51 protein-coding genes (1 of these 51 only partly in view) are annotated in these 57,671 nt (G+C 67.2%); 29 read left to right on the top strand and 22 right to left on the bottom strand.

The features are described 5' to 3' along the window. The 6 genes from treZ to AC5Y4F_RS24135 all read right to left on the bottom strand — a co-directional run. Positions 1 to 916, bottom strand: partial view of a malto-oligosyltrehalose trehalohydrolase gene (treZ, locus tag AC5Y4F_RS24110; RefSeq protein WP_067933247.1) — the 5' portion only. The gene continues 815 nt to the left of window position 1, outside the view; the window shows 916 of its 1,731 coding nt (coding positions 1-916); it begins with the start codon at positions 914 to 916; its stop codon lies beyond the left edge, outside the window. Further along, positions 909 to 3,209: a malto-oligosyltrehalose synthase gene (gene treY, locus AC5Y4F_RS24115; RefSeq protein WP_499999107.1), complete on the bottom strand. Its 2,301-nt coding sequence runs from the start codon at positions 3,207 to 3,209 to the stop codon at positions 909 to 911. Before treY ends, treZ begins: the two co-directional genes overlap by 8 nt. A gap of 3 nt (positions 3,210 to 3,212) precedes the next feature. Next, complete coding sequence (gene glgX / locus AC5Y4F_RS24120) at positions 3,213 to 5,414, bottom strand: glycogen debranching protein GlgX (RefSeq protein WP_067933242.1); 2,202 nt, start codon at positions 5,412 to 5,414, stop codon at positions 3,213 to 3,215. Positions 5,415 to 5,476: 62 nt separating this feature from the next. Beyond that, positions 5,477 to 7,648 (bottom strand): acetyltransferase SucT, encoded by a 2,172-nt coding sequence (gene sucT, locus AC5Y4F_RS24125; RefSeq protein WP_499999109.1) that lies wholly within the window; start codon positions 7,646 to 7,648, stop codon positions 5,477 to 5,479. 100 nt (positions 7,649 to 7,748) lie between these two features. Next, entirely contained in the window at positions 7,749 to 8,573 is an 825-nt protein-coding gene (gene ripD / locus AC5Y4F_RS24130) for an NlpC/P60 family peptidoglycan-binding protein RipD (protein WP_499999111.1), read from the bottom strand. 325 nt (positions 8,574 to 8,898) lie between these two features. Further along, positions 8,899 to 9,375: a hypothetical protein gene (locus AC5Y4F_RS24135; RefSeq protein WP_499999113.1), complete on the bottom strand. Its 477-nt coding sequence runs from the start codon at positions 9,373 to 9,375 to the stop codon at positions 8,899 to 8,901. Between the two features lie 62 nt (positions 9,376 to 9,437). Here AC5Y4F_RS24135 and AC5Y4F_RS24140 point away from each other — a divergent pair, with 62 nt between their 5' ends. The 4 genes from AC5Y4F_RS24140 to AC5Y4F_RS24155 all read left to right on the top strand — a co-directional run bounded on the left by AC5Y4F_RS24140 (position 9,438) and on the right by AC5Y4F_RS24155 (position 13,173). Next, positions 9,438 to 10,748, top strand: coding sequence for an adenosylmethionine--8-amino-7-oxononanoate transaminase (locus tag AC5Y4F_RS24140; protein ID WP_067933235.1), 1,311 nt, complete (start codon positions 9,438 to 9,440; stop codon positions 10,746 to 10,748). A gap of 77 nt (positions 10,749 to 10,825) precedes the next feature. Then, the gene (locus AC5Y4F_RS24145) at positions 10,826 to 11,971 is read left to right on the top strand and encodes an 8-amino-7-oxononanoate synthase (RefSeq protein WP_499999115.1); all 1,146 of its coding nucleotides are present in this window, start codon (positions 10,826 to 10,828) and stop codon (positions 11,969 to 11,971) included. A gap of 9 nt (positions 11,972 to 11,980) precedes the next feature. Further along, a complete protein-coding gene (bioD, locus tag AC5Y4F_RS24150; RefSeq protein WP_067933406.1) occupies positions 11,981 to 12,661 on the top strand; it encodes a dethiobiotin synthase in 681 nt (226 codons plus the stop codon). Then, on the top strand, positions 12,661 to 13,173 hold the full coding sequence (locus tag AC5Y4F_RS24155; RefSeq protein WP_067933230.1) for a 2'-5' RNA ligase family protein: 513 nt from the start codon (positions 12,661 to 12,663) through the stop codon (positions 13,171 to 13,173). Before bioD ends, AC5Y4F_RS24155 begins: the two co-directional genes overlap by 1 nt. Here the strand turns inward: AC5Y4F_RS24155 and AC5Y4F_RS24160 are convergent. The 4 genes from AC5Y4F_RS24160 to AC5Y4F_RS24175 form a co-directional block, all read right to left on the bottom strand. Further along, on the bottom strand, positions 13,170 to 14,534 hold the full coding sequence (locus AC5Y4F_RS24160; RefSeq protein ID WP_067933228.1) for a hypothetical protein: 1,365 nt from the start codon (positions 14,532 to 14,534) through the stop codon (positions 13,170 to 13,172). The genes AC5Y4F_RS24155 and AC5Y4F_RS24160 overlap by 4 nt on opposite strands. Further along, a complete protein-coding gene (locus tag AC5Y4F_RS24165) occupies positions 14,531 to 14,893 on the bottom strand; it encodes a hypothetical protein (RefSeq protein WP_067933225.1) in 363 nt (120 codons plus the stop codon). The genes AC5Y4F_RS24160 and AC5Y4F_RS24165 overlap by 4 nt, the downstream gene beginning before the upstream one ends. 4 nt (positions 14,894 to 14,897) lie before the next feature. Next, complete coding sequence (locus tag AC5Y4F_RS24170; RefSeq protein ID WP_499999119.1) at positions 14,898 to 16,730, bottom strand: hypothetical protein; 1,833 nt, start codon at positions 16,728 to 16,730, stop codon at positions 14,898 to 14,900. Positions 16,731 to 16,842: 112 nt separating this feature from the next. Further along, the gene (locus AC5Y4F_RS24175) at positions 16,843 to 17,031 is read right to left on the bottom strand and encodes a hypothetical protein (protein WP_067933224.1); all 189 of its coding nucleotides are present in this window, start codon (positions 17,029 to 17,031) and stop codon (positions 16,843 to 16,845) included. Between the two features lie 137 nt (positions 17,032 to 17,168). Between AC5Y4F_RS24175 and bioB the strand changes: the two genes are divergently transcribed. Genes bioB through AC5Y4F_RS24190 form a run of 3 tightly spaced genes read left to right on the top strand, consistent with a single transcriptional unit; the run spans position 17,169 to position 19,147 of the window. Next, a complete protein-coding gene (gene bioB, locus AC5Y4F_RS24180) occupies positions 17,169 to 18,206 on the top strand; it encodes a biotin synthase BioB (protein WP_067933222.1) in 1,038 nt (345 codons plus the stop codon). A gap of 30 nt (positions 18,207 to 18,236) precedes the next feature. Next, positions 18,237 to 18,464, top strand: coding sequence for a biotin synthase auxiliary protein BsaP (gene bsaP, locus AC5Y4F_RS24185; protein ID WP_067933219.1), 228 nt, complete (start codon positions 18,237 to 18,239; stop codon positions 18,462 to 18,464). Beyond that, entirely contained in the window at positions 18,461 to 19,147 is a 687-nt protein-coding gene (locus AC5Y4F_RS24190) for a DUF2567 domain-containing protein (RefSeq protein ID WP_499999122.1), read from the top strand. The genes bsaP and AC5Y4F_RS24190 overlap by 4 nt, the downstream gene beginning before the upstream one ends. Here the strand turns inward: AC5Y4F_RS24190 and AC5Y4F_RS24195 are convergent. Both AC5Y4F_RS24195 and AC5Y4F_RS24200 read right to left on the bottom strand, forming a co-directional pair. Beyond that, entirely contained in the window at positions 19,113 to 20,453 is a 1,341-nt protein-coding gene (locus AC5Y4F_RS24195) for a lipase family protein (RefSeq protein ID WP_067933403.1), read from the bottom strand. The two genes, AC5Y4F_RS24190 and AC5Y4F_RS24195, sit on opposite strands and share 35 nt — an antisense overlap. Positions 20,454 to 20,612: 159 nt before the next feature. Then, a complete protein-coding gene (locus tag AC5Y4F_RS24200; RefSeq protein ID WP_067933215.1) occupies positions 20,613 to 21,338 on the bottom strand; it encodes an NUDIX hydrolase in 726 nt (241 codons plus the stop codon). 46 nt (positions 21,339 to 21,384) lie between these two features. Between AC5Y4F_RS24200 and nadA the strand changes: the two genes are divergently transcribed. From nadA to nadC, 3 genes are read left to right on the top strand one after another with little or no spacing between them, the layout of a single operon-like run. Then, a complete protein-coding gene (gene nadA / locus AC5Y4F_RS24205) occupies positions 21,385 to 22,434 on the top strand; it encodes a quinolinate synthase NadA (RefSeq protein WP_067933213.1) in 1,050 nt (349 codons plus the stop codon). Then, positions 22,431 to 24,011: an L-aspartate oxidase gene (locus tag AC5Y4F_RS24210; protein ID WP_499999125.1), complete on the top strand. Its 1,581-nt coding sequence runs from the start codon at positions 22,431 to 22,433 to the stop codon at positions 24,009 to 24,011. Before nadA ends, AC5Y4F_RS24210 begins: the two co-directional genes overlap by 4 nt. After that, a complete protein-coding gene (gene nadC, locus AC5Y4F_RS24215) occupies positions 24,008 to 24,868 on the top strand; it encodes a carboxylating nicotinate-nucleotide diphosphorylase (RefSeq protein ID WP_067933209.1) in 861 nt (286 codons plus the stop codon). Before AC5Y4F_RS24210 ends, nadC begins: the two co-directional genes overlap by 4 nt. Positions 24,869 to 25,035: 167 nt before the next feature. Here the strand turns inward: nadC and AC5Y4F_RS24220 are convergent, their stop codons facing one another. Continuing rightward, positions 25,036 to 25,449 carry a nitroreductase family deazaflavin-dependent oxidoreductase gene (locus AC5Y4F_RS24220; RefSeq protein WP_067933207.1) on the bottom strand — a complete coding sequence of 138 codons (414 nt, stop codon included), beginning with the start codon at positions 25,447 to 25,449 and terminating at the stop codon, positions 25,036 to 25,038. Between the two features lie 95 nt (positions 25,450 to 25,544). Here AC5Y4F_RS24220 and hisD point away from each other — a divergent pair, with 95 nt between their 5' ends. The 9 genes from hisD (at position 25,545) to AC5Y4F_RS24265 (ending at position 33,302) form a co-directional block, all read left to right on the top strand. Beyond that, positions 25,545 to 26,891: a histidinol dehydrogenase gene (gene hisD / locus AC5Y4F_RS24225; protein WP_499999128.1), complete on the top strand. Its 1,347-nt coding sequence runs from the start codon at positions 25,545 to 25,547 to the stop codon at positions 26,889 to 26,891. After that, entirely contained in the window at positions 26,888 to 28,030 is a 1,143-nt protein-coding gene (locus tag AC5Y4F_RS24230) for a histidinol-phosphate transaminase (protein ID WP_499999129.1), read from the top strand. Before hisD ends, AC5Y4F_RS24230 begins: the two co-directional genes overlap by 4 nt. Further along, positions 28,027 to 28,647, top strand: coding sequence for an imidazoleglycerol-phosphate dehydratase HisB (gene hisB, locus AC5Y4F_RS24235; RefSeq protein WP_067933200.1), 621 nt, complete (start codon positions 28,027 to 28,029; stop codon positions 28,645 to 28,647). Before AC5Y4F_RS24230 ends, hisB begins: the two co-directional genes overlap by 4 nt. Beyond that, a complete protein-coding gene (gene hisH / locus AC5Y4F_RS24240) occupies positions 28,644 to 29,267 on the top strand; it encodes an imidazole glycerol phosphate synthase subunit HisH (protein WP_067933198.1) in 624 nt (207 codons plus the stop codon). The genes hisB and hisH overlap by 4 nt, the downstream gene beginning before the upstream one ends. 81 nt (positions 29,268 to 29,348) lie before the next feature. Continuing rightward, a complete protein-coding gene (gene priA / locus AC5Y4F_RS24245; protein WP_067933196.1) occupies positions 29,349 to 30,080 on the top strand; it encodes a bifunctional 1-(5-phosphoribosyl)-5-((5-phosphoribosylamino)methylideneamino)imidazole-4-carboxamide isomerase/phosphoribosylanthranilate isomerase PriA in 732 nt (243 codons plus the stop codon). 6 nt (positions 30,081 to 30,086) lie between these two features. After that, positions 30,087 to 30,887 (top strand): inositol monophosphatase family protein, encoded by an 801-nt coding sequence (locus tag AC5Y4F_RS24250; protein ID WP_067933193.1) that lies wholly within the window; start codon positions 30,087 to 30,089, stop codon positions 30,885 to 30,887. Between the two features lies 1 nt (position 30,888). After that, the gene (gene hisF, locus AC5Y4F_RS24255; protein ID WP_067933192.1) at positions 30,889 to 31,677 is read left to right on the top strand and encodes an imidazole glycerol phosphate synthase subunit HisF; all 789 of its coding nucleotides are present in this window, start codon (positions 30,889 to 30,891) and stop codon (positions 31,675 to 31,677) included. Further along, a complete protein-coding gene (gene hisI / locus AC5Y4F_RS24260) occupies positions 31,674 to 32,021 on the top strand; it encodes a phosphoribosyl-AMP cyclohydrolase (protein ID WP_067933190.1) in 348 nt (115 codons plus the stop codon). Before hisF ends, hisI begins: the two co-directional genes overlap by 4 nt. A 189-nt stretch (positions 32,022 to 32,210) precedes the next feature. After that, complete coding sequence (locus AC5Y4F_RS24265; protein ID WP_499999132.1) at positions 32,211 to 33,302, top strand: calcium:cation antiporter; 1,092 nt, start codon at positions 32,211 to 32,213, stop codon at positions 33,300 to 33,302. Between the two features lie 3 nt (positions 33,303 to 33,305). Here the strand turns inward: AC5Y4F_RS24265 and AC5Y4F_RS24270 are convergent, their stop codons facing one another. Then, on the bottom strand, positions 33,306 to 33,764 hold the full coding sequence (locus AC5Y4F_RS24270; protein ID WP_067933186.1) for a peroxiredoxin: 459 nt from the start codon (positions 33,762 to 33,764) through the stop codon (positions 33,306 to 33,308). A 128-nt stretch (positions 33,765 to 33,892) separates the two neighbouring features. On the opposite strand from AC5Y4F_RS24270, the gene AC5Y4F_RS24275 reads away from it, so the two are divergent. The 10 genes from AC5Y4F_RS24275 to AC5Y4F_RS24320 all read left to right on the top strand — a co-directional run bounded on the left by AC5Y4F_RS24275 (position 33,893) and on the right by AC5Y4F_RS24320 (position 45,368). After that, positions 33,893 to 35,425: an anthranilate synthase component I gene (locus tag AC5Y4F_RS24275; RefSeq protein WP_067933184.1), complete on the top strand. Its 1,533-nt coding sequence runs from the start codon at positions 33,893 to 33,895 to the stop codon at positions 35,423 to 35,425. After that, complete coding sequence (locus tag AC5Y4F_RS24280; protein WP_082947544.1) at positions 35,418 to 36,104, top strand: TIGR02234 family membrane protein; 687 nt, start codon at positions 35,418 to 35,420, stop codon at positions 36,102 to 36,104. Before AC5Y4F_RS24275 ends, AC5Y4F_RS24280 begins: the two co-directional genes overlap by 8 nt. Before the next feature lie 111 nt (positions 36,105 to 36,215). Then, positions 36,216 to 37,034 carry an indole-3-glycerol phosphate synthase TrpC gene (gene trpC, locus AC5Y4F_RS24285; protein WP_067933182.1) on the top strand — a complete coding sequence of 273 codons (819 nt, stop codon included), beginning with the start codon at positions 36,216 to 36,218 and terminating at the stop codon, positions 37,032 to 37,034. Positions 37,035 to 37,104: 70 nt separating this feature from the next. After that, positions 37,105 to 38,367 carry a tryptophan synthase subunit beta gene (trpB, locus tag AC5Y4F_RS24290; RefSeq protein WP_197520529.1) on the top strand — a complete coding sequence of 421 codons (1,263 nt, stop codon included), beginning with the start codon at positions 37,105 to 37,107 and terminating at the stop codon, positions 38,365 to 38,367. Beyond that, positions 38,364 to 39,179, top strand: coding sequence for a tryptophan synthase subunit alpha (gene trpA, locus AC5Y4F_RS24295; protein WP_499999137.1), 816 nt, complete (start codon positions 38,364 to 38,366; stop codon positions 39,177 to 39,179). Before trpB ends, trpA begins: the two co-directional genes overlap by 4 nt. Continuing rightward, positions 39,176 to 40,873, top strand: a complete 1,698-nt coding sequence (locus AC5Y4F_RS24300) for a prolipoprotein diacylglyceryl transferase (protein ID WP_499999139.1) — start codon at positions 39,176 to 39,178, stop codon at positions 40,871 to 40,873. The genes trpA and AC5Y4F_RS24300 overlap by 4 nt, the downstream gene beginning before the upstream one ends. A 178-nt stretch (positions 40,874 to 41,051) precedes the next feature. Next, positions 41,052 to 41,405, top strand: coding sequence for a DUF2752 domain-containing protein (locus tag AC5Y4F_RS24305; RefSeq protein WP_499999161.1), 354 nt, complete (start codon positions 41,052 to 41,054; stop codon positions 41,403 to 41,405). A 66-nt stretch (positions 41,406 to 41,471) separates the two neighbouring features. After that, positions 41,472 to 42,890 (top strand): pyruvate kinase, encoded by a 1,419-nt coding sequence (gene pyk / locus AC5Y4F_RS24310; RefSeq protein WP_067933173.1) that lies wholly within the window; start codon positions 41,472 to 41,474, stop codon positions 42,888 to 42,890. Between the two features lie 14 nt (positions 42,891 to 42,904). Then, positions 42,905 to 43,822: an acyl-CoA thioesterase II gene (locus AC5Y4F_RS24315; protein WP_067933170.1), complete on the top strand. Its 918-nt coding sequence runs from the start codon at positions 42,905 to 42,907 to the stop codon at positions 43,820 to 43,822. 145 nt (positions 43,823 to 43,967) lie between these two features. Continuing rightward, the gene (locus AC5Y4F_RS24320; protein ID WP_499999162.1) at positions 43,968 to 45,368 is read left to right on the top strand and encodes a bifunctional lysylphosphatidylglycerol flippase/synthetase MprF; all 1,401 of its coding nucleotides are present in this window, start codon (positions 43,968 to 43,970) and stop codon (positions 45,366 to 45,368) included. Here the strand turns inward: AC5Y4F_RS24320 and cydC are convergent. The 8 genes from cydC to AC5Y4F_RS24360 all read right to left on the bottom strand — a co-directional run bounded on the left by cydC (position 45,315) and on the right by AC5Y4F_RS24360 (position 57,535). After that, a complete protein-coding gene (cydC, locus tag AC5Y4F_RS24325) occupies positions 45,315 to 47,081 on the bottom strand; it encodes a thiol reductant ABC exporter subunit CydC (RefSeq protein ID WP_082947542.1) in 1,767 nt (588 codons plus the stop codon). The two genes, AC5Y4F_RS24320 and cydC, sit on opposite strands and share 54 nt — an antisense overlap. Next, positions 47,068 to 48,681: a thiol reductant ABC exporter subunit CydD gene (gene cydD, locus AC5Y4F_RS24330; RefSeq protein WP_067933168.1), complete on the bottom strand. Its 1,614-nt coding sequence runs from the start codon at positions 48,679 to 48,681 to the stop codon at positions 47,068 to 47,070. Before cydD ends, cydC begins: the two co-directional genes overlap by 14 nt. A gap of 62 nt (positions 48,682 to 48,743) precedes the next feature. Continuing rightward, positions 48,744 to 49,784 (bottom strand): cytochrome d ubiquinol oxidase subunit II, encoded by a 1,041-nt coding sequence (gene cydB / locus AC5Y4F_RS24335; protein ID WP_067933167.1) that lies wholly within the window; start codon positions 49,782 to 49,784, stop codon positions 48,744 to 48,746. A gap of 35 nt (positions 49,785 to 49,819) precedes the next feature. Further along, entirely contained in the window at positions 49,820 to 51,292 is a 1,473-nt protein-coding gene (locus AC5Y4F_RS24340) for a cytochrome ubiquinol oxidase subunit I (protein WP_499999142.1), read from the bottom strand. Positions 51,293 to 51,382: 90 nt separating this feature from the next. After that, complete coding sequence (locus AC5Y4F_RS24345; protein WP_499999147.1) at positions 51,383 to 51,988, bottom strand: HdeD family acid-resistance protein; 606 nt, start codon at positions 51,986 to 51,988, stop codon at positions 51,383 to 51,385. A gap of 27 nt (positions 51,989 to 52,015) precedes the next feature. Continuing rightward, entirely contained in the window at positions 52,016 to 53,347 is a 1,332-nt protein-coding gene (locus AC5Y4F_RS24350) for an adenylate/guanylate cyclase domain-containing protein (protein WP_499999149.1), read from the bottom strand. Positions 53,348 to 54,202: 855 nt separating this feature from the next. Next, positions 54,203 to 55,657, bottom strand: coding sequence for an alkaline phosphatase family protein (locus AC5Y4F_RS24355; RefSeq protein WP_499999151.1), 1,455 nt, complete (start codon positions 55,655 to 55,657; stop codon positions 54,203 to 54,205). 474 nt (positions 55,658 to 56,131) lie between these two features. Next, the gene (locus AC5Y4F_RS24360) at positions 56,132 to 57,535 is read right to left on the bottom strand and encodes a hypothetical protein (protein ID WP_067934163.1); all 1,404 of its coding nucleotides are present in this window, start codon (positions 57,533 to 57,535) and stop codon (positions 56,132 to 56,134) included. Positions 57,536 to 57,671: the final 136 nt, after the last annotated feature.

Here is a 57,671-nt window from a genome sequence, read left to right on the forward strand (position 1 = left end):
CGGCCCATTGGCCGGTCAGGCCGTAGCCGCCACGGTCGCGCGGGGTGATCAACCGCGGGTCGTTCAGGTCGCTCTCGGCGATCAATGACAGCGGACGCCTCAACTGCTTTGCCAGCCAGTCCGTTTCGGTAGCAAGCTCTTCGAGGATGTGGATCGCGGTGGTGTCCACCAAGGCGTGGACGGCGTCCAGCCGCAACCCGTCGGCGTGGAAGTCGCGCATCCAGCGCAGCGCGCACCCGATGATGTAGCGGCGCACCTCGTCGGAATCGGCGTCGGCGATGTTGATGCCCTCGCCCCACGGGTTGCTGGCCGACGACAGGTAGGGCCCGTAGCGCGGCAGGTAGTTGCCCGAGGGGCCGAGGTGATTGAAGACCGCGTCGATCAGCACTCCCAAACCCTTGGCGTGGCAGGCGTCGACGAAGCGCACCAGCCCGTCGGGGCCGCCGTAGGGCTCGTGCACGCTGTACCACAGCACACCGTCGTATCCCCAACCATGGGTGCCGGCGAAGGAGTTCACTGGCATCAGCTCAACGAAGTCGATGCCGAGATCGACCAGATAGTCCAGCTTCTCGATGGCGCCGTCGAAGGTTCCGGCCTCGGTGAACGTGCCCAGGTGCAGCTCGTAGATCACCGCGCCTTCGACCGAGCGGCCGGCCCACCCGCTGTCGGTCCACGCCGCGGCGACCGGATCCCACAATTGCGAGCGCGCGTGCACTCCCTCGGGCTGCCGCGGTGAGCGCGGGTCGGGCAGCACGGTGGGATCGTCGTCGAGCAGGTAGCCGTAGCGGGCATCCGCCGCGGTATCCACGGTCGTGTGCCACCAGCCGCCGGCCGAACGTTTCATGGCGTGCACCTGGCCCTCGACGTCGAGTTGAACCTGCGCGGGTTTGGGCGCCCAGACCCGGAATTCAGTCATGGTGGCGCTCCAGCAGAACAACGGGCAGGTCGGCGAACAATTGGCCGGTCGACGTCGGACCGTCGGCGATCACCCCGGTAAGGGCGTCCTTCCAGGTCCCATCCGGCAGCGGTAAAACCGTGTTCCCCCAGCCGGTTTCGGCCAGTCGGGCGGTCCAGCGGGTCACCGCCACCACGATGTCCTCGCCGCGGCGGAAGGCTAGGACGTGATCGCTGGCGTCGCCGTTGGCGAGTAGCGGGACGTAGTCGCCGTGCAGGAAGGTGTCCGGATGTTGACGGCGCACGCGTAGCGCGGTGGTGACGACCCGGATCTTCGGATGCTGCAGGTCTTGTAGGGCGGCGCGGCGGGCGGCATAGTCGACGGCGCGGCGGTTGTCCGGGTCGACCAGGCTGTCGTCCCACAGCTCGGTGCCCTGATACACGTCCGGAATCCCGGGCACGGTCAACGCCAGCAGCTTCTGGGCCAGCGCATCGCTGGCGGCGTGCGGATTGAGTTGGGCGACGAGCTCGGTCAGTTGGCCGGCCACCGGGCCGTCGAGCACGGTGTCCAGCCATTGATGCACCGCGCCCTCGAATTCGGCGTCCGGGTCATTCCACGAGGTATGCCAGGCCGCTTCCCGGATGGCCTTCTCGGTGTAGCCGTGCAGCCGTTCCCGCAGCGCGGCGGTGACCTCGCCGTTGACGGGCCATACGCCGAAGATGTTCTGCCACAGGAATTGTCCCGTCGCCGGATCGGGGGAGGGCGCGCCGATCTCCCAGCGGGCGAGGAATTCGGTCCACAGCGAGGGCACCTGTGACAGCACCGAAATGCGGGCCCGCACGTCCTCGCCGCGCTTGGTGTCATGGGTGGTCAGCGTCGTCATGGTCTGCGGCCACAGCCGGGCGCGGGTGGCGGCGCTGTGATGAAATTCGGCCGCACCGACACCGAAGCGCTGTGGTTCGCCGCCCACCTCGTTCAGCGAAACCAGCCGGGCGTCGCGGTAGAACAAGCAGTCCTCGACTGCCTTGGCGGTGACCGCGCCGCAGAGCTGCTGCAGTCGGGTGGCGGGTTCCCCGCCGCGGGCCAGCGCCGCGGCCAGCACCTGCAGCGCCGGGCCGAATTGTGGCGCGGCCGCCTCGGTTTCGGCCAGTGCGGTGGGCAACAGCGCGACCAGGCCGGGGTAGTCGCTGCGATAGACCTCGATGTGGCTGAGCAGCGCTGCCACCGCCTCGGGCAGCTGCGGGTGGTCGGCGCCTGCGGTCGCCACGATGCTGCGGCGCAGGCGGCGCAGCTCACTGGCCAGCGTGTCGGTGGCCGAATGGATTTTCAGTTTCGCCAGCATGTCCGGCATCGCGGAGTAGTCGACGCCGGCGGATTCCACCAGCGCGGTCAGCGCAGGCGCGCCGTTGGGATCGACCAGAACGCCGCCGATTTCACGCAGCACGTCATAGCCGGTGGTGCCGCCCACGGGCAGGGTGGGCTCCAGTGCCTCGTCGACGGCCAGGATCTTCTCGATCACGATCCAGGCTTTCGGGCCGGTCAGTTCGCGCAGCCACGCCAGATACCCGCACGGGTCGGACAGACCATCGGGGTGGTCGATGCGAATGCCGTCGACCAACCCCTCCGCGAACCACCGGCCGACCTCGGCGTGGGTGGCGTCGAAGACCGCGCGATCCTCCTGACGCAGCCCGGCCAGCGAGGTGATCGAGAAGAAGCGCCGGTAGCCGCACACGCCGTTGCGCCAGCCCACCAGCCGGTAGTGCTGGCGATCGTGCACCTCGGGCCCGCCGCCCACCGCGGTACCGGGCGCGATCGGAAACGCCAGGTCGCCCAGGCGCAACAGGTCCCCGTCGACCGTGAGGTCGGCCGTGTCGTCGTCGGAACCCAGCACCGGCAGCACGATGCGGCCGTCGTCATCGAGGTCCCAGTCGATATCGAAATACGTTGCGTAGGCCGAAGAACGCCCGTTCCGCAGGACATCCCACCACCACGGGTTCTGCTGCGGCTGATCGATGCCCACATGATTGGGCACGATGTCGACGATCAGCCCCATGCCGCGCGTCCTGGCCGCCGCCGACAACCGCGCCAGGCCGTCGGAGCCGCCGAGCTCGGGTGACACCGTCGTGGGGTCGGTGACGTCGTAGCCATGGCTGGACCCCGTGGTCGCGGTCATGATCGGAGACAGGTACAGGTGCGACACCCCGAGGTCGCTCAGGTAGTCGAGCAGGTTTTCCGCGTCTGCGAAGGTGAACGCGAAGCCACTCGATTCACCACGAAGTTGGAGCCGGTAGGTGGAGACGACGGGTAAAGCCATGCGTCACTGCGTCTTACGCAATACCAACAATGAGCGCGAGGGAAGCGACACCTTCTCCTCGGCGGTCACCGGCTGATCGGCCCCTTCTTTCCGGCCGGCGGGTTCGTTGGTGTCGAGTTCCACGGTCCACTCTTTCGCATAGTCGCTGTTCGGCATCACGAACTCCACCGGATCTTCACTCGCGTTGAAACACAACAGGAACGAGTCATCGACCACCCGTTCGCCGCGGGCGTCGGGGGCGGTGATGGCCTCGCCGTTGAGAAACACCGCCACGCACTTGTGGAAGCTCTCACCCCAATCCTCGTGCGTCATCTCCGCCCCGGCCGGCGTCATCCAGGCGATGTCGCGCACTTCGTCGCCGCTGCGGATCGGTTCGCCCTCAAAAAACCGCCGCCGGCGAAACACCGGATGGCGCTTGCGCAGCGTACTCACCTTGCGGGCGAATGCCAGCAGGTCGGCATTCTTGTCGACCAAAGACCAATCCATCCAGGACAATTCGGAGTCCTGGCAGTACACGTTGTTGTTGCCGTTTTGGGTGCGCCCGAACTCGTCGCCGTGGGCGATCATCGGTGTTCCCTGGCTGAGCATCAGGGTCGCCCAGAAGTTGCGCATCTGGCGGCAGCGTAACTCGGTGATGTCGGGATCGTCGGTGGGTCCTTCGACGCCACAGTTCCACGATCGGTTGTGGCTCTCTCCGTCCCGGTTGTCCTCCCCGTTGGCCATGTTGTGTTTCTCGTTGTAGGACACCAGGTCGGCCAGCGTGAATCCGTCGTGTGCGGTGACGAAGTTGATGCTGGCGCTGGGACGGCGACCGGTCGCCTCGTAGAGGTCCGACGACCCGGTCAGCCGGGAAGCGAACTCGCCCAGTGTTGCGGGCTCGCCCCGCCAGTAGTCGCGCACAGTATCGCGATACTTCCCATTCCACTCGGTCCACAAACCCGGGAAATTTCCGACTTGGTAGCCACCCTCGCCGACGTCCCACGGTTCGGCGATCAATTTGACCTGGCTGACGATCGGATCCTGCTGAACCAGATCGAAGAACGCGCTCAGGCGATCTACGTCGTGCAGTTCGCGGGCCAGCGTGGCGGCCAGGTCGAAGCGGAAACCGTCCACGTGCATCTCGGTCACCCAGTAGCGCAGCGAGTCCATGATCAGCTGCAGCACGTGCGGGTGGCGCGCATTCAGGCTGTTGCCGGTGCCGGTGTAGTCCTTGTACAGCCGCAAGTCGGTGTCGACGAGCCGGTAGTACGCGGCGTTGTCGATGCCCCGGAAATTGATGGTCGGTCCGAGGTGGTTGCCCTCGGCGGTGTGGTTGTAGACCACGTCGAGGATCACCTCGATGCCGGCTTCGTGGAAGCTGCGCACCATGGATTTGAACTCGGCGACGCTGGACGTGCGGTTGGCCGCGTACTGATTGTGCGGGGCGAAATATCCGAAAGTGTTGTAGCCCCAGTAGTTTCGCAGACCCAGGTCCAGCAGGCGCGAGTCGTGCATGAACTGGTGCACCGGCATGAGCTCGATGGCCGTGACCCGCAGCGACTTGAGGTGGTCGATGACGGCCGGGTGGGCCAGGCCCGCGTAGGTGCCCCGGAGTTCCTCGGGGATGCTGGGATGGGTCTGGGTCATGCCCTTGACGTGGGCCTCGTAAATGACGGTCTCGTGATATGGGGTGAGCGGTGCGCGGTCGGATCCCCAATCGAAGAACGGGTTGCTCACCACGCTGGTCATCGTGTGGCCCAGCGAATCGACCATGGGGGGAATGCCCGGGTCGGCTCCATCGGCGTTGGGCCCGTCTGGGTCGACCGCCTTCATGTCGTAGGAAAACAGCGCCTGGCCGAAAGTGAAGTCGCCGTGAAAAGCCTTGCCGTACGGGTCGAGCAACAGCTTGCTGGGATCACAGCGGTGACCGGCTGGCGGGTCGAACGGGCCATAGACGCGAAAGCCGTAGCGCTGGCCGGGGTTGATGTTCGGCAGATAGGCGTGCCAGACGAATCCGTCCACCTCTTCCAAGGGAATCCGCGACTCGCTGCCGTGATGGTCGATCAGGCACAACTCGACCTTCTCGGCGATTTCGGAGAACAACGAAAAATTGGTTCCCGCGCCGTCGTAGGAGGCCCCGAGCGGATACGGGTTGCCCGGCCACACGGTGGCGAGTTTGGGTTGGTGGTTACCGCCTGGTTCTGAAGCGGGACTGTTGGTTGACACCCTTTGACCCTATCCGCGCCCCGTTGCGTTCACGCGCGCTGGAGGCCGGGGAGTAGGGCGCGTCACCACCAGCCGGTGGCCTCGGCGATCTGGCGGCCCAATTCGGGGGCCATGGTCCGTACGTAGGTAGGGGACAGGTGGTGGGCGCCGTGATAGATCAAGATATTTCCCTCGACCGGGCGGCACACGTCGGTGCGGCAGATCGCGTCCGTCATGTCGAGCACCTTGAGCTGCGGGAACTGCGTGACGAAGTCGAGCGTCTGGTTGCGGTCGGAGAGCATGTCGGAGCGCTTGATCGCACAAGACTGGGCGGTGCCGCCGCGTTTGGCCAGGCAGTCCGCCGGGTCGAACGGTTGACCGTTTTTGACCAGCCACGGCGTGTCTCGCATGCCGAGAATCGGAATGTTGTTGTCGGACAAGGTTTGCCAGATCCCGATATAGGTGGCAGGCATCACATCGCCGGTCTTGATGTTCCATGGCCGGGTGGTGGTGGTGAAGACGTAGTCGGGCCGGTCGGTGACCAGTTTGGTCATCGTTCGTTGCACCCATTCCCGGCACTGGGGGTAGGGGGCGTTGTTGCCCATGATCAGCGGGACCTGCTCGGTCGACAGCGGGCAGCCCATCTTGAGGTAGGTGACCACCTTGAAGCGGTGCAGCTTGCCCAGGATGTCCAGCGCGGGCAGCCAGTGCTCGGCATGTGACCCACCCGCCAGCGCGATGGTCCGGTTGGCGGCCACATCACCGTAGGTGCAGGTGACCACCGCGGGGTTGACGAAGTCGCTGATGCACCCGTCGCGGGTCGAAACGGGCAGGTCCTGTTTGACCTCTAAGACCGTGGGCCGCATGGGCAACGCGGGGACGCGCACGTGTTCGGTGAGGGCTCGGGCGCCGGGATAGTCCTGCGGGTTGAGGACGCTGAGCTCCTTGCCGGCCGACCGCAAGACCGTGACGTGCTGGCGCCAGGTGAAGGAGGTCGCGGTCAGCGTCACGCCAAGTAGCACGATGGCCGATCCCAGCGCCATCGTCGGCCGGGCCAGCCGCGTCGGCCAGGGAATGGTCGGCGCCGGCGCAGCGGGCTTCGCGGAGGCGCGGTAACGCAGCGGGTCTTCAACGAGCCGGTTGGTCAGATACGCCAGCACACCGGACACCAGCAGCAGCACCGTGCCTTCGAGGAAGCCGGCGTGTTTGTGTCCGCTGTAGGACAGCCAGAAGATGAGCAGCGGCCAGTGCCACAGGTACAGCGCATACGCCATGGCTCCCAACTCGACCAGCGGGCGCGTGGCCAGCAGCCGATTCGGCAGCGGCAGCCCGCCACCCGTTCCGCTTCCGCCTTGCAGGTTGGCCCCGACGAGGATGAGCAGCATGGCGGCGCCGACCGGTACCAGGGCCCACGGGCCGGGGAATTCGTGCACGCCGTCGATCAGCGCCCCGCAGGACAGCACCGCGCCCAGCGCAACCGTCGCCAACGCCGTCCGCAACCACATCGGCCAGCGGACGCGGGTGACCAGCGCGCCAACCAGCGCGCCCAGTAGCAGCTCCCAGCCTCGCGCGAAGCTGTTGTAGTAGGCGGCCGTCTGGTCCTGCTGGTGCGCGACGATCGCGTAGCCGAACGACGCGACCGTCAACGCGGTCAGCACCGCCAAGAACACGGTGCGTAACCGGGCGCCCAACCGGCGCCGGAACAGGTAGGCCAGGCCGGCGATCAACAGCAGGAAGCTGACGTAGAACTGGCCCTGCACCGACATCGACCAAATGTGCTGCAAGGGGCTGACGGCTTCGCCCGCCCGCAGGTAATCGGATGCGGTGTTGGCCAGCTCCCAGTTCTGGTAGTAGCCGAGGCTGGCTAGGCTTTGATCGGCGAACGTCTCCCAGCGGGTCTCCGGTTGAACCAGGATGGTCAGCACCGCGCATCCGGCCAGCACCACGACGAGGGCGGGAAGAAGGCGCCGGGCCAGCCGGATCACCTCGGACACCGGCGACAGTTGCACAGCCGGGTTCAGCGCGGCGCGAATGACCTTGCCGCCGAAGAAGAACCCGGACAGCGCCAAGAACACGTCCACTCCGCCGGAGACCCGGCCGAACCAGATGTGGAAGACGGCGACCAGCGCGATCGCGATGCCGCGCAAGCCGTCGAGGTCGTAGCGATAGAACCTCTCTGACCCCGCCTTGTGCACCCCCGTGGCCCGCGGATCGACGATGGCGTCCGGCGCAGGAGACGGTGGCGGAGTCTGCATGATCGATAGTCAATTTACCGAAGACCCGCCACCGGCTCCCGACAGCACGGGCGGGGGGAGCAGGTGGCGGGCGTCGGACGGCTGCGACTCGACCGGGAAATTACCTGCCGATGCCGGCGCCCGTCGGCTGCAACGGCGACTGCTGGGTCGGCAGCTGCTGCACGGGAGCTTGCTGCAGCGGTGCCTGCTGAGCTGGTGCCTGCTGGGTGGGCAGCTGCTGTGGCGTTTGCTGGTATGGCGACTGCTGCAGCGGTGCTTGCTGAGCTGGTGCTTGCTGTAGCGGTGCCTGCTGGGTGGGCAGCTGCTGTGGCGTTTGCTGGTATGGCGACTGCTGCAGCGGGGCCTGCTGGGTGGGCGGCTGCTGCGGGGCCGGCTGGGCGGGCAGTTGCTGCGGCGCCTGCTGCGCCGGCGCCTGGGGCACCGGCGCGGACGCACCGAGCACCCGCACCATGTACGGCGTCATGCCGTTGGCCCGCACCGGCGAGACCTGCACGACGTCGCCGACCTCGAGCATCTGGTTGTTGCCCAGATACATCGCGACGCTCTGCGTGCCCTCGGGCCCATAGAAGATCAGGTCACCCTTGCGGGCTTGCTGCGGCAAGATCTTCTGGCCGACCCGGTAGATCGCGCCGGACGACCGCGGCAGCTTGATGCCGGCGCCGGCGTACGCGTACTGCATCAGGCCGGAGGCGTCGAAACCGACGGTGTTGATGCCGGTGCCGGTGCCGCGGGTGGGGCCGTTGATGCCGCCACCGGCCCAGGAGAACGGCACACCGCGCTGCGACAGACCGCGAGCGATCACCACGTCCGTGGCCTGCTGGTAGTCCATCGACCTGGCGCCCGGGTCGGCGGTCGCGATGGCGGGAACCACCATCGGCGCCCCGAGCAGGGCCAAGCCGATCGCGAAGGCGTAGATGCGTTTCATTTTTCTGGCCTCTCAGGCGCTCAATGAGCTCGGCGCGGTGACTTCGCGCGTCCGCCCCCGGTTCATGAACCAACCCGTGCCCCCGCGCTGGGGACGGACTCGGTCCATGGCACTTGCGAAGTGAATCGGCGGTCAGGCCGCCGTATTCACATCAGTCACACAAGCAACTTTGACAACAAATGATGTTAACCGCCAGGTCCACGCGGGATTTTTGTCGTACCGTGACCGGACGGTGACGGGCGCGCCCAATCCCCTATGCGCAGTTGTGATTTCGGTCTCAATTGGCGACCAATCCCCAAGTCGCCGCCGGCGGATTAGCGGGCGATCAGAGCCAGTAGCGTTGGCTGAACACGGTCAGCAGCGATCCGGCTATCGAACTGACCATGACCAGCGCCAGCGCCAGCACCGGCCAGAAGGACATGTACCAGCCTTTCAGCAGGGAAACGACCGGCCCGATGACCGCTGCGGCTATGGCCGCGCCGATCCCGCCCCACACCACCGGGTGGATGTACAGGTCGAGCCCATAGGGAACCGGCCCGCACGTCTCGTCCTCGCAGACGTTCGCCAAGAAGCCGAATAGTCGCGTCGGCCAGGTCGTCGCCGTGGCCAGCACCGCGAGCAGGACCAGCAGTGCGACGGTGCACGCGATGTCCCAGGGCGCCACCCGCACGCGAAGCACCCGGGGCGCTTCGTCGTCGTACTCGAGCAGCGGGTCGTCGATGTCCCTCGACCAGCCGGGCCCCGGCGTGGACCCGTCCGCGGGTCCGGGCGCTGCGCTGTTGGGCTGCTGCGGCATGGCCATGCTGTCTCATGCTTCCCGACGTCCCGGTTTTGCGCGAATCGGCTGCTTTACCCTCGATCACTATGCCCGCGGCGAACGCCGGGCTGACGCCCGAGCAGATCAGCGCGATCGACACCGCGCACCTGTGGCATCCCTACAGCACCATCGGCGCCGAAGCCGTCGCCCCGGTGGTGGCGGTGGGCGCCCGCGGCGCCTGGCTCACGCTGATTCGCGACGGCACCGCCATCGAGGCGCTCGACGCCATGAGCTCCTGGTGGACCGCGATCCACGGCCACGGCCACCCTGCGCTGGATGCGGCACTGTCCGCCCAGCTCGGCACGATGAATCACGTCATGTTCGGCGGGCTGACCCACGAGCCCGCGGCGCGTCTGGCCCAGCTGCTGGTCGACATCACCCCAGCGGGACTGGACACGGTGTTCTTCAGCGACTCCGGATCGGTGTCGGTGGAGGTGGCGGTCAAGATGGCGCTGCAGTACTGGCGCAGCCGCGACCGGCCGGGCAAGCACCGGCTGATGACCTGGCGCGGCGGCTACCACGGCGACACCTTCACCCCGATGAGCGTCTGCGACCCCGACGGCGGCATGCACTCGCTGTGGACCGACATCCTGGCCAAACAGGTGTTCGCTCCGCAGGTGCCGCGGCACTACGACGCCGGCTACAGCGCGGCGTTCGAGGAGCAACTGGTCCGCCACTGCACCGAGCTCGCCGCCGTCGTCGTCGAGCCCGTGGTGCAGGGCGCCGGCGGCATGCGCTTCCACGACCCGCAATACCTGCGCGACCTGCGCGACATCTGCCGCCGACACGAGGTGCTGCTGATTTTCGACGAGATCGCCACCGGCTTCGGGCGCACCGGCGAGCTTTTCGCCGCCGACCACGCCGGGGTAAGCCCGGACATCATGTGCGTCGGCAAGGCGCTGACCGGTGGATATCTGAGCCTGGCTGCCACCCTGTGCACGACCGACATCGCCCACACCATCAGCGGCGGCGAGGCCGGAGCGTTGATGCACGGCCCCACGTTCATGGCGAACGCGCTGGCCTGCGCGGTGTCGGTGGCCAGCGTCGAGGTGCTGCTCGGGCAGGACTGGCGCAAGCGGGTGAACGAGATCGGCGCCGGCCTGGCGGCCGGCCTCGAGCCGGCCCGGGCGCTGCCCGGCGTGAGCGACGTACGGGTGCGCGGTGCGATCGGCGTCATCGAATGCGAGCGCCCGGTCGACCTGGCCGTCGCCACCCCGGCGGCGCTGGACAACGGTGTCTGGCTGCGCCCCTTTCGCAACCTCGTCTACGCGATGCCGCCCTACATCTGCACGCCCCACCAGATCGCCCAGATCACCTCGGCGATGGTGCAGGTCGCCCGCCTCGTTGGCCGGCGATGACGGCCCGCCCCCGCAAGCGGGAGGTACCTTAGCGCCCGGCTCCGCCGCGCTGGCGACCGCCACTAGGCTGAACGCCGATGAAGGCACCGATCGAGGTTTCCCCGCTGGCCTGGCTGGAGGCGGTGGAACGGCAGCGCCGCGAGGCCGGGCTCCGCCGCTCGCTGCGGCCGCGTCCCGCCGTCGCCACCGAGCTGGACCTGGCCTCCAATGACTACCTCGGGCTCTCGCAACACCCCGACGTGATCGATGGCGGGGTCGCCGCGCTGCGCATGTGGGGTGCGGGGGCGACCGGGTCCCGGCTGGTCACCGGTGACACCGAGTTGCACCAGCAGTTCGAGGCCGAGCTGGCCGACTACGTCGGCGCCGCATCCGGACTGCTGTTCTCCTCCGGCTACGCGGCCAACCTGGGCGCCGTGGTCGGGCTCTCGGGCCGAGGTTCGCTGCTGGTCTCCGATGACTATTCGCATGCGTCGCTGGTGGATGCCTGCCGACTGTCTCGCGCGCGGGTTGCGGTGACCCCGCATCGTGACGTCGGCGCCGTGGAAGCGGCGCTGCAGGCGCGCGACGAGGAGCGCGCGGTCGTCATCACCGAATCGGTGTTCTCCACCGACGGCGCACTGGCGCCGCTGCGGGAATTGCACGAGGCGTGCCGCCGCCACCGCGCCCTGCTCATCGTCGACGAGGCGCACGGTCTCGGGGTGCGCGGCGGCGGGCGCGGGCTGCTGCACGAGGCCGGGCTGGCCGGTGCGCCCGACGTGGTCATGACCACCACGCTGTCCAAGGCGCTGGGCAGTCAGGGCGGCGCGGTGCTCGGGCCGGCGTCGGTGCGCGCCCATCTCATCGACGCCGCGCGCACGTTCATCTTCGACACCGGCCTGGCCCCGGCGGCGGTGGGCGCCGCGCGGGCCGCGCTGGCGGTGCTGCGGTCCGAGCCCTGGCGACCGGCCGCGGTGCTGCGCCACGCCGCCATTTTGGGCGAGGCCTGCGGCGTGCTCGCCGCGCCGCAGTCGGCGGTGGTGTCGGTGATCCTGGGCGACCCCGACGTGGCGGTGGCCGCGGCGGGGGCCTGCCTGGATGCCGGCGTACGGGTGGGCTGCTTCCGGCCCCCGACGGTGCCCGTCGGGACGTCGCGCCTGCGGCTGACCGCGCGCGCGTCGCTGGACGACGCCGAGCTCGAGGTCGCGCGCCGTGTGCTGACCGATGTGCTCGCCAAGCATGGCTGAGGCGTGCCGGTGACGGTCCTGGTCGTCACCGGCACCGACACGGGAGTAGGCAAGACGGTCGCCACCGCGGCGCTGGCCTGTCACGCCCGTCAGGCCGGCCTCGACGTCGCGGTGTGCAAACCGGTCCAGACCGGCACCGACGCCGGGGACGATGACCTCGCCGAGGTGGCCCGGCTGTCGGGGGTGAGCGAGCTGGCCGGGTTCGGCCGGTATCCGCGGCCGCTGGCGCCGGCGGCCGCCGCCGAGGCGGCCGGAATGCCGTTGCCGACCGGCGAGCAGCTGCTGGCGCTCATCGGGGAGCTGGACCGGCCGGGCCGACTGACATTGGTGGAGGGCGCCGGGGGGCTGTTGGTCGAGCTCGGTGAAAACGGCGTCACCGCACGCGATCTCGCCGTCGCGCTGGGTGCCGCGGTGCTGGTCGTCGTCAGCCCGTCGCTGGGCACGCTCAACCACACCGCGCTGACCCTGGAATCGATTGCCGCGCAGAACCTTTGCTGCGCGGGACTGGTCATCGGCAGCTGGCCGCGCCGGCCCGGGGTAGTGGAGACGACGAACCGGTCGGCGCTGGCCCGGCTGGCCGCCGTGCGCGCAGCGCTGCCGGAAGGGGCGGCGTCGTTGGACGCCGCCGAGTTCGCGACGCTGTGCGCCCAGGCGTTCGACCGCGACTGGGTCACCTCGCTGGTGGCCTGATGGTCCACTCCATCGAGCTGGTCTTCGACCGCGACACCGAGGTGGCCATCAGGCACATCTGGGAAGTGTTGGCCACGGCCGGAATTCCCAGTCAGGCACCGGCCAGCCGGCCACACGTGACGCTGGCCGTGGCCGAAGCCATCGAGGCGGACGTTGACGAGCTGCTGCGCCCGGTGAGCGAACAGCTGCCGCTGCGCTGCCTCATCGGTGCGCCGGTGTTATTCGGCCGCGCCAGCGCGGTTTTCGCGCGGCTGGTGGTGCCCACCGGCGAGCTGCTGGCCCTGCACGCCCAGGTGCATCGGGTCTGCGCGCCGCACCTGAAGCCCGCTCCGATGCCAAACAGCCTGCCCGGTCAATGGACCGCGCACGTGACCCTGGTGCGCCGGGTCGGCGGCGCGCAGCTGGGGCGGGCGTTGCGCATCGCGGCCCGGCCGACCCAGATCGACGGCAGCTTCGCGGCGTTGCGCCGCTGGGATGGCAACACGAAGCTCGAGCGCCTGATCGGCGGTTAGCCCCCGAAGAGCAAATACAAACCGGTGAAGGTGTAGCCGACCATGACCAGCATCATCGTCAGCTGTCCGGTGAGCTGATGGCCGGCGGGCAGCAGGCGCAGCGCTTTATCGTGGGCCGCGATCACCGCGACGATGTGCCCGGTGACCACGCAGGTCACCTTGACCGCGGCCAGCACCGGCGGATGCATGGACAAGACGTAGGCCACGTGCAAATGCGCCAGCCCGAGCAGATTCCAACCGCGGCCGAACGGATCGGCCAGCGCGAACACCGCCTGCTGTCCACGCTCGACCAGGTAGGACAAATAGTGCGCGAAGATGTAGCCAACCACGATCGGAATCAGCGAATGCGCCATCTCGCCAGGCAATTCGTGGCGCTGCTCCGCGGTGACCCCACCGGCGGCACGGGCCGCGAGTGAAAACGTCACTGCCACAACGCAGATGAAGACGATCAATCCGACCGTGCGCAGCACCGACGACGCCAATGACGGGGGCGCGCCGAATTCGCGGGTGAGTTGGTCGGAGAAGCCGCGCCAGGTGGGCGACGACGCGAAACTGTCGAACGCCGTCGAGCCGAGCAGCACCGCGAGCAGTACCACGACACCCGGCCGCACCGGCAACGACGGCAGATGGTCGAGCGGGTTCCCGATGACGACCTTCCCGGTCTCCCGACTGCGCCGAAATGCCGAGAGCCGCGAAACGGCCACGCTGTAGACGCCGAACGGGTCGGCGCGGGCCAGCCAGCGCTGCCCGCACAGCCAAGCGCCGACCAGCATCAGCACGGCGTAACCGCCTATCCACGTCATGACCCACGGCAGTGATGCGGGATTCGGGCTGGCCAGCTCCATCCAGACAAAGGCGAATAGGCCCACCGCGGCGGGTCGATAGCCCCAGCCTTCGGGATAGGACAGCCGCGGCCGGGCGAGCCGCTCCGGCGCGATGCGCCGCAGCAGCAAATACACCGAGCGCATCGGCGAGATCACCCGCCACACCGGCCCGATGGCCAACGACAGAGCCACCAGCCCGACCCACAGCAGCACGTAGAAGGCGCCGAGCAGCGCGTTGGAGTCCGAGTCGGGACCCCACACCCCGGCGGCCACCGCCCACGCGGCGAACACCAGGGCCACCGCGGCCGCCGAGTACCGGGTCACCCGCGAGTCGACAAACGTCGTCAGCGCCGTCGGCAAGGGTCGGCCCGGCTTGAGCGGATCGAACCGCGGCCGCCGCCACGCGAACGCCACCAGGGCGAAGGTGAAGGTCAGTGCCCAGGCGGCCCCGACCATCGCGTAGGCGTAGGGAACCGGAAGGTCAGCCGACCCACCGAGACCGTGCGCCAGCACCACCGCCGCGGCGGCGGAGCTCACGACTGCACTTGGATGGTTGCGATGGTCCTGTCCAGATGGTGCAACTCCACCGCGACATTGCCGGGAACGTCGACGGCGAAATTGAACGTCTGGTTGGGTGCGGCCGCGACCTGGAACTTGTGATCCGGTGTCGAATGCACATGCAGCTCGTCGGTGACGTCGCTGGTCACCCGCAGGGTGATTTGCTGATGCACCTTGGCCTGCAGCGTGGCGTTGGTCGGCGTGACCTGCCCGTTGGCGATGGTCACGTCGATCGTCAGCGGTGCGGCCGGAGACTTACTGGTGGAGCCCCCGCATGCGACCAGCCCACAGACCAGCGCCGCCGCGCACGCCCCTACGAGAGTGCCTCGAAGTGACATGGCCCTACGCCGCCCGCGGAATCGGCTGCTTGTCTTCCGCCGGTTCCGGCTCGGCGAGGGAGTTGTTGAGCCGGCCGGCGCCCCAGGTCAATCCGGCGATCACCATGAGCGTCAGGAACAGCACCACGATCCCGCCCGCGGTGAACAACCAAGCCGGCGCGCTTTGGTCGCGTTCACGCTGCAGGATGGTGACTTCCAGGACGAACGGCCGCGTGCTCGATGCCAGCGCGGGGACCTCGGGGGCCGGAATGGCGGCGTCCGCCGGTTCCCAGATCGGCACGGCCGTCATCATGCGGCCGTCCTGGACCCGGAGCAGAGTCTTCCAATCGCCCCACACCGGAACCGGCTGGGTGGAGCGGTAGTGCCCCGGCCCGACCTTGGCGAGCCGGTCGATGACCAGGCCGCGATCGTTATTCATACGCCCCTGCCAGGACAGGATCGTGAGCCAGTCGGGATTGTCGCTGACCATATCGGCGGGTAGCAGTTGCACGTCGGCCGACACCATGCGCTGCCCCGGTGCACTGGGCAGATCGGTCAACGTGATGGTGGCGTTGTTCTTGCTTGGCACCGCGATGTGCAAGCCGTTGGCCACCGCGCCGCCGATCACCAACACCGTCACCACGATTACCGAAATGCCGATGGCGCGCCCGGGGAGGCGCTGCCCGGTCAGCACCATGCCGAACATGGCCCCGCACATACCCATCAGGACCGCTACCGGCACGGCCATGGCCAGAGCCTCGCCCCACATGCTGATCGGCCAGGGGTAGTGGTACACCGCCGCGATCCACAGCGACTCCAGCCAGAGCCCGACCGTGCCCACGCCCAGCCCGGCGACGGCACCAAACACGATGGGACGCTTGAAAACCGGAGTCAGCGCGATCAGCTCGACCACCAGCGCGGGGCCGAGGTAGAGCGGGAACCAGTTGATCGGGGCCCCCAGTATCGGCCCGACCAGCAAGGCGACCCCACCACGCAGGGCAATGGCGAAAACGGCACCAATCAGAGCCGCGCCTCGCCCCATCGTGGTGCGCGCCGCGACCGCCGCCAGGGCCGCCGCGCCCGCGATCAGCATGGGTTGGAACACAAGGCGGAACTGCGGGACGCCGAAATCGAACTCGATTTGATAGACCGACAAGCCGATGAACAACCCGCCGAAGGACAGGTAGCGCAGGAAGGTGATGAAGACTCCGTGGTAGACGTCTTCGCCTTCTTCGGCCTCACCTTCGCGCTCCAGCATCAGCACCGCGAACAAGGAGAAGCAGGCGCCCCCGATCATCATCAAATGAGTTGGGCCCCAAAGTGTTACGTCTTGGCCAAAGATGCGGTGCCAGATGTCGTCGAGCGGGAACCCGATCATCGCGTACAGCCCGCAACCGGCCATCAGCACACCGCCCACCGGTGCGCGCCAGTTTTGGGTGATCCGCACCGCCGCCGGACCGGGCTGGTCGTACGGCAGCACGACCGCCGTCATTCCTCCGAGGAAGATTCCGAACAATCCGATGATGATGAAGTAGTGCGCCGGGTTGGCCAGCGGTCCGGGGTCGCGGCCGTTACCGATATGCCAGCTGACGTCCCAAATGAAACCGAACAGGGCGCAAATGATGGATGTGGTGAACACCAGAACCGGCAGGGCAACCCAGCCGGGCCGGTGGAATTTATTGCCGACTCCGTCGGCCGCGCGGGTCAACCATTGAATGCGATGGGTGCGATGGGCATAGCCCACCCATAGCAACAGCAGGGTGATCACCACCGCGGCGACCGACAGCCCGATCACCTGATTGAGCCCCGCACCGCGTGCAGGCGCCTCAGCAACAATCGTCAGTTCATCCGACCGCATCGTCATGCCTCCCAACCGCGCCGGGCTGCCCCGGAGGATCCGATTCCGTCAACCGCTTATTACCGCCAAGTAGGTTCGTGATTGTTTGTTTAATGCCCCAATACATCGCTCGTCAATCACGCTTTTCGTCCGGTGTGTCGGGACGGGAGGCGTCGGTTCCGGAATGCGTCGCGTCGCGACCCGCGCGGCGGTCGCGCAAGGCGATGTACAAAATCACCCCAACCACGATCACCGCAGGCAGGAACGCCGGCGCCGCCAGCAGGAGGTAGTGGTGCGCCAGGAATTCGACGTGCGGAGTCACCCCGGTCGTATACCCATAGATGGGGCGTGTCCCTCGGCCGTTACCCTACTTTGAACACTTTTCATTTCGAGCTGCCATCACAACGTGGCAGGCGTGTCCCCACGCGCGGACACGAAAAAGAGGCAGGGGAGTACCTGGTGACGCAAGCGGCAACGCGACCGGCGGCCGAAACCGGCAACCACGAGGACATCCTGGCGGTGGCCCGGCAGCAGGTGCTCGAGGGCGGCCAGGGATTGAGCCGGGAGCAGGTGTTGCGGGTGCTGCAGCTGTCCGACGACCGCCTCGATGAACTGCTGGCGCTGGCACACGAGGTGCGGATGCGCTGGTGCGGCCCCGAGGTCGAGGTCGAGGGCATCATCAGCCTGAAGACCGGCGGCTGCCCGGAGGACTGCCACTTCTGCTCGCAGTCCGGACTCTTCGCGTCGCCGGTGCGCAGCGCCCGCCTGGACATTCCCAGCCTGGTCGAGGCGGCCAAACAGACCGCCAAGTCCGGTGCCACCGAATTCTGCATCGTGGCGGCGGTGCGCGGTCCCGACGAGCGGCTGCTGGCCCAGGTCGCCGCCGGTATCGAAGCGATCCGCAACGAAGTCGAGATCAACATCGCCTGCTCGCTCGGGATGCTGACGGCCGAGCAGGTCGAGCAGCTGTCCGAGATGGGCGTACACCGCTACAACCACAACCTTGAGACCGCCCGCTCGTACTTCACCAACGTGGTGACCACCCACAGCTGGGAGGAGCGTTGGGAGACCTTGTCGATGGTCCGTGACGCCGGGATGGAGGTCTGCTGCGGCGGCATCCTCGGTATGGGTGAGACCCTCGAGCAGCGCGCGGAATTCGCCGTCGAGCTGGCCGAACTCGGCCCGGACGAGGTCCCGCTGAACTTCCTCAACCCGCGGCCCGGCACCCCGTTCGGCGACCTGGAGGTCATGCCGGCGAGCGAAGCGCTGAAGTCGGTGGCCGCCTTCCGTCTGGCGCTGCCGCGCACCATGCTGCGGTTCGCCGGTGGCCGCGAGATCACGCTGGGGGATCTGGGTGCCAAGCAGGGCATCCTGGGCGGCATCAACGCCGTGATCGTCGGCAACTACCTGACCACACTGGGTCGTCCGGCCGAATCGGACCTGGAATTGTTGGATGATCTGCAGATGCCCCTCAAGGGGCTCAACGCCAGCTTGTAAGACGGCTGCCGCGGCTAGGGTTAAAGACTTGTGATTGGCGATCTGGGCGCTGCGGTCGGTGCCGGCGTCTACAACGTCTACACCGGGGAACTAGGGGGCACCTCAGTGCCGACAGCGGCTCAGTTGGGTCTCGAGCCTCCCCGCTTCTGCGCGGCGTGCGGTCGCCGGATGGTGGTGCAGGTTCGCCCGGACGGCTGGCGGGCGCGCTGCTCGCGGCACGGTGAGGTCGATTCCGGCGATCTGGAGACGCGGCGGTGACCGAGCCGGCCGAGGCGGATGCCGCCGCCGTCGCCGCCGCTGCCCGCCGGACCCGGGCGATTTTGGTCGTGGCCCTGGGATCGGCGGTGACCGGCCTGGTGATCGGCGGGGTGTGGGCCTGGATCGCCCCGCCGATCCACGCGGTGGTGGCACTCACCCGCTCGGGCGAGCGCGTCCACGACTATCTGGGTAACGAGTCCGAGCACTTCTTCGTCGCGCCGGCCCTGATGCTGGGGCTGTTGACCGTGCTGGCGGCGGTGGCCTCGGTCGGGGTGTGGCAGTGGCGCGAGCACCGCGGGCCGGAGATGATGATCGCGCTGGCGGGCGGCATGGTGGCGGCGGCCGCCGCCGCCTCGGCGGTGGGGGCCGGGCTGGTTCGGCTGAGGTACGGCGCCCTGGACTTCGATGCGGTACCGCTGACGAAGAGCCCGTCGGTCGCATACGTCGTGCAGGCGCCGCCGGTGTTCTTCTCCGACGGCCCGCTGCAGATTGCGGTGACCCTGGTGTGGCCGGCCGGAATCGCGGCCCTGATCTACGCCGTGCGTGCCGCCGCGGACGCCCGCGACGACCTGGGCGCACTGCCGCCGCAGCCGAGACCCTCCGAGGCAGTGCCGGCGGCAGGCGCAGGCGCCGCCGAAAACGTCGAGGTCAGAGCGGACGACGGCCGATCTTGCGACCCGTGATGACTTTCGCCGCGATCTTCATCAGCCGCGCCATCCCAACGTAGGTCATCGGGTTGAACATCGTCGGCCACGTGGTCCGGATCAGGTGTTCGGTCAGCGGGCGGTTTTCGAAGCGATCCGTCAGCCAGCGCAGCGTCATCGGCGCCGACAGCGGATGCAGCATCATGTGCTCGTTGAAGGCGTCGCGGTGGTAGGTGACGCGCGCGCCGCCGGCCGAATACGCATCGGCGAGCGCGTCGATGTCGTGCACGTCGATCAGGTAGTCGTGCACGGCCTGCACGATCAGCACTGGCGGCGTCGGGACAGCGGCGCCCAGCTTGATGTGGTCGAAGACGTAGGTGACTTCCGGGGTGGACAGGATCTGTTCGAGCGGCTCGTCGAGGTAGTCGCCCATGTTCTTGCCGGCCATCCGCACCACGGCTTCCACCGTCGTCATCTTCTCCAGCGAGTCGAGCAGGGCGCGCCCCTCCTCGTTGGTGTGCTCTCGGATGACCCGGTCCAGATCCGGATAGATGTGCGCGAGCGCGGCAACCACCAGCGCGGGAAGCCCCGACAGAAAGCTGCCGTTGAGGCGGCGGAACGTGTTACCGAGGTCCCCGACGGGTGAGCCCAGCACCGCCCCGACGATGTCGAGTTCGGGCGCGTATTCCGCGCACATCTCGGCAGCCCATGCGCTGGCCAGTCCGCCGCCGGAGTATCCCCAGAGCCCGACGGGGGCCGGGGCGGACAGGTTGAGGCGCTCCGAGCTCCGCGCGGCCCGGATGCCGTCCAGGACGCGGTAGCCGGGTTCGTACGGCGCGCCCCACAGGCCGCGCAGGCCCTCGTGGTCGGGCACCGACACGGCCCATCCCTCGGCGACGGCGGCGGTGATCAGGAAAAGCTCGAACTGCCCGATGGCGCCTAGCGCCTTTGCCCTGCGCCGCAGCGCGTAGGACGGAAAACAGCGCGACGAGACGGCGTCGATCGCACACTGATACGACAGCAGCGGGCACGGCTGACCCGCAGCGAGGTCGGTGGGGACGATCACCGTCGTGGCCGTGGCCTCCGGATCGCCTTTCATGTCCATGGTCCGGTAAAGCAGCTGGACGGCTTTGATCGGTTGGGGGATCAGGCCGAGAAACGCCAGCTCCACGTCCCGAGTGCGCAGCACAGTGCCGGGCTCGGCGTGCTGGAAGCCCAGCGGCGGCTGGTAGAACGGGTCGTCCGAGGGCAGCAACGGACGCACCTTGCGCTGCAGTTCCTCGTGTGGCGGCCGGGCGATCCATTCCGCGCCGTGCGTGCCTGCCAGGTTGCCGAGCTCAGCCATTGAGGCTCCCTTCGTGGCCACCCGGGATTCTCGCGCACGAACCGCAGGTAACCAAAACGTAAACGCCGCAGTGTGAGCGACTTCTCGTCACGCCGGCCGGGTCGCGGCGCTACTGAGTCGACTTGCCCCCGCGCCGCCCGATGACGCCTTCTTGCCAGCCTAGCCTGGCAGACCCGGCGGCCTGAGCGCGGCGAATTCGTCCGTCACCCGCAACGCGGCGTCGGTGAACCGATACAGCGCGGCCGGCCGTCCACCGCTGCGCCCGGATTGAGCGATGCTGCCGGTCGCGGTGATCACGCCGCGCCGGGCCAGCACTCGCTGCAGGTTCGTCGCGTCGACCTGATAACCCAGCGCGGCGCCGTAGATGTCGCGCAGCGTGGAAAGCGCGAATTCCCTTGGTGCCAAAGCGAATCCGATATTGGTATAGGACAGCTTGGCGATCAGTCGGGTACGGGCGTTCTCCACCATCTGGCCGTGGTCGAAGGCCATCGGCGGCAGGGAGTTCACCGGATGCCAGCGAGTATCCGGCGGCAGCTCGGGGCTGGCGGGTGAGGGCACCAGGCCCAGGAAGGTCGACGCGATCACGCGGGTGTCCGGCACCCGGTGCGGGTCGGAGAACACCGCGAGCTGTTCCAGGTGTGCCAGTTCTTTGAGGTCGACCTTCTCGGCGAGTTGCCGCCGGACGGAGGTGATCATGTCCTCGTCATTACGCAGCTGCCCGCCCGGCAGCGACCACGTGCCCTGTTGCGGCTCCCTGGCGCGCTGCCATAACAGCACGTTCAGCTGCGGTTTCGTCGTGTGGCGTCCCTTAGTAACCTGTTCGGTCACTCCGCGAACCTGGAACACGACCGCGAGCACTTCGTGGGCGGTGCTACCATGGGCCATGTTTTCGATTATAAGTCGAAAACCTCCCGGGCTGAAAGGAGCCGCCATGACGGTTATCAATCGCATGGACACGCTCGCCGAAAGCATGGTTGCCGACATCACCAACTCGCCCACCGGGTACGCCGGTGTGGCCGGTGATGAGCAATGGGCTGCCGAGGTTCGCCGCCTGGCCAGGCTGCGCGGCGCCACCTTGCTGGCGCACAACTATCAGCTGCCCGAGATCCAGGACGTCGCCGATCACGTGGGCGACTCACTGGCGCTGTCGCGGATCGCCGCCGAGGCGCCCGAGGACACCATCGTGTTCTGCGGCGTGCACTTCATGGCCGAGACGGCCAAGATCTTGAGCCCCAACAAGACCGTGCTCATCCCGGACCAGCGAGCGGGGTGCTCACTCGCGGACTCCATCACCGCCGACGAACTGCGCGCCTGGAAGGACGAACATCCCGGCGCGGTCGTCGTCTCCTACGTCAACACCACGGCGGCGGTCAAGGCGCTCACCGACATCTGCTGCACCTCGTCCAACGCGGTCGAGGTCGTCGAGTCCATCGACCCGGACCGCGAGGTGCTGTTCTGTCCGGATCAATTCCTCGGCGCCCATGTGCGTCGGATGACCGGTCGCCAGAACCTGCATGTATGGGCCGGCGAATGCCACGTGCACGCCGGGATCAATGGCGACGAACTGGGCGATCAGGCCCGCGCCAATCCCGACGCCGAGCTATTCGTGCATCCCGAATGTGGTTGCGCCACATCGGCGCTGTATCTCGCGGGCGAGGGCGCCTTCCCGTCGGACCGGGTGAAGATCCTGTCCACCGGCGGCATGCTGGAGGCCGCCAACCAGACCAACGCACGCAAGGTGCTGGTCGCCACCGAGGTCGGCATGCTGTACCAATTGCGCCGGGCCGCACCCCAAGTCGACTTCCGCGCGGTCAACGACCGGGCCTCCTGCAAGTTCATGAAAATGATCACCCCGGCCGCGCTGCTGCGCTGCCTCGTCGAGGGGGCCGACGAAGTCGATGTCGACCCCGATGTCGCCGCCGCCGGACGGCGCAGCGTGCAGCGAATGATCGCGATCGGGCAGCCGGGCGGCGGCGAATGACCGCCCGTCCCCGGTGGACGCACAGCGCCGACGTCGTCGTCGTCGGCACCGGCGTCGCGGGACTGGCCGCCGCGCTGGCCGCGCATCGCGCCGGGCGCAGCGTCGTCGTGCTGAGCAAGGCCGACCAGGCTCGGGGGGCGACCGCGACGCACTATGCGCAGGGCGGCATCGCGGTGGTGCTGCCCGACAATGACGACTCGGTGGAAGCCCATGTCGCCGACACCTTGGTCGCGGGAGCGGGCCTGTGCGATCCCGAGGCGGTCTACTCGATCGTCGCCGATGGATACGCGGCGGTCGCCGAATTGGTCGGCGACGGAGCACGATTCGACGAGTCGGCACCCGGCAAGTGGGCGTTGACCCGCGAGGGTGGACATTCCCGGCGACGCATCGTGCATGCCGGCGGCGACGCCACCGGCGCGGAAGTGCAGCGCGCCCTCGACACTGCCGCGCGCATGATGGACATTCGCACCGGCCATGTGGCGCTGCGGGTCCTGCACGACGGTGCCGCCGTGACCGGTGTCCTGGTCGGCACCCCGGACGGGTGCGGCATCATCAGCGCACCTTCGGTGATCCTGGCATCCGGCGGCCTCGGGCACCTGTACGGCGCGACCACCAACCCCGACGGCTCTACCGGCGACGGACTCGCGCTGGGCTTGTGGGCCGGTGTCGCGGTCAGCGATCTCGAGTTCATCCAGTTCCACCCCACGATGCTTTTCGCGCCCGATGCCGCCAGCGGAAGGCGTCCGCTGGTCACCGAGGCCATCCGCGGTGAGGGCGCGAAACTGATTGACCGTCAAGGCGATTCGGTGACAGCCGGTATTCATCCGATGGGAGATCTGGCGCCCCGCGACGTCGTCGCCGCGGCGATCGACGCCCGGTTGAAGGCTACCGGCGACGCCTGCGTCTTCCTCGATGCGCGCCACATCGACGACTTCGCCAACCGGTTCCCGACAGTGACGGCCGCCTGCCGGGCCGCCGGGATCGATCCCGTCCGGCAACCCATTCCGGTCGTCCCCGGGGCGCATTACAGCTGTGGCGGCATCGTCACCGACGTGTACGGGCAAACCGAGCTGCCCGGGTTGTTCGCCGCGGGCGAGGTGGCACGCACCGGACTGCACGGAGCCAACCGGCTGGCGTCCAACAGCCTGTTGGAAGGTTTGGTGGTCGGCGGCCGGGCCGGCAGATTGGCGGCCACACACGCCGCGACCACCGGGCGCGTGCACGCCGGCGCGCCCGAGCCGGTCGTGCACACCGCGCTCGAGCGCGCCGAACTGCAGCGCGCGATGAGCCGGGACGCTTCGGTGGTGCGGGACGCCGCGGGGCTGACCCGGCTATCCACCGCGCTGTCCCGGGCGCAGATGCGCCAGGTGTCCGGCCGCCGCGACTTCGAGGACGTTGCGCTGGCCGTCGCCGCCCGCGCGGTCACGGCCGCCGCCCGGGCCCGCACCGAGAGCAGGGGCTGTCACCATCGCGAGGAATATCCGCAGACCGCGTCCGAGCTGGGGCGCAGCAATGTGCTGCGCTTGGCCGACGACCAGAATACGGTGCTGGTGGAGGCGTTGGCGGCGGCCGTATGACCACGATGTCCGACCGTGAATTGACCGCCGCGCGCGAAATTGTCAAGCGCGGGTTGGCCGAGGACCTGCGCTACGGCCCCGACGTCACCACCCTGGCGACGGTGCCCGCCGAGACGGTGGCGACCGCATCCATGATGCCGCGCGAGCCCGGCGTGATCGCGGGTATCGACATCGCTTTGCTGGTGCTCGACGAGGTGTTCGGTGCCCGCGGCTACGAGGTGGTCGACCGCGTCGAGGACGGGGCCCACCTGGAGCCGGGTGAGCCGGTGCTGACGTTGCGAGCCGAAGCCCGCGGCCTGCTGACCGCCGAGCGGACCATGCTCAACCTCATCTGCCACCTGTCCGGGATCGCCACCACGACGGCGCACTGGGTCGCCGCCGTAGCCGATACGAAGGCCAAGGTGCGCGACACCCGTAAAACCCTGCCCGGCCTGCGCGTTTTGCAGAAATATGCGGTCCGGGTCGGCGGTGGCGTCAACCACCGGCTAGGGCTCGGCGACGCCGCCCTGATCAAGGACAACCACGTGGTGGCCGCGGGATCGGTGGTCGACGCGCTGCGGGCCGTGCGCGACGCGGCACCGGATCTGCCGTGCGAGGTGGAAGTGGATTCACTCGAGCAGCTGGACGAGGTGTTGCCCGAGAAGCCCGAGCTGGTGCTACTGGACAACTTCCCGGTGTGGCAGACGCAGATGGCCGTGCAACGTCGAGACGCGCGTGCGCCCGCCGTGCTGCTCGAATCGTCGGGTGGACTCAGCCTGGACAATGCGGCCGCCTACGCCGCGACCGGGGTGGACTACCTGGCCGTCGGCGCGCTGACTCATTCGGTGCGGGTGCTCGACATCGGCCTGGACATGTAGCTGGAAGTGGTGTGCTGCTTCGCCGCGCACCCAAGCCCCGAGTGTGCATCATGGGCGGCACTTCTCGGCGTTTCGCCGCCGCGGACGCTCACTGAGCGCCGCCAGCGCACACTCAACGCGGGCGTAGGGACGCCCTGGCACCAAAATCACCCCGGAAGCGAACGGGCTCAGGCGATGTCGGCGACGAATACCCCGATCCGGCGCAGTTGCATGCGTGCCATCGCGGGCAGGCCCTCCCCGTCCGATCCGGCGGGCAGGATCCGTGGATTGATCACGTGCACGGTGCGATTGCGGCTGAATTCCACATCCGCCTCCCCGGCGGCAAGCACATTCCTCACCCAGTTCGTCTTGCCGTGGCCCAGGGCGATCGCCAGGACATTGCCCTTGCGGTAGGGCGTGACGATGGTCTCGTACGGCTTGCCGGAGGTGCGACCACGATGCTTGATCGTCGCTGTCCCGGGCAGAAAGCGGGCAATCGGCTTGAGCGCCGGGTTGAAGTATTTGATCTGGAGGCGCTCAAACCAGGGTGGGAACACCATCGGGACGCCCGGGGCATTGTTGGGATGATCCTTGGCGGACATGGGTGCTCCCTGGTGGGCTCGTCTTTTCAGCGCCGGGTACGGCCTCGATACCGGCACTGTACCGGTCGGATATCGACTTGAGTTCCTCTGGGACAATGGACACCGTGAGCACCATCCAACCGTCGCCGATGGCCCGCATCGACCTGCGGGGCGCGGAGTTGACGGCTGCCCGACTGCGGGCGGCGCTGCCCCGCGGCGGCGCCGACGTGGAGACGGTGCTGCCCAAGGTCAGGCCGATCGTGCAGGCCGTCGCCGAGCGCGGCGCCGAAGCCGCCTTGGAGTTCGGCGCCACCTTCGACGGGGTCCGGCCCCCGGTCGTCCGGGTGCCCGATGCCGCGCTCGAGAAGGCCCTGGCCGAGTTGGATGCCGGGGTTTCCGACGCGCTGCGGGTGATGATCGAACGCACCCGCGCCGTGCACGCCGACCAGCGTCGCACCGACGTCACGACCACCCTCGGTCCTGGTGCGACCGTCACCGAGCGGTGGGTGCCGGTCGACCGGGTGGGGCTCTACGTACCCGGCGGAAACGCCGTCTACCCCTCCAGCGTGGTGATGAACGTGGTGCCGGCCCAGGCCGCCGGCGTCGCGTCGCTGATGGTGGCCAGCCCGCCGCAGGCCCAGTTCGACGGCCTGCCGCACCCGACCATCCTGGCCGCCGCCCGCCTGCTGGGGGTCGACGAGGTGTGGGCGGTGGGCGGCGCGCAGGCGGTCGCGTTGCTGGCCTACGGCGGGACCGATCTCGATGGCGCCGAGCTGGCGCCCGTCGACATGATCACCGGACCCGGCAACATCTACGTCACGGCCGCCAAGCGGCTGTGCCGGTCGCGCGTCGGGATCGACGCCGAAGCCGGCCCGACGGAGATCGCCATCCTGGCCGACCACACCGCCGATCCCGCGCACGTGGCCGCCGACCTGATCAGTCAGGCCGAGCACGACGAGATGGCCGGCAGCGTGCTGGTCACCCCCAGCGCGGACCTGGCCGCCGCCACCGACGCCGAGCTGGCCGCCCAGCTGCAGACGACCGTGCACCGCGAGCGGGTGACGGCAGCGCTCGGTGGACGCCAATCGGCCATCATCCTCGTCGACGACCTGGACGCCGGAGTCGAAGTCGTCAACGCCTATGCCGCCGAACACCTGGAGATCCAGACCGTCGACGCGGCCGTCGTGGCGGGCCGAATCCGTTCGGCCGGAGCAATTTTCGTCGGCCCGTACGCGCCGGTAAGCCTGGGTGACTACTGCGCCGGGTCCAATCACGTGCTGCCGACCGCCGGCAGCGCCCGGCATTCCAGCGGCCTGTCCGTGCAGACCTTCCTGCGCGGCATCCATGTCGTCGACTACACCGAGGCGGCCCTGAAAGACGTGTCCGGGCATGTGATCGCGCTCGCCGAGGCCGAAGACCTGCCGTCACACGGCGAAGCGGTGCGCCGGAGGTTCGAGCGATGAGCGGACAGTCGGAGCCCACGCTGGACGACCTGCCGCTGCGCGACGACCTGCGCGACAAAACGCCCTACGGCGCACCGCAATTGGACGTCCCGGTGCGGCTGAACACCAACGAGAACCCACACCCGCCCAGTAAGGCACTGGTGGACGACGTGGTGCGGTCGGTGGGAGCGGTCGCCGGCGAATTGCACCGCTACCCCGACCGCGACGCGGTGGCCCTGCGCACCGACCTGGCCGCCTACCTGAGCGCCCAGACCGGCGTCCAGCTGGGAGTCGAAAACCTCTGGGCGGCTAATGGTTCCAACGAGATCCTGCAACAGCTGCTGCAGGCGTTCGGGGGTCCGGGGCGCACTGCCATCGGGTTTGTCCCGTCGTACTCGATGCATCCGATCATCTCCGACGGCACCCGCACCGAGTGGCTGCAGACCACGCGTGCCGGCGACTTCAGCCTGGATGTCGACGCCGCCGTGGCCGCCGTTACCGATCGCCGGCCCGATGTGGTGTTCGTCGCCAGCCCGAATAACCCGTCCGGGCAGAGTGTTTCGCTGCCGGACCTGCGCCGGCTGCTCGACGCGGTGCCTGGCATCGCGATCGTCGACGAGGCCTACGGCGAGTTCTCTTCGCAGCCCAGCGCGGTGGAACTGGTGGGGGAGTATCCGACCAAGCTCATCGTCTCGCGCACGATGAGCAAGGCGTTTGCGTTCGCCGGTGGCCGGTTGGGCTACCTGATCGCCACCCCTGCGGTGATCGACGCGATGCTGCTGGTGCGGTTGCCGTATCACCTGTCGGTGCTCACCCAGGCCGCCGCACGCGCCGCGCTGCGGCACGCCGATGACACGCTGGGCAGTGTGGCGACGTTGATCGCTGAACGCGAGCGTGTCTCGATGGCTCTGTCCGGCATGGGTTTTCGCGTGGTTCCCAGCGACGCAAACTTCGTACTGTTCGGGGAATTCGCCGATGCACCGGCGACCTGGCAGCGCTATCTGGATGCCGGCGTGCTGATCCGCGATGTCGGCATCCCGGGTTACCTGCGCGCCACCATCGGGCTGGCAAAGGAGAACGACGCCTTCCTGCACGCCAGCGCCCAGATCGCCGCCACCCAACTCGCACCAACTACCCCCAGCCCCGTAGGAGCACCGTGACAGCGACCGCTACCCGCCGTGCGCGCATCGAGCGCCGCACGAAGGAATCCGATATCGTCATCGAACTCGACCTCGACGGCACCGGACGCGTCGACATCGACACCGGTGTGCCGTTCTACGACCACATGCTCACGGCCCTGGGCACTCACGCCAGCTTCGATTTGACCGTGCGCACCAAGGGCGACGTCGAAATCGAGGGCCACCACACCATCGAGGACACCGCCATCGCCCTGGGGCAGGCGCTCGGTCAGGCCCTCGGCGATAAACGTGGCATCCGCCGGTTCGGTGACGCTTTCATCCCGATGGACGAGACGCTGGCACATGCGGCGGTCGACGTGTCCGGGCGCCCCTACTGCGTGCACAGCGGAGAACCGGATCACCTGCAGCACACCACCATTGCCGGCAACTCGGTGCCCTATCACACCGTCATCAACCGGCACGTGTTCGAATCGCTGGCCATGAACGCGCGCATCGCGCTGCACGTGCGCGTCCTGTACGGGCGCGACCCGCACCACATCACCGAAGCGCAGTACAAGGCGGTTGCCCGCGCGCTGCGCCAGGCGGTCGAGTCCGACCCTCGGGTCTCGGACGTGCCGTCCACCAAAGGGGTCCTGTGACGGCACTCAAGAAAGTTGTTGTCCTTGACTACGGCTCGGGCAATCTGCGGTCGGCTCAGCGCGCGCTCGAGCGCGTCGGTGCGTCGGTCGAGGTGACAAGCGACGCCGACGCGGCCGCCGCCGCCGACGGATTGATGGTGCCCGGCGTCGGCGCCTACGAGGCCTGCATGACGGGGCTGCGCAACATCGGCGGGGAGCGCATCATCTCCGAGCGGCTCGCCGCGGGCCGCCCGGTGCTGGGCGTCTGCGTCGGCATGCAGATCCTGTTTGCCCGCGGTGTCGAGTTCAGTGTCGAGACGCAGGGATGCGGTCAGTGGCCTGGCTACGTCACGCGACTGCAGGCGCCGGTCATTCCGCACATGGGCTGGAACGTCGTCGAACCCGGGGCCGGCACTGTGCTGTTCAAAGGACTCGATGCCGACACCCGGTTCTACTTCGTGCACTCCTACGCCGCCCAGCAGTGGGAGGGTCCGCCCGAGGCGGTGCTGACGTGGGCCACCCACGAGGGTCCCTTTCTGGCGGCGGTCGAGGACGGACCGCTGTCCGCCACCCAATTTCACCCGGAGAAGAGCGGCGACGCCGGCGCGGCCGTGTTGAGCAATTGGGTCCAGGAATTGTGAAAGACCTCGCGAAAGCCTGGTAGAAAGCATGAGCCGGGGAATGCGCGTAACCCGTTGCAATCTCGGCATACAGGAGGGAATGTGTTGATCTTGTTGCCCGCGGTCGACGTGGTCGACGGCCGCGCCGTGCGTCTGGTGCAGGGCAAGGCGGGCAGTGAAACCGAATACGGCTCGGCGCTGGACGCCGCGCTGACCTGGCAGCGCGACGGGGCCGAATGGATCCATCTGGTCGACTTGGACGCGGCGTTCGGTCGCGGCTCCAACCGCGAACTGTTGGCCGAGGTGGTCGGCAAGCTCGACGTGCAGGTCGAGCTGTCCGGCGGGATCCGCGACGACGATTCGTTGTCGGCCGCCCTGGCCACCGGCTGTGCCCGGGTGAACCTGGGCACAGCGGCCCTCGAGAACCCGCAGTGGTGCGCCCGGGCGATCAGCGAACACGGCGACAAGGTCGCCGTGGGTCTGGACGTGCAGATCGTCGACGGTGAGCACCGGCTGCGTGGACGGGGCTGGGAAACCGATGGGGGTGACCTGTGGCAAGTGCTGGAACGCCTTGACGGGCAAGGATGTTCGCGGTTCGTGGTCACCGACGTGACCAAGGACGGCACGCTGGGCGGCCCCAATCTGGACTTGCTGGCGTCCGTCGCCGAACGCACCGACGCGCCGGTGATCGCCTCCGGTGGTGTGTCCAGCCTCGACGACCTGCGGGCCATCGCCACCCTCACGGACCGCGGCGTCGAGGGCGCCATCGTGGGCAAGGCCCTCTACGCGGGGCGATTCACCTTGCCGCAGGCGCTCGCCGCGGTGGCGGAGTAGAACCGGATGGACGTGCACACGTTGGTGGCGCAGGCGTCGGCGATTCTCGACGACGCATCCGAGCCCTTTCTTGCCGGTCACCGCGCCGACTCCGCTGTCAGCAAGAAGGGCAACGACTTTGCCACCGAAGTCGACCTCGCGATCGAGCGGCAGGTGGTCGCCGCGCTTGTCGAGGCGACCGGGATCGGGGTGCACGGGGAGGAATTCGGCGGGTCGGCCGTCGACTCGCCATGGGTGTGGGTACTGGATCCCATCGACGGCACCTTCAACTACGCGGCCGGATCGCCGATGGCCGGCATTCTGCTGGGCCTGCTGCGCCACGGCGAACCGGTGGCGGGACTGACCTGGCTGCCGTTCATGGACCAGCGCTATACCGCGGTGGCGGGCGGTCCGTTGCGCAAGAATGGGGTGCCGCAGCCGCCGCTGACCTCCATCGACCTGGCCGACGCCTTGGTCGGTGCAGGGTCGTTCAGCGCGGACGCGCGGGGCCGATTCCCGGGACGCTATCGAATGGCGTTGCTGGAGAACCTCAGCCGGGTCTCGTCACGGTTACGCATGCACGGCTCCACCGGAATCGACCTTGCGTTCGTGGCCGACGGAATACTCGGTGCGGCACTGATTTTCGGTGGCCACGTGTGGGACCACGCCGCCGGGGTCGCGTTGGTCCACGCCGCCGGTGGCGTCGTCACCGATCTGGCGGGTGAGCCATGGACTCCCGCATCGGATTCCGCGCTGGCCGCCGGCCCCGCCGCACACGCCGAGATCCTCGAAATCGTCCGCGCCACCGGCCGACCGGAAGACTACTGAGATGCCCCCGGACCCGAACGGCCTCGCGGTTCGAGTGATCCCGTGCCTGGACGTCGACGGCGGCCGGGTGGTCAAAGGCGTCAACTTCGAGAACCTCCGTGACGCCGGCGATCCCGTGGAGCTCGCGGCCGCCTATGACGCAGAAGGCGCCGACGAGTTGACCTTTCTCGACGTGACCGCATCCTCGTCGGGACGGGCCACCATGCTCGATGTGGTGCGCCGCACCGCCGAGCAGGTCTTCATCCCGCTGACCGTCGGCGGCGGGGTACGCACCGTCGCCGACGTCGACGTGTTGCTGCGCGCGGGAGCCGACAAGGTCTCCATCAACACCGCCGCGATCGCCCGCCCCGAGTTGCTGGCCGAGATGGCGCGGCAGTTTGGCTCGCAGTGCATCGTGCTGTCCGTCGATGCCCGCACCGTCCCACCGGGCGCGGTGCCGACACCGTCGGGTTGGGAGGTCACCACCCATGGCGGGCGCCGCGGCACCGGGCTGGACGCGATCGAGTGGGCCTCGCGCGGAGCCGATTTGGGGGTGGGAGAGATCCTGCTGAACTCGATGGACGCGGACGGCACCAAAGCCGGATTCGACCTGGAGATGCTGCAGGCAGTGCGGTCGGCGGTCACGGTGCCGGTCATCGCCAGCGGTGGCGCCGGGGCAGCCGAACACTTCGCGCTCGCCATCGCGGCCGGCGCCGATGCGGTGTTGGCGGCCAGCGTGTTTCACTTCCGCGAGCTGACCATCGGTCAGGTGAAGGCCGCCATGGCCGCCGAAGGGATCCCCGTGCGATGACGCTCGACCCGCAGATCGCCGCCCGGCTGAAGCGCAACGCCGACGGCCTGTTCACCGCCGTCGTGCAGGAGCACGGCAGCGGCGACGTGTTGATGGTCGCCTGGATGGACGATGCCGCGCTGGCCCGGACCCTCAAAACCCGTGAGGCAACGTATTATTCGCGATCCCGCGACGAGCAGTGGATCAAGGGAGCGACGTCCGGTCACACCCAATATGTCCACTCGGTACGCCTGGACTGCGACGGCGACGCCGTGCTGCTGACGGTCGACCAGGTCGGCGGGGCCTGCCACACCGGCGACCACAGCTGCTTCGACGCCGACGTGCTGCTGGCACCGGAGCGCTGAGCCGGCGAATCAGCTCGGCAACACCTCCGCCGTCGGACATGTGAGATGCTACTGACGCCGTCGCGGCCGGCTATCGCCCACCGAATCGGACCGGGCAGCGGCGGTGCGGGACCCGGCAAGCGTGGCCAGGCGTGTCGGGGGTCACTTTCCGCAGGCGTTGGCGCACGCCTTCGACAAGAATGGCAGTCAATGTCGAAATGGTTGTCCTGGAACAGCGTTGTGCCGGTGGTTGCCGTCGTCGTGCTGGCAGTGATCTGGGGCGAGAAGCTGGGACCGGTGCTTGTCGCGGTGGCTGCGCTGTTTCTCGTCGGCGCCGTGATCGCCGCGGTACATCACGCGGAGGTGGTCGCCCACCGGGTCGGCGAGCCCCTCGGGTCGCTGATACTCGCGGCCGCGGTCACCATCATCGAGGTGGCCCTCATCGTCACCCTGATGACATCCGGCGGCAACGAGGCCGCGACGCTGGCCAGGGATACCGCTTTCGCGGCGCTGATGATCACCACCAACGGGATCGCCGGTTTGTCGCTGCTGCTCGGCTCCCGGAGTTACGGCGTGACGCTCTTCAACGCCGAAGGGGCCGGAGCCGCCCTGGCCTCGGTCACCACGGTGGCCACGTTGAGCCTGGTTTTGCCCGCTTTCACCACCGGGCACCCGGGCAGAGAGTTCACTCCGAGCCAGCTTGCCTTCGCCGCGATCGCCACGCTCTTGGTGTACCTGCTGTTCGTGTTCACCCAGACCGTGCGGCACCGCGATTTCTTTCTGCCGATCGCGCAGCGGGGCCAAAAGCGCGTGTTCGAGGACGAAAGTCACGCGGATCCACCCACCAGGCGCCAAGCGCTGAGCAGCCTGGTGCTCCTGCTCTGCGCCCTGGTGGCGGTGGTCGGCCTGGCCGAGGAGGAATCACCGGCCGTCGAGCACGCGGTGGTGATGGCGGGCTTGCCGCAGTCGTTCGTGGGTGTGATCATCGCGGCGCTGGTGCTGCTGCCCGAGACGCTCGCGGCGGCGCGGTCGGCGCGAAAGGGCCGCATCCAAATCAGCTTGAACCTGGCGTACGGCTCGGCGATGGCCAGCATCGGGCTCACCATCCCGACGATCGCGCTGGCGTCGATCTGGCTCAAAGGACCGCTGGTGCTCGGCCTCGGCGCGATCCAGCTGGTCTTGCTTGCCCTGACGGTCGTGATCAGCATGCTGACGGTGGTGCCCGGGCGGGCGACCCGCCTGCAGGGCGAGGTGCATCTGGTGCTGCTGGCCGCCTACGTATTCCTGGCGATCAACCCCTGACGGTTACACGCGGGCCCGCAGCGTTGCCAGCGCCTTGTCGGCGTGGCTGTCCATGTTGAACTCGCTGGAGATCACGTCGAGCACCGTGCGGTCGGTGTCGATGACGAACGTCGTGCGTTTGACCGGCATCAGCTTGCCGAGCAGGCCGCGTTTGACGCCGAACTGGGTGGCGACGGTGCCGTCGGTATCCGACAGCAGCGGGTAGTCGAACTTCTGCAGGTCGGCGAACTTGGCCTGCTTCTGCACGGCGTCGGCGCTGATCCCGACCCGGTTGGCCCCGACCGCGGCGAATTCGGAGGCCAGGTCGCGGAAATGGCACGCCTCCTTGGTGCAGCCGGGCGTCATCGCGGCCGGGTAGAAGAACAGCACGACGGGCCCCCCGGAAAGCAGTTCGCTGAGCTTGCGCGGCGTGCCGGTCTGATCGGGCAATTCGAAGTCCGCGACGGTGTCACCAGGTTTCATGGCGGACACGCTACGCCGCCCGCGGCGTCAGGCTGGGTCTGATTGCCCGACTCTGCGGACCCCGCCCCGGGCCCGCTCCGTCGTCAGGCTGGGCCGGTGCACAACGACGCGTCTGGGAGAATGATTCGGTGCACGCCCACCTGGCCGCGACGACCTCGCGAGAAGATTTTCGTCAGCTGGCAGCCGAGCACCGCGTGGTCCCGGTCACCCGCAAGGTGCTGGCCGACAGTGAGACGCCGTTGTCGGCCTACCGCAAACTCGCCGCCGACCGCCCGGGCACATTTTTGCTGGAGTCGGCCGAGCACGGCCGTTCCTGGTCGCGGTGGTCGTTCATCGGCGCCGGAGCGCCGTCGGCGCTGACCGTGCGCGACGGCGAAGCCGTCTGGCTGGGCGTGGTGCCACAGGACGCACCCACCGGGGGCGACCCGCTACAGGCGTTGCGGGCCACGTGCGAGCTGCTGGCCACCGGCCCGCTCCCGGGGCTGCCGCCACTGTCGGGCGGCATGGTCGGGTTCTTCGCCTACGACATGGTCCGTCGCCTGGAACGACTGCCCGAGCTGGCGGTCGACGACCTGCAGCTCCCCGACATGTTGCTGCTGCTGGCCACCGATGTGGCGGCGGTCGATCACCACGAGGGCACCATCACGCTGATCGCCAACGCCGTGAACTGGAACGGGACCGACGAGCGGGTGGACGAGGCCTACGACGACGCGATCAACCGCCTGGACGTGATGACCGCGGCGCTGGGCCAGCCGTTGTCGTCCACCGTCGGCACGTTCGGGCGGCCCGAGCCCCGCTACCGTGCGCAGCGCAACGTTGAGGAATACGGGAAGATCGTCGATTACCTCGTTGACCAGATCGCCGCGGGCGAGGCCTTCCAGGTGGTGCCGTCGCAGCGGTTCGAAATGGACACCGACGTCGATCCGATCGACGTGTATCGGATGTTGCGGGTCACCAACCCGAGCCCCTACATGTATCTGCTGCACGTTCCGAATGATGCTGGCGGAATTGACTTTTCGATCGTCGGCTCCAGCCCCGAGGCGTTGGTCACGGTCGCCGACGGCACCGCGACCACCCATCCGATCGCCGGAACGCGATGGCGCGGAGGCACCGACGAAGAGGACCAGCTGCTGGAGAAGGAGCTGCTGGCCGACGAGAAGGAACGCGCCGAGCACCTGATGCTGGTCGACCTGGGCCGCAACGATCTGGGCCGGGTCTGCGCGCCGGGCTCGGTGCGCGTCGAGGACTACAGCCACATCGAACGCTATAGCCACGTCATGCACCTGGTGTCGACGGTGACCGGCGTGCTCGGCGAGGGCCGTACCGCGCTGGATGCGGTCACCGCGTGCTTCCCGGCCGGCACACTCTCGGGCGCACCGAAGGTACGGGCCATGGAGCTCATCGAAGAGGTGGAGAAGACGCGCCGCGGCCTCTACGGCGGCGTGGTCGGCTACCTGGACTTCGCCGGCAACGCCGACTTCGCGATCGCCATCCGCACCGCCCTGATGCGCGACGGTGTCGCTTACGTGCAATCAGGTGGTGGGGTGGTCGCGGACTCCAACGGACCCTACGAGTACACCGAGGCGACCAACAAGGCGCGCGCCGTGCTGAGCGCGATCGCCGCCGCCGAGACGCTGACCGAACCCGTGGGCGATGAGTGAGGCCGGCGCTGACACCGGACGGCCGAAGAGCCGTTGGCTGATCCGAGTTGCCCAGGCAGTGCTGGTGGTTGCCGCCGGGACGTTGTGGGTGGCCTCGCGCCTGCCCTGGGTCGTCATCCGGTCGTTTGACGGGCTGGGGCCACCCAAACAGGTGACCTTGGCCGGCGCGACATGGTCGACGGCGCTGCTGCCGTTGGCGTTGCTCCTGCTGGCCGCGGCCGTTGCCGCCATTGCCGTGCGGGGCTGGTCATTGCGCGCGCTTGCGGGCCTGCTGGCGGTGATCAGCCTGGCGGTCGGCTACCTCGGAATCAGCCTGTGGGCGCTGCCCGACGTGGCGATCCGCGGCGCGGAGTTGGCGCACGTCTCGGTGATGTCGCTGGTCGGAAGCGAACGGCGGTACTGGGGCGCCGGCGTCACGGTGGTGGCCGCGGCGTGCACGCTGGTTGCCGCCGTCTTGCTGATGCGGTCGGCGTCGGACTCGGGGTCGGCCCGGTCGAGCGCGATAAGGTACGCCGCTCCGGCGACGCGCCGGTCGATTGCGCGACGCAAACAGGCCGACGGCGCGATGCTGGAGGAGCCGGAGACGCCGGGAATGTCGGAGCGGATGATCTGGGACGCGCTTGACGAGGGACGCGACCCGACCGATCGACCAGGTGAGTCTGACACCGAGGGTCGGTGACGGGCCGCGAGCCGCGGGCCGCTACCCTTCATTGACGTCGTCGCAATCGGCTGGGGACACGAAGTGGCCGTGGGATGACTAGGGACGACAGGGCGAAGGGAAACGACAGGCATGAGTCCGGCAACCGTGCTTGACTCCATCCTCGAGGGAGTCCGGGCCGACGTTGCCGCGCGTGAAGCGCTCATCAGCCTGTCAGAGATCAAGGCCGCCGCGGCGGCCGCGCCACCGCCACGCGATGTGATGGCCGCCTTGCGCGAGCCTGGAATCGGCGTCATCGCCGAAGTCAAGCGCGCCAGCCCATCGGCGGGTTCCCTGGCAACCATTGCCGATCCGGCCAAGCTGGCCCGCGCCTACGAAGACGGCGGCGCCCGCATCATCAGCGTCTTGACCGAGGAGCGACGTTTCCACGGCTCACTCGATGACCTCGACGCGGTTCGCGCCGCGGTCTCGATACCCGTGCTACGCAAAGACTTTGTCGTGCAGCCTTATCAGATCCACGAAGCGCGTGCGCACGGCGCCGACATGCTGTTGCTCATCGTCGCCGCGCTCGAGCAGTCGGCGTTGGTCTCGATGCTGGACCGCACCGAATCGCTGGGCATGACAGCGCTCGTCGAAGTGCACACCGAAGAGGAAGCCGACCGGGCGCTCAAGGCCGGCGCCAACGTAATCGGCGTCAACGCCCGCGATCTGGCGACACTGGAGGTGGACCGGGATTGCTTCGCGCGCATCGCGCCCGGGCTGCCCAGCAACGTGATCAGGATCGCCGAATCCGGGGTGCGCGGTACCGGAGACCTGCTGGCGTATGCGGGTGCGGGTGCCGACGCCGTCTTGGTGGGTGAAGGGCTGGTCAAGAGCGGTGATCCGCGCGCCGCGGTTGCCGACCTGGTGACCGCGGGCACCCATCCGTCCTGTCCGAAACCGGCTCGCTAGTCACTACGTCACTCCAAAAACCCCTGCGCTGATACGTTGAACCCATGAGCCATCCTCAAGTGAAGCCTTGGTGATGGTGGACCTGTCCCGCCCGGACCTTCCGCTCCCGAGCGCCGCCATCGCCGAACCCACCCGCCACGAACCCGATGCGGGTGGCCATTTCGGCGTGTACGGCGGGCGCTACGTCGCCGAGGCGTTGATGGCGGTGATCGAAGAGGTCACCGCCGCCTACGAGAAGGAACGTGTCAACCAGGATTTCTTGGACACCCTCGATTACTTGCAGGCGAATTACGCGGGCCGGCCGTCGCCGCTGTATGAGGCGCCCCGGCTGTCCGAGGAGGCCGGCGCGCGCATTTTTCTCAAGCGAGAAGACCTGAACCACACCGGTTCTCATAAGATCAACAACGTGCTCGGCCAGGCGTTGCTGGCCCAGCGGATGGGCAAGAAGCGGGTGATCGCCGAGACCGGGGCCGGCCAGCACGGCGTGGCGACCGCCACCGCGTGCGCCTTGCTCGGCCTCGAATGCGTGATCTACATGGGCGCCGTCGACACCGAGCGTCAGGCGCTCAACGTGGCTCGGATGCGCCTGCTCGGCGCCACGGTCGTCTCGGTCGAAAGCGGTTCGAAGACATTGAAGGACGCCATCAACGAGGCGTTTCGGGATTGGGTTACCAATGCCGGCAACACCTTCTACTGCTTCGGCACCGCGGCCGGCCCGCATCCCTTCCCCGCGATGGTGCGCGACTTTCAACGCATCATCGGCCTCGAGGCGCGGGCCCAGATTCAGGCCCAGGCGGGCCGGTTGCCCGACGCCGTGGTCGCCTGTATCGGCGGCGGTTCCAATGCCATCGGCATCTTCCACCCATTCATCGATGACCCGAACGTGCGGTTGATCGGATTCGAGGCGGCCGGTGACGGTGTCGAAACTGGAAGGCACGCTGCGACATTCACCGGTGGCTCACCCGGTGCGTTTCAGGGATCGTTCTCGTATCTGCTGCAGGACGAGGATGGGCAGACCATCGAATCCCACTCCATCTCAGCGGGTCTCGATTATCCGGGAGTGGGTCCAGAACACGCGTATCTGCGCGAGACTGGGCGCGCCGAGTACCGTCCGATCACCGACTCGGAGGCAATGGATGCATTCCGCGTCCTGTGCCGAACGGAGGGGATCATCCCGGCGATCGAATCGGCGCACGCGGTGGCCGGTGCTCTGAAATTGGGCCCCGAAGTAGGGCGGGGCGCAATCATTGTGGTGAACCTGTCCGGGCGCGGGGATAAGGACGTCGAGACTGCCGCGAAATGGTTTGGGCTGTTGGGATCCAGCGATCGATGACGGTCAAACACGGCGAAACGGACAAGCTCGAATCGATCTTCGACGGCTGCCGCAACGACAACCGCGCGGCGCTGATCGGCTATCTGCCCACTGGTTACCCCGACGTGCCGACGTCGATGAAGGGGATGACGGCACTGGTCGAGTCGGGTTGCGACATCATCGAGGTCGGGGTCCCCTATTCGGATCCAGGCATGGACGGCCCGACCATCGCCAGGGCCACCGAGGTCGCGTTGCACGGGGGAGTGCGCGTTCGCGACACCCTTGCCGCGGTCGAGGCGATCAGCGCGGCCGGCGGTTGCGCCGTGGTGATGACCTACTGGAACCCGGTGGTGCGCTACGGGGTTGACGCGTTCGCACGCGATCTGGCATCGGCAGGCGGGTACGGACTGATCACCCCCGATCTCATCCCCGATGAGGCCGGGCAGTGGTTGGCGGCTTCCGACGAGTATGGGTTGAACCGGATTTTTCTGGTCGCGCCGTCCTCGACACCGCAGCGGTTGGCGATGACCGTCCAGGCGTCGCGCGGCTTCGTCTACGCGGCTTCGACGATGGGGGTGACAGGGGCGCGTGATGTCGTGTCCAACGCTGCGCCCGAATTGGTGAGCAGGGTCAGGGAGATATCCGACATACCAGTCGGCGTCGGTCTCGGGGTGCGGTCGCGAGAACAGGCGGCCCAGATCGGCGGCTACGCCGACGGTGTCATTGTGGGGTCCGCGCTGGTGTCGGCGCTGGGAGACGGAGGGTTGACTGCATTGCGTGCACTGACTGAGGAACTCGCCGGCGGTGTTCGTCAGAGGGCGGCCGCCTCGTGACGAAGCTACTGGCCTATTTTCCGAGCCCGTCGCAGGGTGTGTGGCACCTCGGGCCGCTGCCGATCCGGGCCTACGCACTGTTCATCATTGCTGGGATCGTGGTGGCATTGCTGATCGGTGACCGGCGCTGGGAAGCCCGCGGCGGCGAGCGCGGCGTGATCTACGACATCGCGCTGTGGGCCGTGCCGTTCGGGTTGATCGGTGGTCGGCTCTACCACCTGGCCACCGACTGGCGCACGTATTGGGGCCCCGGCGGCGCGGGACTCGGGGCGGCCGTGCGGATCTGGGACGGCGGCTTGGGCATTTGGGGTGCGGTGGCGCTCGGAGGCGTCGGCGCCTGGATCGGATGTCGCCGGCGTGGGATTCCGCTTCCGGCCTTCGCCGACGCGCTGGCTCCGGGAATCATTCTGGCGCAGGCCATCGGTCGGCTCGGCAATTACTTCAACCAGGAGCTCTACGGCCGCGAGACCACCCTGCCGTGGGGCCTGGAGATCTTCAACCGCCGAGACGCGTCGGGATTTGAGAGCCCGCATTTGCTGGACGGTGTCTCGACGGGCCACGTCGCATTCGTGGTGCAGCCCACGTTTCTTTACGAATTGATCTGGAATGTGCTGGTTTTCGTGGCGCTGATCTACGCCGACCGGCGCTTCAATCTTGGCCACGGCCGACTGTTCGCTCTATACGTCGCGGGCTACTGCGTGGGGCGGTTCGGTGTCGAGCTGCTGCGCGACGACACCGCCACCCTCATCGCCGGCATCCGGATCAACTCGTTCACATCCACTTTCGTGTTCATCGGGGCCGTGGTGTATCTGATGGCGGCGCCGAAGGGCCGCGAAGATCCCACCAGCCTGCGCGGCAACGAGTTCGAGGAGGAAGCGGCCGACGCCGAGTCGGAGGATGAACCCGCAACCGTGGCCGCCGCGACGGCCGCGGCGGGCGCTGCGGCGGCGACCGGCGCGTCGGCAGGCTCGGCGGAGACGGCGGAGGCTGACGACACCACCGCCGCCGGCGCGGAAGCCGAAGAACCGGTGGCAGACTCGACGGAAGCGGCCGCCGAGGTGGAGCCGAGCGAGGCCGGGACAGACGAGCTCGAGTCCGAGACGGACGCCGAGCCCGAAACCGAGGCCCTGGCCGAGGGCTCCGAGTCGGGCGAGCCGGTAGCCGAGGCTGAAGAGCTCGAAGCGCAGCCGGAAGGGGCAGAAGGGGAAGAGCCCGAAGCCGCCGCCGACGAACCTGAAGCCGGAGCCGCGGAGTCCGAGGAGCCCGCAGCGGAAATCGAGGAGCCGGAAGCGGAAGCCCAAGCGGCAGCAGAGGATTCCGAGGCCGAGGGGTCCGGAGTCGACGAGCCCGAGGCCGAATCCGACGAACCGGCCGCAGAGGCCGAAGACGAACCGGCCGAAGCCGAAGAGCCGGAAGCCGAAGAACCGGCCGAAGAACCGGAAGCCGAGCCCGAAGCCGAAGAACCGGAAGCCGCAATGGAAGACGGGCTCGTTGAGGAGGAGTCGGACGACGAGCCTGTTTCCGAGTCAGCCGAAACACCCGACGCTGAAACGCCCGACATCGATTCGACGGCGCCCACCGAATCCGAAACTGAAAAGGCCTCCGCTGAAGAACCTGCCGAAACACCGTCGGCCCAGCGGGAACCCCGTCGGCGATGGGGTTCGCGACTGAGAAACCGGTTGTCGGGTCGTTAACCGCCGCCGTGGCCCCGTTTGGCACGGTGGTCCGCAACGGATCTGGCATGCTGAAAAGCGTGACCAAGACAAGGTCAGCGGACGAGTGATGCAACCTCATCCACCCGCGCATGCTCCGGGACAGCCTCATCCGCGCGGCCCGTGGCGGCAGCGCCTTGTGATCGGGGCCGGTACCGCCGTGGCCCTGGGTGGCGCCCTCGGCTATGTCGCGCTGGCCGACCCACACAGCCCCAGTTCGGTCTACCCCGCATGCCCGTTCAAGTGGCTGACCGGCTGGAATTGCCCGTTTTGCGGTGGCCTGCGGATGACGCACGACCTGTTGCACGGTGACTTGATAGCCGGCATCCACGACAACGTCTTCCTGCTGGTGGGGATCCCACTGCTGGCCGCATGGATGATGGTGCGCCGCGCCCGCGGCAAGGGGCTGCCGCCCACGGCCGCGTCGCTGACGCTCGTGGTCGCGACGATCGCCTGGACGGTGCTGCGTAACCTGCCCGCCTTCCCGTTGTTTCCCACCGTTCTTGGTGGGTAAAAGCACACTGCGCCGCCGCGCTTATGTGCGGGCCGCGGGGGTTACACGCGACTATGCTGGGTCGGCGTGAGTAGGCGCGGAAAGATCGTCTGCACCCTTGGCCCTGCGACCAGTTCGGATGAATCGATTCTGGCCCTGGTTGGGGCGGGAATGGACGTCGCCCGGTTGAACTTCAGCCACGGCGACTATTCCGATCACAAAGCCGCCTACGAGCGCGTCCGCTCCGCGTCCGACGCCACGGGCCGCGCCGTCGGCGTGCTCGCTGACCTGCAGGGCCCCAAGATCAGGCTGGGACGTTTCGCCACCGGGCCCACGTACTGGGCCGACGGTGAAACGGTGCGGATCACCGTCGCCGACTGCGAAGGCGACCACGACCGGGTGTCGACCACCTACAAGAAGTTGGCCGAGGACGCCGCCGTCGGTGACCGGATTCTGGTCGACGACGGCAAGGTCGGACTGGTCATCGACGCCATCGATGGCGACGACGTCGTCTGCACGGTCGTCGAGGGTGGACCGGTCAGCAACAACAAGGGCATCTCGCTGCCCGGCATGAACGTGTCCGCACCGGCTTTGTCGGAAAAGGATGTCGAGGACCTCACCTTCGCGCTCGAACTCGGTGTCGACCTGATCGCGCTCTCCTTCGTGCGTTCGCCATCCGACGTCGAGTTGGTGCACGAGGTGATGGACCGCGTCGGCCGGCGGGTGCCGGTGATCGCGAAGCTGGAGAAGCCGGAGGCCGTCGACAATCTGGAAGCCATCGTGCTGGCCTTCGACGCGATCATGGTGGCCCGTGGCGACCTGGGCGTCGAACTGCCCTTGGAAGAGGTTCCGCTGGTGCAGAAGCGGGCTATCCAAATGGCCCGGGAGAACGCGAAACCGGTGATCGTGGCGACCCAGATGCTCGATTCGATGATCGAGAACTCGCGACCGACTCGCGCCGAGGCGTCTGACGTCGCCAATGCCGTCCTCGACGGCGCCGACGCGGTGATGCTGTCCGGGGAAACCTCGGTGGGGAAGTATCCGCTGGCGGCGGTTCGGACGATGGCGCGCATCATCTGCGCGGTCGAGGACAATTCCACGGCCGCGCCGCCGCTGACACACGTGCCGCGCACCAAGCGCGGGGTGATCTCCTACGCAGCCCGTGACATCGGCGAGCGGCTCGACGCCAAGGCGCTCGTCGCATTCACCCAGTCCGGCGACACGGTCAAGCGACTGGCGCGCCTGCACACCCCGCTGCCGCTGCTCGCCTTCACCGCGTGGCCCGAGGTCCGCAGCCAGCTGGCCATGACCTGGGGCACCGAGACGTTCATCGTCCCGATGATGACCTCTACCGACGGCATGATCCGCCAGGTCGACAAGTCGCTGCTGGAGCTCGGCCGCTACAAGCGTGGCGACCTGGTCGTCATCGTCGCCGGTGCGCCACCTGGCACAGTAGGGTCAACCAACCTCATCCATGTGCACCGGATCGGGGAGGATGACGTCTAACTAGAGGAGAACGTGTGGCGGCCGGCTGTGAGTCTCGAGAGCCCCGAGAAGCCGCGCCACCGACCCACTCGGACTTCGCCGAGCTGCTGGCGACGCTGGACCTCGATCGTGTCGACGACGACCTGTTCATCGGCTCACATCCGAGCAAGAACCCGATGCGCACCTTCGGTGGCCAGCTGATGTCGCAGTCGTTCGTCGCGAGCAGTCGCAGCCTGGTTCGCGGCGACCTGCCGCCGAGCGCGATGTCGGTGCACTTCATCAACGGGGGAGACACCACCAAGGACATCGAGTTTCGCGTGACCCGGCTGCGCGACGAGCGCCGCTTCGCCAATCGGCGCGTCGATGCGATGCAAGCCGGCACGCTGCTGTCCTCGGCGCTGATCTCCTACATGGCCGGCGGCCGCGGCCTCGAGCACGGCGTCGAGGCGCCGAAGGTGGCCGAGCCGCACACGCAGCCCACGATCGGCGAGCTGTTGCGTGGCTACGAAAAGACCGTTCCGCACTTCGTCAATGCACTGCAGCCCATCGAATGGCGTTACACCAACGATCCGGCCTGGGTGATGCGCACAAAGGGCGACCGGCTTCCGCACAATCGCGTCTGGGTCAAGTCACTCGGGGATCTTCCCGACGATCCTTTATTGCACACGGCAACAATGGTGTATTCGTCGGATACCACGGTATTGGACTCGGTTATCACAACGCACGGTCTTTCCTGGGGATTCGACCGCATATTCGCCGCGTCGGCCAATCATTCCATTTGGTTTCACCGGCAGGTCAACTTCAACGACTGGGTGTTGTACTCCACATCGTCGCCGGTAGCGGCCGATTCGCGCGGGCTGGGCACCGGGCACTTCTTCGATCGGTCCGGGCAGCCGCTGGCCACGGTGATGCAAGAGGGCGTACTCAAATACTTCCCGTCATCCCGCCGGTAAAAACGTGATGGAATAGCTGCGAAATCTCCCGCCCGAATTCGGCCCCGAAACTGTGGTGTCCGGGCGTAGCTTTGACGTAGCCGGGTATTCGGTGCAGCGGCGGCAATCAAGCCACCAGGCTTTGGCAGCGCATCGGGAGGTGATGGTGAACGGCTCAGTGGCGGACGTCACGGTAGCAAGGCCCCGCGTGCGCGAACGCGTTGTGGTTTCGGTCGATTCACTCGCGGCCCGCTTGATCGCCGCTTTGGCGCTGTTCTGCGCCGCATGCTGGTTCATCGGCGTACTCGCTCGGCACCACACTCAGCCGAACTGGGAATACAGCGACCGGTTGGCGTGGTCGCTGACTGTGCTGGTGGCGGTGGCCTGGATGGCTCGTGGCATCTTCCTGGGGCGGCCGGTCACGACGATGCATGCCACCGCTGCCGCCCTTTTCGTGCTGGCCGGCCTCGGCCTCCATGTGCTGTCGTTCGACCTGTTGGGCGACCTGGTGATCGCCAGCTCGGGCATGGTGTTGATGTGGCCGACCACTTCCTATCCGCGGTCCGGTGACCTGCCGCGAGTGTGGAAGTTGGTCAATGCCACCGCCGGCGACGCGCTCGCGCCGTTCACCATGCAGACCGGCAAGAGCTATCACTTCACCGCCGACGGCACCGCGGCGTTGGCGTACCGCACGCGGATGGGAATCGCCGTGGTCAGCGGTGACCCGGTCGGTGACGAGGCTCGCTTTCCGGAGCTGGTCGCCGATTTCGCCGCCACGTGCCACACGCACGGGTGGCGCATCGCCGTGGTGGGCTGCGGTGAGCGGCGTCTGAGCCTGTGGAGTGATTCGTCGGTGTTGGGACAATCGTTGCGGCCCATACCGATTGGCCGTGACGTGGTGGTCGACGTGTCCGGCTTCGATATGGTGGGCCGCAAATTCCGCAATCTGCGGCAAGCGGTGAAACGCACCCACAACTGCGGTGTGACAACCGAAATCGTGTCGGAGCAGGAACTCGACGACAAGCTGCTGGCCGAGCTGACCGAGGTGGTGCGCGAGTCATCCAAGGGGGCCCGCGCCGACCGCGGATTCCACATGAACCTCGACGGCGTTCTGGAAGGCCGATTCCCCGGCATCCGGCTGATCATCGCCAGGGACAAGGCGGGCACCGTGCAAGCGTTTCACCGGTATGCCACGGCCGGTGCGGGTAGCGACATCACCCTCGACGTGCCGTGGCGCCGGCGCGGTGCGCCCAATGGACTTGACGAGCGCCTCAGTGTCGACATGATCATGGCGGGCAAAGCGACTGGGGCGCAGCGGGTATCGCTGGCGTTCGCCGCGTTCCCCGAAATTTTCGATGACAAGAACCGGGGCTGGATCCAGCGCGTCTTCTATCGGTTGACCCACGTTCTGGACCCACTTATCGCCCTCGAGTCGTTGTACCGGTATCTCCGCAAATGGCATGCGCTTGACGCGCGGCGCTACGCGCTGATCTCGATGACGCAGATCGTCCCGCTACTGTTCGTGCTGTTGTCGCTGGAATTCATGCCGCGCCGGCGACACCTCTGAGTGCGCTCGGGTCTGTTCATCGACGATCAATTGCCGACAGCCCAGCCCCTCGGGCAGGTGGTGAGTGGCCACCACCACCGTCCGCTGCGGGGACATCAAGCCACCGTTCGGGGCCAGCAGATCTCGCATAATCTGTTCCCCGTCGGTGACGTCGAGGTGTTCGGTGGGCTCGTCGAGCAGCACGATCCCCGCGGGCGAGATCACCGCCCGGGCGAGCAACAGCCTTCTGCGTTGGCCAGCCGAAAGGGCTTGCGCCCCACCCGTTAGCACCGTGGACAAACCGTCGGGCAGACCGGCGACCCACGCGCCCAGGCCAACGGCTTCCAGCGCTGAAGCCAAGTCGTGGTCTGGGCAGTCGCCGCGCGCAACCAACAAGTTGTCGCGGATGGTGGTGGCAAAGATATGGGCGTCCTCAGCGAAGAACCCGATCGCCCCGCGCAAATCGACTTCGTTGAACTCGCTCACGTCGGTATCGTTCAGCCACACCTGCCCGTCCAGTGGCGGCAGCAGGCCGGCGAGCGTCATCAGTAGGGTCGTCTTCCCGGAACCGCTGGCGCCGGTGACGGCCAGTCGCGAGCCCGGTGGCAGGTGCACATTGATGCGGGTCGAGCGCGCCGCGCCATCGTGGCCCGAACACACGTCGGCGGACAATTCCGCGCAAGCGCGCGACTGGCCCGAGCCGATGGGCGCGCTCGCCGTCGCGTTCTCGGGGCCGGGCGGAGTCAGTTCGAGCAGTCGGCGCGCGGCGATCCGCGACCGCGTCAATTGAACGGCGGCGGCCGGCAACGGCGTCATCGCCTCGAAGGCGGACAGTGGCAGCAGCATCAGCACGGCCAGCGTGGTGGGCGCCACAGCATGCGCCAACCCGATTCCGGACACCACCGCGCCTAGCACGCTGGCTCCGATCGCCGCGGTGTGCATCGCCTCGGCGATCGCGGCCGGCTTGGCTGCGGTGTCCAGCGCGTCGCCCCACGCGCGTTGACGGCGTTGTGATTCGGCGACGACATCGGGAAGCAACCCAGCCACCCGAAGCTCGGCCGCGTGTTCGAGGGCGATCATCGCCGAGGTGTCACGCTCAGAATGATGCTGCCGCGCAACGTCTTCCTGCGTAGCGGCGGCCCGACCTGCGAGTTGGGGGGCCACGAAACCGGCGACCAGCAGGCAGATGGCCAGCACGACGGCCGCCGACGCTGAAATGGCGGCGACGGCCGCTGTTGCGGCCAGCGCCAGCACCGCTGCGACGCCGATCGGCACCAGGGCGCGCACCAGGACGTTGGCCAGCTCGTCGACGTCGGCGCCGACCCGGGCCACCAGTTCACCGCTGTGCAACCGGGCGGTGGCCGCCGCCGGCCCGCGCGCCAGCCGCTGGTAGAGCTGTACCCGCGCGGTACCGGCCGCGCGCAGGGCAGCGTCGTGGGTGGCCAGTCGCTCGCAGTAGTGCAGCACGCCTCGCGAAATTGCGAACATGCGGACGGCGACGGCCGCCACCGACAGATCCAGCACGGGCGGCATCTGCCAGGCCCGTGTGATCAGCCATGCCGAAACGCCGGCCAGGGCCAGCGCACTACTCAGCGAGAGCACCCCGAGCGCAATCGCCGCCAGGACGCGGGGTAGCCGCGGGCGCAGCAGATCGGCGGCGGCCAGCAGAGGCTCATCGCGGCGCCCCACTGCGGCCTTGTGGCTGCGACGTGACGCGGAATCAGGCCGGGACATAACGCACCGTCCGGTCGGCGACGACCTCGACGACCTGGTCGCCGATGGCCAGGACGGGCGCACGGTGGCCGACCACGATCACGGTCGCACCGGCACGCGCCCGCTCGACGATGGCCCGCAAGACGCGTTGCTCGGTGCTTGCGTCCAGGTGTGCCGTCGGCTCGTCGAGCAACAGCACGGCGGCTTTCGAGCCGAGCGCGCGGGCCAGACCCAGCCGTTGTCGTTGTCCGAGTGACAACCCGACACCGCCGCGCCCGATCACGGTGCTGCCCGCAGCTGGCAGCTCGGCCAGTACCGCGTCGAACCCCGAATCGGCACAGGCCTTTTCGGCATCATCAAGGCATCCGAGCAGCGCCAGGTTCTCATCGACGGTGCCCGGCACGAGCACCGGGCGTTGCGGAAGCCAGGACAGCTGCGCCCACCATGCGGCCGGCTCGAGGTCGGCGACGTCGACACCCCCGACGACGACCCGGCCCGACGAAGGCACGCTGATGCCGGCGATCGCCTGCAACGTGGTGCTCTTGCCGGCGCCGTTGGGCCCGGTCAACACCGTGACCGCGCCGGGTTGGATGACCGCGCTCAGATCGCGGGGCGCCTGGCCGTCGCGGCCATCCACCGTCAGTTGATCGAGGCGAATCAGCGCGCCGCGTGCGGTAACCGTGTGAGTCCCGGCCTTTGGCGCGCTCAGCTCGCCGATGAGGGCGAACGCCGCACCGGCGGCGGTCCTGCCGTCTTGTGCGGCGTGAAACTCCACGCCGATGCGGCGCAGCGGCCAGTACACGTCGGGCGCCAGTAGCAGGACGGTCAAACCGGTGGTCAGGGTCATCTCACCGAACACCAATCGCAGGCCTATCCCGACGGCGATCAACGCCACCCCGAGCGTGGCCAAAAGCTCCAGCACCAGGGCCGACAAGAACGCAATCCGCAGCGTCGCCATGGCCGAACGGCGATGCGCGGCAGCCAGTTCGGCGATGCGGTGCTCGGGCCCCGAGCAACGCCCGAGCGCGCGCAGGGTGGGGATGCCGGCGATCAGGTCCAGCAATCGGGCCTGCAGCGTCGTCATCGCGGCCAGCGCCGCGGCCGATCGGTCGGCCGTTGCGAGTCCGATCAGCACCATGAAGATCGGTATCAGCGGCAGCGTGATCGCCACGACCACCGCCGATTTCAGATCGTAGGCCGCGATCACGGCGACGGTGGCCGGGGTCAGGATCGCGGCGAGGAGCAACGTCGGCAAGTAGCCGGTGAAATAGGGACGCAAGCCATCCAGCCCCCGGGTGACCACGACGGCGGCGGAGTCGCGTTGTGTTGCGAGCTCACTCGGTTGGCGGGCGGTCACCGCGGCAAGCACCTGCCCGCCCAGATCGGCGATGACCGCGCTGGCTCCGCGTTGCCCCAGCCGCGCCTGCAGCCAATGCGCCAACGTGCGGATTATCCACAGCGCCAACATTATTGACAGCGGGCCCAGGAAGACGCGCACGCTCCGGGCGGCGGGATCGCCGACGGCCCGGGCGACGACGCCAGCCAACACGATCGCCGAGCCGATCGCGCAGCCGGAGATCAGGCCGCCGCAGCCGACCACGCCGACCAGGTAGCGACGCACCGCCGCCGACGCCCGCCACAATCGGGGGTCTAGCGGCGCCCGGCCGGCGCGGTCCGTACCGCTCAGGACACGCGCCTTGCCAGGCCGATGGGCGCGGGTATCCGGTCGGCCGAGATGCGTTGCCGGAATATCCAATACGACCAGGCCTGGTAGATCACCGTCAGCGGAGCCATGAAAGCCGTCACCCACGTCATGACTTTGAGGGTGTAGTTGGTGGACGAGGCGTTGTGGATGGTCAGGCTCCACTGCTTGTCCAGCGTCGAGGGCACCAGGTTCGGATACAGCGCGGCGAAGAGCAGGATCACCACGGCCGCGACCACCAGGGCGACGCAGGTGAATGCCCACCCGTCGGAGGTGCGCCGCCACACCAGCAGCACGGCCGCCAGTTGCGCCAGCACCGCTGCGCCCAGCACCACCCAGCTCCAGTCCTTCCCATGAGCCAGCTGCGTCCAAAGTCCAAAGGCCGCTACCAGTCCGGTGACGGGAAGGGATAACCATACGCCGAAGCGGTACGCGTCCTCGCGGATTGCGCCGGATGTCTTCAACGCAACGAACGTGGCTCCGTAGAACAAGAACAATCCGGCGGTGGCCAAGCCACCCAGCACCGTGTAAGCGTTGAGCACATCGGTGATCGAGAGGTGAATGTGGCCGTTCGCATCGACCGGGAGCCCGCGCACCAGGATCGCGAACGCGACGCCCCACAAGATGGCCGGCAGCCACGACCCGGCCGCGATGCCGACATCGGCCCAGCCGCGCCATTTGGTGTCATCGATCTTGCCGCGCCACTCGATCGCCACCGCGCGCACGATCATCCCGAACAGGATCGCCAACAGCGGCAGGTAAAGCGTGGAGAACACGGTGGCATACCAGCCGGGAAAGGCCGCGAACATGGCCGCGCCGCCGACGATCAGCCATACCTCGTTGCCGTCCCACACCGGTCCGATGGTGTTGAGCGCCGTGCGGCGCAGCGGTTCGGGCTCACCGATGCCGACGCGCGCGAACGGTTCCATCAACATGCCGACGCCGAAGTCGAAGCCCTCGAGGATGAAGAATCCCAGGAACAGCACCGCGATGATGCCGAACCACAGCTCTTGCAATCCCACAGTCTCAACTCCTTTCGTCGTCGGGTAAGCCCTCGTCAGTACGCGAAGGACAGAGGTGCCACCTCGTCATCGCTGGGCGCCCGCGGGGGAGCGGGTTCCGCGTCGTGTTCCAGCGGCCCTTCGACGACGTAGCGTCTGAGCAGGAAGAACCAGAGGGCCGCGAGCACCGCGTAGACGAGGGTGAAGGTCGCCAGTGAAGTGATAACCATGCCGGGCACATGGTTCGACACCCCTTCGCGCACCGTCATCCGAATCAGCTGGTCCCCAGTGGGATTGGGCGCCACCACCCATGGCTGGCGACCCATCTCGGTGAATACCCAGCCCGAGATGTTGGCCAGAAACGGCATGGGGATGGTGAGCAGCGCGAACCAGGACATCCAGCGGCTCTTGGGTGTTCGCCCACCCCGGGTAACCCACAGCACGGTCAGGGCGAACAACACAGGGATCACCAGAAATCCGATCATCGCCCGGAAGGACCAGTAGGTGACGAACAGGTTCGGCCGATAATCATCTGGTCCGAAGCGCTGCTGGTACTCCTGTTGCAAATCGTTCACCCCGCGCAGCGTCACGCCGCTGAACTTGCCCTCGGCCAAAAACGGCAGAACGTAATGCACTTTGATGACTTCGGCAACGCTGCCGCAGTTGTTGTGCGTACCGATGGTCAGCACCGAGAAGTCGGGGTCGGTCTGCGTGTGACACAACGCCTCGGCCGACGCCATCTTCATCGGCTGTTGCACGAACATCAGCTTGCCCTGACGGTCACCGGTGAAGAACAGGCCTACGGTGGCTAGCAGCACCACCCCGCAGCCCAGGATGGCCGCCGGGCGAAACATGGCGCGGGCATCGGTTTGTCCGTCGGGCGCGGCCGATCCGAGCCTGCGTGACCGCACCATCCACCAAGCGCTGACGGCGGCGACGAAGGTGCCCGCGACCAGCAGCGCCCCGGTCACCGTGTGCGAAAAGGCCGCTTGCGCAGTGTTATTGGATAACAGGGCGAAGATGTCGTCCAGCTCGGCTCGTCGCGTCGCCGGGTTGTAGTGCGCGCCGACCGGGTGCTGCATGAACGAGTTCGCGGCGATGATGAAGAACGCCGACGCGTTGACGCCGATCGCGACGATCCAGATGCAGGCCAGGTGGATCAGTTTCGGCAGGCGACTCCAGCCGAAGATCCACAACCCGATGAACGTGGACTCGAAGAAGAAGGCGAACAGGCCCTCCATCGCCAGTGGCGCCCCGAATATGTCGCCGACGAACTTGGAGTACTCCGACCAGTTCATCCCGAACTGAAATTCTTGGACGATTCCGGTCGCCACGCCGATGGCGAAGTTGATCAGGAACAGCTTGCCGAAGAACTTGGTTAATCGGTACCAGGCGGTATTACCGGTGGCCACCCACACCGTTTGCATGATCGCGATCAGCGGCGCCAAACCGATCGTGAGCGGCACGAAGATGAAGTGGTAGACGGTAGTGATACCGAACTGCCACCGCGAAATATCGACGACGTTCATCTGTCATCTCCCGAGACTGCGGAGGCCCGATCAACGGCTACGACAGAGTGTAGTAGATGAGTCGGCGCCAACGCTACCTGCGCCCTGCTCTCAGCCTGTGAGGGTTTTGGACGCCTTGCGGATTCCGAACGACGAAACGATCTCGAACACGCCGATCACAATGAACCACGCGCCGACCACGATCGCCAGGGTGACGATGGATTGAAAGGGTGACGCCAGAACGACGATGCCGGCGAGCAGGCTGATCACGCCGACGAAGATGTTCCAGCCCCGACCCGGTAGGTGCGGGTCACTGATCGCGGAGATCGTTGTTGCGACACCGCGGAAGATGAACCCGACGCCAATCCAGATGGCCAGCAGCAGGATTGCGTATCCCTGCCCGAAATGACGGAAAGCCAGCAACGCCAAAATCAACGATGCTGCGCCGCTGATGAAGAGCAGGATCCGGCTTCCGGCCGAGACATGAAGCGAGAAAGCGAAGACCACCTGAGCGATACCGGTGATCAGTAGATAAACGCCGAACGCGACGGCGGCTACCAGGATGGAAATTCCCGGCCACACCAATACCAGGACACCGAGGGCGAGCGACAGAATTCCCGACAGCAGAGCGGATTTCCACAGATGCGGCAGCAAGCTCGGAACGGGATGGGTTCCGGAAGAGCCAGGGGAGATAGTCATGGCCGCAGTCTGGCACAAACGCGGGCCGGGGTACAGGGACTTTGGTCAGACGTGGACCGTGCGGGGATGCTCGGCGCGCAGGTCGGTGGGTTCTTCGCCAGCCCTACGGCCGATGAGATACCAGGTGCGCATGACACCTTTACCCTTGACTTCGATGCGGCCGCGCTCTTGCAAAACGAAGTCGTGTCGCAGGCGCTCGTACATCGCCTCGGGGACCTGGATCCGGCCCACCGAATCCGTGGACTCCATCCGCGACGCGACGTTGACCGCGTCGCCCCACACGTCGTAGAAGAACCGGCGCGAACCCACCACGCCGGCCACGACCGGTCCACAGGCCATGCCCATCCGCAACGAAACGGGCTGGCCATCCGGATCACGTAGTGCAGCAGCAACATTGGCCATATCGATCGCGAAATCGGCCAGGGCCGAGGCGTGATCAGGCCGCGGCCGCGGGACGCCACTGACCACCATGTAGGAGTCTCCGCTGACCTTGATCTTCTCTAGGCCATGCTTGTCGACCAGCTCGTCGAAGGCGCTATACAGCCGGTTCAAGAACTGCACCAGGTCGGCTGGCGCTGTGCTGCTGGCGCGTTCGGTAAACCCGACGATGTCGGCGAACAAGACGGAGGCCTCGTCGTACTTGTCGGCGATCACGTCTCGGTCGGCGCTTTTGAGCCGCTCGGCGATGCTGCCCGGCAACATGTTGGCCAGCAGCGCCTCCGACCGCTGGAACTCAGACTCCATCACTGCCTCGGCGCGCTGCGTCTCACGCAGCGCATACCACACCGTGATGAACACCATGACGCAGGCGGAGATGATGGTGACGACGAACATCATGGACTGTGCCCACGCCGGCACCAGACCCGTATCGCGGGGAACGAGAAACTCCAAGCCGATGACGAGGCCGGCGGCGATCGCCGCCAGGCCTGCGGCCAACGCAATGTGTTCGAGGCCCAGCAGCAACACCACCAGGCAGGCGCCGACCACCAGGAAATATTGGGCGCCCGACGAGGTGCCCGCATCCCAACAGCTTGCGGAGACGGTGACGTAGGCCGCGCCGATAAAGGTCAGCGGGGCGACCAGGTCACCGAAGCGGTGCAGCCACGGCACGCTCGCGAAGATCACGGCCGAGATGACATTGAGGACAAGCATCTGCCAAATCCAGGCACCGGTGACCATCTGCAGCACGACGAAATTGGTGCTGACTACGACCGCCAGCAGGGCCGCGATCGAGAGCACTCGATATTGGCGGGCGGCGCTATCGGCGTAGTGCTGATTGCGGTCGCGCGCCTGAGCGCGCGCCGCGGCCACGCAGTCCTGGCGCACCGACGAGCCGTCTGGGCGTCCTGGTGAGGCACCACACTTCCTGGCCTCCACGGCTGTAAGCCTAACCGCTGAGCAGCGCGCTTGTCGGCACCCTGGAGGCAAATCGGGGATTGCCCGACCGCCCGGCTGATGAATCCCGCTGCTAGCTCGCGATCGGAGTTCGCCGCTTGGCGTACCTCACCTCGGCGATCGGCCGGCTTCCGATCAAATCGGCGTTCCGTCGCGGCCCTTGGCGGCGAGGACTGCGGGCAACCGATCGGGCGCTTGGCCTGACATTTGCGATCGACCCGAAATGTTCTGGGTGTTTGGGCCGCAACCGGCGCTTTTTCATGCCGCGGCACCGGGCAAACCATGCGATCGGCTGTCTCGCCGCACAGATCGGAGCCAGCAGCGCCAGCGTCACAAAAATGGCTTGCTGCACATGTGACACTTCCGTTCTCCAATCTTGGCAGACCGACGCGATCGCCACGGGAAGCGGCGACAGATCAAAGCCTAGGAGAGGACAGCGACGACACCACCTAACGACGCGCCAAATTGGACCTTGCGAATAGTCACTATTTGATAACCGCTGAGGACGTCGGGCTCGGGTCGGGTGCTGGAGGATTGATCTCCCGCCCGACAAAACTCGATTATGGCTGGGTGTGATTTCAAAGTGTTGCCGGCAAACCACGTGTAAATTGCCAGCAGCCCGTGTTGCCGATTGGGTTTTTTCCGGAGTAAACGGTGCGTAATTCTTACGGGGTTCTTACACCAGAGTTCATGAAAAATTGTCCGGCCGGATTGAAGAGGGTCAGGGCGTCGGCGGTGTGGCGTGATTGGCATCCGATGCCGTCGTGATCTGGTCAGCGCTGACCGGCGGACAGTTTCGCCGGCAGGGCTCAGTCGCCGCGTTGGACACCAGTCGCGCTAACCCGCCTGCCAGTATTCGTTCATCGGCTGGGCGAATTTGTCATTGTTGGTCAGTCGGGGAAGTTGTAGGGAGTCTTCGATCGTGCGGAGCAAGCTGTAGTGGTTGTTGTACTTGGCTGCAACGATGTGGCCTTGGCGCATACCGGAATTCGGTGACGGAATAACGATCATGGGCACGTGATTACCCTCGTTGCCGATGCCCAGTGACAGGTTGTTGTAGTCCTCGTCCCACGTGATGAAGATGGCGCTGCGCTGCTGCTGGAATGCCGGCGAGTTGAGGATCGTCGGCAGCGTCGCCGCGAGGAACTGGTCGCCGGCCTTGATGTTGTATTGATGAGTCGTCAACAGGCTGATGATGAACTCGAGGTTGACGGGGCCCTCCATATTGTGGTTTTCGTCCGCAGCCCACCACACGTAATTCGGAGTGGTGGCGGGCGTGGCGAGGTCCGTGGCCATCCGCTCCAGCGGCAGCACATGTTTTTGGCAACGATCGGTGTTGGCGACTATGTCGTGGAAGGCCAGAAATGGTAGTTCGCCGGGGCTGTAAGGACCCGAGTCTTGCGTGAAACACGGCGCGGGCATGGATTGCTCGTAGGAGGCCCACCCCTTGCCCGCCCTCTCCACGTTGTCGACCAGGTTGGGTTGGTCGAAGCAGTCCAACTCGCAGTTGTAGTTGAAGCCGAAATCGGATCCGCCGAGGATCGGATAGTAGTTCGGCAGGCTCGGATGTGTTTGCGCGTAGTAGTTTTCGCCATAACCATAGTTGTTGATCAAGCCGTTGATGTATGGCGCATTGCGGCTGCCGACAATGTCCTTCACGCCATGGTTTTCCAGGTAGATCATGAATATGTGGTCCAGGGGCCCGACTTTCGATGCCGGTGGCGTCGGCGGCGGCGGTTGAGGCAGGGGGGCGCCGACAGTGAACGAGACATTGTCGGCGTAGGCGTTGTTGTAGCTGCCGATCACCGGGTTTCTGTCTTTGAGTGTCACGACCACACTCGCGCCGCGCGTTCCACGGGGAATCGTGCCGATGGTCTCGCGTTGGAGGAGAGCGGTTTTCAAGCGGCGATCGAGCACGGTGACCGGCCCGATCTTGCCAGCACCCAGCGGCGATTGTCCATCGGCGGCAACGAATGTGACGGTGACCGACGCTTCCGACGGGTCTTCAAGGAAGCCCCCGAGCCATCCACTCAGCCTGTATGGCACGGTGCCGGTGTCGATTTGCGGTGCCGCGCCGGACAGGTCGACGAACTGGGTGAGCGTTGATGTGGCCACGTTTCCACCGCCGAAAAATTGCACGGCGCCGTCGGGGGGTCCGTTCTGTGCCCGCGGAAACCCCAGGGCGGCTGGCAGAGTCGGGCCCGGCGAGCCGAGCGGCCATGGCAGGCGGCGCGCGGTGCCATACCTGATCACGGTCGGCGTGCCGGTCACGGTCCACGCCGGGATGGACACCGAACTGTACGCCGACAGGGACGGGTCGCCGAACTCGGCACCCGGATTCATCAACAGATTCGGGCTCATCACCACGGCGGCCGACACTCTCGGCGCGGTGAACGCCGACAGGACCAGCAGGGCAGCCCCGGCGGCGGCACCAGCCACACGACCGAGTTGACAGAACATCAGGTACCACCTCTGCGGTTAGGCGCCGCGAATTGCTCCGTCGATCGTGAGGTACGTCACGCCGAACTCCTACGTTCTTGCACGAATTGATATCCAGCAGTTGCCATTCGGTGACCGAGTTGGTGACGCGATCATCAGCAAAATCGTGTATGGGCCGCCTCGAGGCCCCGAGGAAGGCCGGCCTCTACGGGCCGGTCAGCGCAACGCCGTGCCAGGCGACGCGTGAGGACGCTGAACTGCCCGCGGGCACGGCACAGGTACCAACGGCGGACGCGGCAGCCAGAGGAATGGCGGTGACGTCTCTAATTACTCGATCGTGCCGGTCAGATCGAACTCAGCCAGGGTACGCTGAGCCAGCTCTTGCAACGCCTGCTTGGTGTTCTCGGCACCGGGTTGGTAGGCGTTGATGGTGAGGTAGATCTTGGAGCCACCGGTGCTCCAAGACTGGAGGGTCATTTGACCCCCCGTTTGATCCAGCCACTGTCGCGTCACGTGTTGCCCTGTCGCCCGGGTCATGACAAGTTCGCCGTAGGTGCCGTCGAGGCGGCACACCAGCGGGTCGAAGTCGCCGAGATTCGAGCAAAGCATGGGGACGTCGGGGTCCGTGAACCCCGCGTCGACCATCCGTTTCAACGCCTGCTTCGGGGTGAACGGGATCAGCGAACGTAATTGAAGTGCCTCGTCTGGAGTCTCCCGCAGCGTCGTGAGCGCTCGCGTGATCTCGGCACGGAGGTCACGCAGATCCGTCGTCACCCGCGCCGGATCGACTCGGACGACCGCGATCGACATCGCGTTTGCCCGCGTGTCGCCCTCAGTGCGGTCGTTCATCGGCAGATGCAAGGTGACCAGACCATCACCGTCACGCCGACGCCCCACGTGCTCAGCGAATTTCGCGGCAAACCCTGCCACCAGTGTCTTACTCGTTCCGCCGAGCTCCTTTGCGCGGGCATCCCAGTCCGCCGCGTCGAGCTGGATCCAGGCGGCCGGCACGACGATTGGGTCATCGCCCTCACATGCGCGGAGCTTGACGGGTCGCGAGGCCTGCGATCGGGCGAGATCGTGCCGCGCCCGACGGGCCATCTTCGCCGCGACGACGACAGCCCGGGCAACGTCCGGGACGTCCCGCGCGGTGTGGCGGGCGTCCTCAACCACCGCGCGCCAGCGAGTACGTGAGCGCGGGAGTGGATAGCCGAGGGCGGCAGGGTTACCCAGTTTGGCATCAACGACCGCGAGGGCGAGTCCGAGGCCGTCGAGCAGGTAGTGGGAAAGGACCAAGCTGACCGCGGTTGAGCCGTCGGTAAGAGGAAGCACGCCAAACTGCCAACCGCGGCGCTGTTCGACATCGATCGGCAGTTGTGAACGTTCATCAGCCCAGTCGCTGAGCTCATTGCGTGGACGGGCGCAGTCTGCGACGTCGATATCGGACGGTCCGCTATCCAACACCCAGCGAGCCCGGCCAAAGGGCAGCGGCGAGCGCTCAATGCGCCGTCCCAGCAACCCGTGACTGAGATTGCGGTGTAAACGTCTCAGCTCGGCGAAGTCGATAGCGTGCTCATAAATCCACACGCACTGGATGACGAGGTTCAGACCCGCGGCGCGATGGCCGGCAAACAATCCTTGATCCACCAACGCGATCCGATTATCCGGCCGCGCATCAACGCGTGATGCGCGGGTCTCAAAGTATGCGCGTGCACGGCCCGGCCAATTCATCACATGAGAGTAGCCGAGCCCGCCTTTCGGCCAGCACGCGATACCACGCGGTTTGCGGCTGAGCGCAGGAAACCTTTTTTGCCTTCGCTCACCTGCTTACCAACGACATCGACCCGGCTGAATAAAGGCCTGCAAC

It is taken from the genome of Mycobacterium sp. NGS56 (assembly GCF_059812425.1).

Excerpts from the sequence above, each read along its gene's own strand:
- AC5Y4F_RS24280 (WP_082947544.1), top strand. The coding sequence starts at position 35,418 with ATGAGTGAGGCCGGCGCTGACACCGGACGGCCGAAGAGCCGTTGGCTG.
- nadC (WP_067933209.1), top strand. The coding sequence starts at position 24,008 with ATGACCACGATGTCCGACCGTGAATTGACCGCCGCGCGCGAAATTGTC.
- hisD (WP_499999128.1), top strand. The coding sequence starts at position 25,545 with ATGGACACCGTGAGCACCATCCAACCGTCGCCGATGGCCCGCATCGAC.
- AC5Y4F_RS24135 (WP_499999113.1), bottom strand. The coding sequence starts at position 9,375 with ATGGCCATGCCGCAGCAGCCCAACAGCGCAGCGCCCGGACCCGCGGAC.
- AC5Y4F_RS24140 (WP_067933235.1), top strand. The coding sequence starts at position 9,438 with ATGCCCGCGGCGAACGCCGGGCTGACGCCCGAGCAGATCAGCGCGATC.
- AC5Y4F_RS24195 (WP_067933403.1), bottom strand. The coding sequence starts at position 20,453 with ATGGCTGAGCTCGGCAACCTGGCAGGCACGCACGGCGCGGAATGGATC.
- hisF (WP_067933192.1), top strand. The coding sequence starts at position 30,889 with ATGCCCCCGGACCCGAACGGCCTCGCGGTTCGAGTGATCCCGTGCCTG.
- nadA (WP_067933213.1), top strand. The coding sequence starts at position 21,385 with ATGACGGTTATCAATCGCATGGACACGCTCGCCGAAAGCATGGTTGCC.
- AC5Y4F_RS24265 (WP_499999132.1), top strand. The coding sequence starts at position 32,211 with ATGTCGAAATGGTTGTCCTGGAACAGCGTTGTGCCGGTGGTTGCCGTC.
- sucT (WP_499999109.1), bottom strand. The coding sequence starts at position 7,648 with ATGCAGACTCCGCCACCGTCTCCTGCGCCGGACGCCATCGTCGATCCG.
- AC5Y4F_RS24220 (WP_067933207.1), bottom strand. The coding sequence starts at position 25,449 with ATGTCCGCCAAGGATCATCCCAACAATGCCCCGGGCGTCCCGATGGTG.
- trpA (WP_499999137.1), top strand. The coding sequence starts at position 38,364 with ATGACGGTCAAACACGGCGAAACGGACAAGCTCGAATCGATCTTCGAC.
- AC5Y4F_RS24360 (WP_067934163.1), bottom strand. The coding sequence starts at position 57,535 with ATGAATTGGCCGGGCCGTGCACGCGCATACTTTGAGACCCGCGCATCA.
- treY (WP_499999107.1), bottom strand. The coding sequence starts at position 3,209 with ATGGCTTTACCCGTCGTCTCCACCTACCGGCTCCAACTTCGTGGTGAA.
- ripD (WP_499999111.1), bottom strand. The coding sequence starts at position 8,573 with ATGAAACGCATCTACGCCTTCGCGATCGGCTTGGCCCTGCTCGGGGCG.
- AC5Y4F_RS24165 (WP_067933225.1), bottom strand. The coding sequence starts at position 14,893 with ATGTCACTTCGAGGCACTCTCGTAGGGGCGTGCGCGGCGGCGCTGGTC.
- AC5Y4F_RS24340 (WP_499999142.1), bottom strand. The coding sequence starts at position 51,292 with ATGAACGTCGTCGATATTTCGCGGTGGCAGTTCGGTATCACTACCGTC.
- AC5Y4F_RS24145 (WP_499999115.1), top strand. The coding sequence starts at position 10,826 with ATGAAGGCACCGATCGAGGTTTCCCCGCTGGCCTGGCTGGAGGCGGTG.
- cydC (WP_082947542.1), bottom strand. The coding sequence starts at position 47,081 with ATGTCCCGGCCTGATTCCGCGTCACGTCGCAGCCACAAGGCCGCAGTG.
- AC5Y4F_RS24210 (WP_499999125.1), top strand. The coding sequence starts at position 22,431 with ATGACCGCCCGTCCCCGGTGGACGCACAGCGCCGACGTCGTCGTCGTC.
- hisI (WP_067933190.1), top strand. The coding sequence starts at position 31,674 with ATGACGCTCGACCCGCAGATCGCCGCCCGGCTGAAGCGCAACGCCGAC.
- AC5Y4F_RS24155 (WP_067933230.1), top strand. The coding sequence starts at position 12,661 with ATGGTCCACTCCATCGAGCTGGTCTTCGACCGCGACACCGAGGTGGCC.
- AC5Y4F_RS24230 (WP_499999129.1), top strand. The coding sequence starts at position 26,888 with ATGAGCGGACAGTCGGAGCCCACGCTGGACGACCTGCCGCTGCGCGAC.
- AC5Y4F_RS24270 (WP_067933186.1), bottom strand. The coding sequence starts at position 33,764 with ATGAAACCTGGTGACACCGTCGCGGACTTCGAATTGCCCGATCAGACC.
- AC5Y4F_RS24250 (WP_067933193.1), top strand. The coding sequence starts at position 30,087 with ATGGACGTGCACACGTTGGTGGCGCAGGCGTCGGCGATTCTCGACGAC.
- trpC (WP_067933182.1), top strand. The coding sequence starts at position 36,216 with ATGAGTCCGGCAACCGTGCTTGACTCCATCCTCGAGGGAGTCCGGGCC.
- AC5Y4F_RS24200 (WP_067933215.1), bottom strand. The coding sequence starts at position 21,338 with ATGGCCCATGGTAGCACCGCCCACGAAGTGCTCGCGGTCGTGTTCCAG.
- AC5Y4F_RS24170 (WP_499999119.1), bottom strand. The coding sequence starts at position 16,730 with ATGCGGTCGGATGAACTGACGATTGTTGCTGAGGCGCCTGCACGCGGT.